General features: G+C 71.5%; 40 protein-coding genes. 6 read left to right on the top strand and 34 right to left on the bottom strand.

Annotated features, from left to right (window positions below):
- Nucleotides 1-1,566: 1,566 nt before the first annotated feature.
- Nucleotides 1,567-2,292 (top strand): hypothetical protein, encoded by a 726-nt coding sequence (locus ABZW18_RS26040; RefSeq protein ID WP_356191658.1) that lies wholly within the window; start codon nucleotides 1,567-1,569, stop codon nucleotides 2,290-2,292.
- Nucleotides 2,293-2,447: 155 nt separating this feature from the next.
- A complete protein-coding gene (locus ABZW18_RS26045) occupies nucleotides 2,448-3,083 on the top strand; it encodes an endonuclease domain-containing protein (RefSeq protein WP_356191660.1) in 636 nt (211 codons plus the stop codon).
- Between the two features lie 476 nt (nucleotides 3,084-3,559).
- Here the strand turns inward: ABZW18_RS26045 and ABZW18_RS26050 are convergent, their stop codons facing one another.
- Together ABZW18_RS26050 and ABZW18_RS26055 are read right to left on the bottom strand one after the other, a co-directional pair.
- Entirely contained in the window at nucleotides 3,560-3,898 is a 339-nt protein-coding gene (locus ABZW18_RS26050) for a winged helix-turn-helix domain-containing protein (protein ID WP_356191662.1), read from the bottom strand.
- Between the two features lie 284 nt (nucleotides 3,899-4,182).
- Nucleotides 4,183-4,494 (bottom strand): hypothetical protein, encoded by a 312-nt coding sequence (locus tag ABZW18_RS26055; protein WP_356191664.1) that lies wholly within the window; start codon nucleotides 4,492-4,494, stop codon nucleotides 4,183-4,185.
- A gap of 1,476 nt (nucleotides 4,495-5,970) precedes the next feature.
- Between ABZW18_RS26055 and ABZW18_RS26060 the strand changes: the two genes are divergently transcribed.
- Entirely contained in the window at nucleotides 5,971-6,183 is a 213-nt protein-coding gene (locus ABZW18_RS26060) for a DUF6207 family protein (protein ID WP_356191666.1), read from the top strand.
- Nucleotides 6,184-6,392: 209 nt separating this feature from the next.
- On the opposite strand, the gene ABZW18_RS26065 is transcribed toward ABZW18_RS26060, so the two are convergent.
- From ABZW18_RS26065 to ABZW18_RS26080, 4 genes are all read right to left on the bottom strand, one after another.
- A complete protein-coding gene (locus tag ABZW18_RS26065; protein WP_356191669.1) occupies nucleotides 6,393-6,977 on the bottom strand; it encodes a hypothetical protein in 585 nt (194 codons plus the stop codon).
- A gap of 394 nt (nucleotides 6,978-7,371) precedes the next feature.
- A complete protein-coding gene (locus ABZW18_RS26070) occupies nucleotides 7,372-8,070 on the bottom strand; it encodes a hypothetical protein (RefSeq protein ID WP_356191671.1) in 699 nt (232 codons plus the stop codon).
- Between the two features lie 555 nt (nucleotides 8,071-8,625).
- Nucleotides 8,626-8,916: a hypothetical protein gene (locus ABZW18_RS26075; protein ID WP_356191672.1), complete on the bottom strand. Its 291-nt coding sequence runs from the start codon at nucleotides 8,914-8,916 to the stop codon at nucleotides 8,626-8,628.
- A gap of 213 nt (nucleotides 8,917-9,129) precedes the next feature.
- Nucleotides 9,130-9,387: a hypothetical protein gene (locus tag ABZW18_RS26080; protein WP_356191674.1), complete on the bottom strand. Its 258-nt coding sequence runs from the start codon at nucleotides 9,385-9,387 to the stop codon at nucleotides 9,130-9,132.
- A 494-nt stretch (nucleotides 9,388-9,881) separates the two neighbouring features.
- On the opposite strand from ABZW18_RS26080, the gene ABZW18_RS26085 reads away from it, so the two are divergent.
- Nucleotides 9,882-11,051: a methyltransferase domain-containing protein gene (locus ABZW18_RS26085; protein ID WP_356191677.1), complete on the top strand. Its 1,170-nt coding sequence runs from the start codon at nucleotides 9,882-9,884 to the stop codon at nucleotides 11,049-11,051.
- A gap of 632 nt (nucleotides 11,052-11,683) precedes the next feature.
- On the top strand, nucleotides 11,684-12,511 hold the full coding sequence (locus ABZW18_RS26090; protein WP_356191680.1) for a sugar nucleotide-binding protein: 828 nt from the start codon (nucleotides 11,684-11,686) through the stop codon (nucleotides 12,509-12,511).
- A 247-nt stretch (nucleotides 12,512-12,758) separates the two neighbouring features.
- Here the strand turns inward: ABZW18_RS26090 and ABZW18_RS26095 are convergent, their stop codons facing one another.
- From ABZW18_RS26095 to mobF, 5 genes are all read right to left on the bottom strand, one after another.
- Nucleotides 12,759-12,962 carry a cold-shock protein gene (locus ABZW18_RS26095; protein WP_107014974.1) on the bottom strand — a complete coding sequence of 68 codons (204 nt, stop codon included), beginning with the start codon at nucleotides 12,960-12,962 and terminating at the stop codon, nucleotides 12,759-12,761.
- 576 nt (nucleotides 12,963-13,538) lie between these two features.
- On the bottom strand, nucleotides 13,539-14,591 hold the full coding sequence (locus ABZW18_RS26100) for a competence protein CoiA family protein (protein ID WP_356191683.1): 1,053 nt from the start codon (nucleotides 14,589-14,591) through the stop codon (nucleotides 13,539-13,541).
- Between the two features lie 75 nt (nucleotides 14,592-14,666).
- The gene (locus ABZW18_RS26105; protein WP_356191685.1) at nucleotides 14,667-15,224 is read right to left on the bottom strand and encodes a hypothetical protein; all 558 of its coding nucleotides are present in this window, start codon (nucleotides 15,222-15,224) and stop codon (nucleotides 14,667-14,669) included.
- A gap of 284 nt (nucleotides 15,225-15,508) precedes the next feature.
- Nucleotides 15,509-16,870, bottom strand: a complete 1,362-nt coding sequence (locus tag ABZW18_RS26110) for a UTRA domain-containing protein (protein WP_356191688.1) — start codon at nucleotides 16,868-16,870, stop codon at nucleotides 15,509-15,511.
- A 12-nt stretch (nucleotides 16,871-16,882) separates the two neighbouring features.
- On the bottom strand, nucleotides 16,883-21,562 hold the full coding sequence (mobF, locus tag ABZW18_RS26115; protein ID WP_356191690.1) for a MobF family relaxase: 4,680 nt from the start codon (nucleotides 21,560-21,562) through the stop codon (nucleotides 16,883-16,885).
- 490 nt (nucleotides 21,563-22,052) lie between these two features.
- Between mobF and ABZW18_RS26120 the strand changes: the two genes are divergently transcribed.
- Nucleotides 22,053-22,559, top strand: coding sequence for a hypothetical protein (locus tag ABZW18_RS26120; protein WP_356191692.1), 507 nt, complete (start codon nucleotides 22,053-22,055; stop codon nucleotides 22,557-22,559).
- Nucleotides 22,560-22,646: 87 nt separating this feature from the next.
- Here ABZW18_RS26120 and ABZW18_RS26125 read toward each other — a convergent pair whose 3' ends face one another.
- The 23 genes from ABZW18_RS26125 to ABZW18_RS26235 form a co-directional block, all read right to left on the bottom strand.
- Nucleotides 22,647-23,081, bottom strand: coding sequence for a hypothetical protein (locus ABZW18_RS26125; RefSeq protein WP_356191693.1), 435 nt, complete (start codon nucleotides 23,079-23,081; stop codon nucleotides 22,647-22,649).
- Nucleotides 23,082-23,301: 220 nt separating this feature from the next.
- Entirely contained in the window at nucleotides 23,302-23,946 is a 645-nt protein-coding gene (locus ABZW18_RS26130; protein WP_356191696.1) for a hypothetical protein, read from the bottom strand.
- A 113-nt stretch (nucleotides 23,947-24,059) separates the two neighbouring features.
- Complete coding sequence (locus ABZW18_RS26135) at nucleotides 24,060-24,197, bottom strand: hypothetical protein (RefSeq protein ID WP_356191698.1); 138 nt, start codon at nucleotides 24,195-24,197, stop codon at nucleotides 24,060-24,062.
- Nucleotides 24,194-24,661, bottom strand: coding sequence for a hypothetical protein (locus ABZW18_RS26140; RefSeq protein WP_356191700.1), 468 nt, complete (start codon nucleotides 24,659-24,661; stop codon nucleotides 24,194-24,196). The genes ABZW18_RS26135 and ABZW18_RS26140 overlap by 4 nt, the downstream gene beginning before the upstream one ends.
- 511 nt (nucleotides 24,662-25,172) lie before the next feature.
- The gene (locus ABZW18_RS26145; protein WP_356191702.1) at nucleotides 25,173-25,958 is read right to left on the bottom strand and encodes an SAM-dependent methyltransferase; all 786 of its coding nucleotides are present in this window, start codon (nucleotides 25,956-25,958) and stop codon (nucleotides 25,173-25,175) included.
- A gap of 127 nt (nucleotides 25,959-26,085) precedes the next feature.
- Nucleotides 26,086-26,658 carry a hypothetical protein gene (locus ABZW18_RS26150; protein WP_356191705.1) on the bottom strand — a complete coding sequence of 191 codons (573 nt, stop codon included), beginning with the start codon at nucleotides 26,656-26,658 and terminating at the stop codon, nucleotides 26,086-26,088.
- 90 nt (nucleotides 26,659-26,748) lie between these two features.
- A complete protein-coding gene (locus ABZW18_RS26155) occupies nucleotides 26,749-27,084 on the bottom strand; it encodes a hypothetical protein (protein WP_356191707.1) in 336 nt (111 codons plus the stop codon).
- 404 nt (nucleotides 27,085-27,488) lie between these two features.
- Entirely contained in the window at nucleotides 27,489-28,355 is an 867-nt protein-coding gene (locus tag ABZW18_RS26160) for a phosphoadenosine phosphosulfate reductase family protein (RefSeq protein ID WP_356191709.1), read from the bottom strand.
- Nucleotides 28,356-28,475: 120 nt separating this feature from the next.
- Nucleotides 28,476-28,868, bottom strand: a complete 393-nt coding sequence (locus ABZW18_RS26165; protein WP_356191712.1) for a hypothetical protein — start codon at nucleotides 28,866-28,868, stop codon at nucleotides 28,476-28,478.
- Nucleotides 28,869-29,005: 137 nt separating this feature from the next.
- A complete protein-coding gene (locus ABZW18_RS26170; RefSeq protein WP_356191715.1) occupies nucleotides 29,006-29,482 on the bottom strand; it encodes a hypothetical protein in 477 nt (158 codons plus the stop codon).
- Nucleotides 29,483-29,684: 202 nt separating this feature from the next.
- The gene (locus tag ABZW18_RS26175; RefSeq protein ID WP_356191716.1) at nucleotides 29,685-30,503 is read right to left on the bottom strand and encodes a hypothetical protein; all 819 of its coding nucleotides are present in this window, start codon (nucleotides 30,501-30,503) and stop codon (nucleotides 29,685-29,687) included.
- A gap of 298 nt (nucleotides 30,504-30,801) precedes the next feature.
- On the bottom strand, nucleotides 30,802-31,227 hold the full coding sequence (locus ABZW18_RS26180) for a hypothetical protein (protein WP_356191718.1): 426 nt from the start codon (nucleotides 31,225-31,227) through the stop codon (nucleotides 30,802-30,804).
- 148 nt (nucleotides 31,228-31,375) lie between these two features.
- Nucleotides 31,376-32,089, bottom strand: a complete 714-nt coding sequence (locus tag ABZW18_RS26185; protein ID WP_356191720.1) for a hypothetical protein — start codon at nucleotides 32,087-32,089, stop codon at nucleotides 31,376-31,378.
- A gap of 266 nt (nucleotides 32,090-32,355) precedes the next feature.
- Nucleotides 32,356-32,826: a hypothetical protein gene (locus ABZW18_RS26190; RefSeq protein WP_356191722.1), complete on the bottom strand. Its 471-nt coding sequence runs from the start codon at nucleotides 32,824-32,826 to the stop codon at nucleotides 32,356-32,358.
- A gap of 92 nt (nucleotides 32,827-32,918) precedes the next feature.
- Nucleotides 32,919-33,551, bottom strand: coding sequence for a hypothetical protein (locus ABZW18_RS26195; RefSeq protein ID WP_356191725.1), 633 nt, complete (start codon nucleotides 33,549-33,551; stop codon nucleotides 32,919-32,921).
- Between the two features lie 506 nt (nucleotides 33,552-34,057).
- Complete coding sequence (locus tag ABZW18_RS26200) at nucleotides 34,058-34,906, bottom strand: hypothetical protein (RefSeq protein ID WP_356191727.1); 849 nt, start codon at nucleotides 34,904-34,906, stop codon at nucleotides 34,058-34,060.
- A 258-nt stretch (nucleotides 34,907-35,164) separates the two neighbouring features.
- The gene (locus tag ABZW18_RS26205) at nucleotides 35,165-35,578 is read right to left on the bottom strand and encodes a hypothetical protein (protein WP_356191729.1); all 414 of its coding nucleotides are present in this window, start codon (nucleotides 35,576-35,578) and stop codon (nucleotides 35,165-35,167) included.
- 328 nt (nucleotides 35,579-35,906) lie between these two features.
- The gene (locus tag ABZW18_RS26210) at nucleotides 35,907-36,245 is read right to left on the bottom strand and encodes a hypothetical protein (protein ID WP_356191731.1); all 339 of its coding nucleotides are present in this window, start codon (nucleotides 36,243-36,245) and stop codon (nucleotides 35,907-35,909) included.
- A gap of 349 nt (nucleotides 36,246-36,594) precedes the next feature.
- A complete protein-coding gene (locus ABZW18_RS26215; RefSeq protein WP_356191734.1) occupies nucleotides 36,595-37,125 on the bottom strand; it encodes a hypothetical protein in 531 nt (176 codons plus the stop codon).
- A gap of 140 nt (nucleotides 37,126-37,265) precedes the next feature.
- The gene (locus ABZW18_RS26220; RefSeq protein WP_356191736.1) at nucleotides 37,266-37,706 is read right to left on the bottom strand and encodes a hypothetical protein; all 441 of its coding nucleotides are present in this window, start codon (nucleotides 37,704-37,706) and stop codon (nucleotides 37,266-37,268) included.
- Nucleotides 37,707-38,163: 457 nt separating this feature from the next.
- Nucleotides 38,164-38,808, bottom strand: coding sequence for a hypothetical protein (locus ABZW18_RS26225; RefSeq protein WP_356191739.1), 645 nt, complete (start codon nucleotides 38,806-38,808; stop codon nucleotides 38,164-38,166).
- A 710-nt stretch (nucleotides 38,809-39,518) separates the two neighbouring features.
- Nucleotides 39,519-39,824, bottom strand: a complete 306-nt coding sequence (locus ABZW18_RS26230) for a hypothetical protein (protein ID WP_356191741.1) — start codon at nucleotides 39,822-39,824, stop codon at nucleotides 39,519-39,521.
- Between the two features lie 636 nt (nucleotides 39,825-40,460).
- Nucleotides 40,461-40,922, bottom strand: coding sequence for a hypothetical protein (locus ABZW18_RS26235; protein ID WP_356191743.1), 462 nt, complete (start codon nucleotides 40,920-40,922; stop codon nucleotides 40,461-40,463).
- Nucleotides 40,923-41,327 lie beyond the last annotated feature (405 nt).

Genomic DNA, 41,327 nt, shown 5'->3' on the forward strand with positions numbered 1-41,327 from the left:
CGGCGGGGCGTTATGGGAATGCGGCCTCCGGCCTTTTCCCATAACGCGCCGTGCCTCCGGCACGGAAAAGCGGGCTTTGTTTTGGTAATTTGGTTAGTTGGGTTGTTGGTTGAGGGTTCGCCATATGTGTTGCGCGGGAGGGGAATTCGGGAATCTCCGATTCCCTTGGTGAATTGGGTTTTGATTGTTGTTCAAACTCCAGTTCTCGGGGCGGTTGGGTGCGAGGCCCCTCCGGGGGCCCAACCCTCTTGAGGGGAGGGAGTGATGGTGGCACGTTATGGGAATGCGGCCTCCGGCCTTTTCCCATAACGTGCCGTGCCTCCGGCACGGAAAAGCGGGCTTTGTTTTGGTAATTTGGTTAGTTGGGTTGTTGGTTGAGGGTTCGCCATACGTGTTGCGCGGGAGGGGAATTCGGGAATCTCCGATTCCCTTGGTGAATTGGGTTTTGATTGTTGTTCAAACTCCAGTTCTCGGGGAGGTTGGGTGCGAGGCCCCTCCGGGGGGCCCAACCCTCTTGAGGGGAGGGAGTGATGGTGGGGTCTTGCTGGGATTCTGCCTGCCTCCGGCAGGCGGAGTACAGGAGCGGCTCGGAAACGGCGTGAGTTCGACGTGACACCAGGGGGCGTTCCGGCACCGTTCAGCGAGGTGTTCGCAGCCGACATGGCCCGCCGCATGCGCATCGCCGTCGACCGGGTGGCCCCTCGGGGCGGCGCGCAGCGTCAGCCTTCGTCCGTCGCGGACACCGACCGCACATGCCCATGGCGGCTTTCAGGATCGCGTACGCCGAAGCCCGACCAGACAAGTGCTCGCGCCGACAGCACCGCTGCGGTGCCCGGCAAGCGGGGTGTCCCGGCTCAGGATGAAGAGGCACCTCGCTGGCCAGGCCCTCGCCCTGGTGCGGCTGCTGAGGCTGGCGGCGTAGGCCAGCCAGCCCCCGGCGGACAGGCGCTCCGACGGCCCTTGCCCGGGGGGCCGCGTCTGACCGGCTCACGGATCAGCCAGGGCCGCGACCGCGCTGAGAACTCACATCGGGGAGACCAGGGTGGCGCGGGTGTGGGTGAGTTTCCTCGTTCCTTTTCCGCACGGGACGCACCACCACGTCAGGAGGCCCAGTTCCAGCGGCCAGCAAATCCTTTGACACCCAGTAAGGGCTTACCCACTTGAGAATGGGTACGGAGCGTCCGCGCCCCGTCCAGAACGTTTTGTAATGTGCGCGGCGTTGGTGTGGGTTCTGCCGCCGTCCTGTTTCTTCGGAGGTTAGGGGATTCTGGCTCCGCCTGGCGGTGCTTTCGGCAAGGCGTCTTGTTGCTCTGCACGAAACTGACCTGGGAACTCGTCACACGCGTCGCCGCCGATCCGCAGTACGTGTCAGTGCGTCAGCAAGGCCCGGTGGGATGGCACAGCGCGACATACGAGGCCGGAATCTGGCCCTCCCCGGCCACGCGACCGCTCCGAACCCGTCGCCGCCCAGCGCGGGCCCGGGGACCAGGGGGCCCGCCATCACGCAGGGGTCGAGGTGGTTTGCAAGCCGGATTTTGGCATGTTGTGGGCATGGATACTGGCGGGATGGTCACGGTAACGGCGCGGCTCCCATACGGGACGCTAGCGCGGCTGGAGACGGCGCGGACCGTGTTCGCCGCGGAGCGGCGACGGGCGCAGCAGATGGCCGCAAGGCCGCGGTGGAGCACGCACGGGCTGACCGGCCGTCAGGCCGTAGAACGGCGGGCGGAATGGGTCGAGTTCCGGGGCGAGCTGCGGGCCACGGGAATGCTGTTGGACACCCGTGACGGGGCGGCTTCGGCCGGTGTACGAGCGGAGCTGGAGAGGCGGGGATGGAACCGGCAGTGGCCGCCGCTGCCGGCCGAAGCGCTGTTACCGGGCCGCTGGCCCGGACACCGGGACGCCTCCGCGCCGGAGAAATTCTCCGTACGGCTGCCCGCTGAGCTCATCGACACCGCACGGCGGGCGTGCTGGCACACTTCCGCCGACGCGATCGGCCGACTACGGGACTGGCGCGATACCTGGCCGGCGACCCTGCCCGGCAAGCCTGGGCGCACCGAGGCCGAAGAAACCGCGCTCACCACCTACAGGGAGCTCTCCGCCCAGGTCACCACGACCGGCGAGGTGTGGCGCGGCGGCATCCTGTACGCCCTGGACCTCATCGAGGGGCGGCGGCGAATGCTGAAGCGCAGGAACAGGTCCGGCCTCCTCCATCCGATCCGCATCCCCAAAGATCTCCTCGACGGACGGCGCGGCGCCGAGGATGGTAGGGAAACCGCACCGGAAAACTAAGCATGCAAGCCATAAAGATCCAGCTCAGGGCCCATTTCTGAACGCGTACGGTGGCCGTCATTCATCACTTACGTCAGCGCCGCCCGTCCGTCCGACACTCGGATGACGAACCACTACTGACACCCCCGTGCAGACCACCAGCGGGAACACCGTGCATGCCGCCCATGCGGCCCGCCTCAGTTGCCGTAGCCGTTCCCGGCGACGACGGCCGCTTCCACATCGCCCGCCAGGGCCGCATGCTATGTGCGTCGGCCGGGTCCAAGCGCGGGTGGGAGCACGAGCAGGACTGCTGGGCGGGGACCGGGAGCGTGCTGTTCGCGTGGCCGGTGCGTCCGGTGGGGCCGGGCATCAGCCCCGCTGCGGTGTCGCCGGGCCGGCGTTGCCCGGGCGGGAAGTACGGGATGTTCCACTACTGGCCTCCGCCGCCAGCGAAGACCCCCGCCGTCCGGCGCCTGCGGGCCGCCCTGGTGGCTGCCCTTGGCCCCGACTGCCACCTGTGCCGTGCCTGTCCGGGCGCGATGGTCGATCACGACTACGCGACCGGCATGGTCCGCGGTCTGCTGTGTGCCCGGTGCAATCGGGTCGTCGAGGAATGCCCGCACCTCGACCGCTGTCCGCGAGCCGAGTACATGAGCCGTCCGCCCGCGGCGGGTCTGGTTCTGCGGTATCCGCCGTACCTGGAGTGGCGGCCGAAGGAGTCGACACGGCGCCGGAAGATCGAACTATTGGGCTTCGACCCGCTCGAGGAATGGCGACCAGCCCGTCCTACGCCCGGACACGACATGTCGTAGCGCCTGTCAGTCCCTGCCGCAGACAGGGCTGCAGGACACGCCCACCGGTCTCGACCCCGCGGTGCGCGCCGCGCACGGCGGCCTGGTCGCCGAGACCTTGGACGCTTCCGGCACGTGGTGCGTTCCCCGAGCAGCTCACCCTGGAGTTCGACCGGCTCATCGATAATGACTTTGGCGCTGCCCGCCGGATGGGCTTCCGTGGCGGCGCCGCTGGATTCACCGACCGCCTCCGCGGGGCCGTAACTGACTGGGCACAGCAGAACGGCCTTCTGGCACAGCCCTCGTGACACATCCGGTCCACAGCAGCATTCGGAGGGCCAGCAGGCCGTGGACTGGCGCTCGGACTATGCGGATCCGCCGGACCGATGCCGACTGTGGCCAGGCGGACCCAGCTGATTCGACGATGCTTGCACGGCTCGACGAGCTGGATCAGCGAGTGCGTCACCTGACAGCGCGCGTCGACACCCTTGAGCAGCTCAGCGAGCCGTTCCCGAGCACAGCTTCTCCAACTTGTCCATGCGGTCACCGAGTTGCTCAAGGAGCCGGATGACTGCCGCCAGATCTGCCGCGGACGGCTCGGGCTCACCCGGCACATCGCGAACAAAGACGGCCTTGCCCTGTTGCCCCAGAGTGATGCCATCGCCCCGAAGTTCCTTCAAGGCGGCGCGGATGACCGTGATGGATACGCCGTAGAGCTCCATCAGCTTGGCGCCGGTCGGCAGCGGGCTACCGACCGGATAGACGCCCTCGCGGATCTTCGAACGCAGGTCATCGGCGACCTGCCGGTACATTGCTCGACCGGTGATCTCGACCACAGCGCTCCCCTTTCACGCCCTGAATGCCCCTAGTGCACCACACCACTGAGCAGCACAGAAGCCGAGAACCAGTCCAGGTGCCCCAGAGTGCACCTTGTGTGGAGTCGGTGGAGCCACAGGAGTCGCCGACATGAATAGAGCCCCAGTGAGCACTGGGTCCCGCGAAGTGTGCAACACCCGCAAGTCCCCTCACTGGGGCCCACATCACCCCCTGAGCGAGCAGGAGGATCTATGCCCCCGGCCGACCGGACAAGGGCTGGGGGCGAGCGGCTCCTGTAGGGGGCTCACCGGCGGTCGCGCCGCGGCTGCTGCCGGGTGCGGGTGCGTGCGGGCCTGCTACTCCCGCTGCTGCGCGGCGCCCTGGAACGGGCCCGGGAGATCCTGCGGCGCACCCTGACCCGACGCCTGGGACAGCTCCGCCGTCGGCGGCGCAGTTCCATGACCCGATCGGCGAGATCCACCGCGCGGTCCAGGATGCTCACGGCAACCCAGGTCATACCGAGCACAGTCATCAGCATCCCGATGCCGACAACCAGCCGCGGGCCGAGCACGGGCACTGTCTCCTCGACGATGTGCATCATGACGCTTGTGATCACGTTGTTGCCTCTGCTTCCCGGGCCTTGACCAGGGTTGGTCCCTCGCCCCTTGCCCTGGCCTCAGTCTCGGACGGGCGGCACGACAACGCGGGTCCCCCTTGAGCAGCCCTCCAGAGCCCGGCAGGTCCCCGGTGCGGCCTTCGGTCCCGGTCCGCGGAGAGGAGAACGCCGCCCCAGCACCCGTACCGGTGCCGGGGCCGGCCGGGCCTGTCGGTGAGGGCCGGGCGCAGCGGGGGGCGAGCTGGGCAACCTGCGCCGGAAGCGGTGCCCTGGGGCAGCCGCTGCGGCTGCGTCCGCAGTCCCTCACGGGGAGCGGGCGGTGCTGCTTCGGTCATGGTTGGTAACACAGCATCAGTGGGCATGGGAGGCCTCCGCATCGGCTGTGCGGGCCGGGGCACCGGCCCGGGCTGTCACGGCGCTGGGGGCCCGGCGGCCGGGAAGTGCCTCACTGTGCAGGTCACAGGCCCGCGACATGTGGGATGGCAAAGTTGCGGCAGGGCGAACGGCAAAGTTGGGAGCGCTGAAATGTGTCTCCGTGATTTGAGTCCGGACAGAACTTTCGCATGGAGGTGCTGCGGTACAATTCACGGGTGGCGAATCCCCTCGGGGAAAGTTTCTCTGGATCATTTTGAAATTTTCTTTCGGGTGGGCATTGCGGAAAGTGGGGGCCCGGCAAATACCTGAAGCCGCCAAGCATCGAGGGTCGTTGTCGGGCTCCCGCAGCGCGTTAAGGCACTGGTGGCAAGCTTACCGCTCGGCAGCCCTCTTCCTGTGCGTAAGCGTGAAACGGATGGCGGACTGCTATTCTCCGCGCGATTGTGGACGCCGCCCGCTATTGCAAATCCAGTGTCACGGCCCGCTGGTAGAAGGCCCCTCAAAACGGCCAACGCCAGCCTCGCCACATGGCCATCCGCCTCCCTTTCTCGAACGCTCGAATGAATTGTCAGACGCGGCACAGGACTTGGGCACCCCCCGGGTGGCCGTGGGGGGCTTGCACCACGCAGGCGAGTACCCAGACCTGGCTGCGGCGGCCGGCATCCCGCGCGGCGTGGACTCCCGGGGGAGGCAGGCCTCCCGTCTGCGGCGGCCGGTGGTGACAGAGCAGTGCCCCCTCCCGCACCTGAACTGCGGATATCCCGATAGAACTACCGATGGAACTACCGACAGGAAGCCCGATGGCTACACCGATGGGGCCGGCGCTGGCGCACCGGTGAACGGGCAGCCGACCGCAGAGCCCGGCCTCGGTTCCGCCTCGGCCCCGACAGGACCGTCCGAGGATGCAAAAACACGGCGCCGGACGGTCGTGCCGGGGCAGCGGGAGGGTCAGGAGCCAGCGGCCACGCGGGGTCTGAGGGCTTTCCCGGGCCAACCGCCTGCGTGAGGTCGAGCTGCTGCACCCGACAGGCCCCTTGCTCGTGCGGGTGGCGCGGGGGCCGTCGGAGAACCGAACTTCGCGCCGCACGCGTGGCAGCTGGCATGGAGCGAATCAGCGAAGCGCACATCGGCGAGCCCGGCCTGGTCGTCTTGGACATCACCGCTCACGACGAAGCCACCGCGAAGGCGGTGATGGCCAAGCTGGAGCAGCACTGGGCTACCTCCGGCATCACCGCCGTACGCCGTGAGCCAGGGGCGCCGGGCGTGAAGGCCCGTGTGTACGCCGACATCCGCCGCTCCGGCACTGAGGCGTAGCCTGGCTGCTCCGTGCGGGGCCGCCACCAGAGAGCAACGGCCAAGGTCTGGGCCCGCCACGGGTGCCGCACGGCGGTGGTGGGCGCACCTGTATGTGTCCAGGCAGGGACCGTCACGCCCCCCGCCCGGACGATTGCGCCCAGGCGCGGCAGAAGTCCCCTCGTCACGGCCGCTCCCCATGGCTGGTGAGGACGTCCTGTGCGGCCTGCCTACCAGTCGTCTCTGACCTGGAACGAGCCGTCGGTGCACGCCGAGGCAGCGCTGATCCGGTCGGCCCATTGAGCGGGCCACTGCGTGGCATCGTCCCAGCGGATGCCGCCGAGGTAGACGTGGGACAGATCGGCCGCCCGCAGGTCTGCTCCGAGGACGTCGTTGCACACGCGGTCGAACGTCCCGCAGGCCTCCGCGAGGTCGCCGGCCAGCCGCATGAGAGTTCTGCGTGCGGAACGGGGAGCGGCGGATGCGAGGTGTGCTGCCTCGCGCCGGGCCTGGCGTACCGCGGCCGCGAGCTGCTCGGCACCGTCCGGGCCGCCGACGTCCTGCACGCGGGGAGGTACGGCGACGTCGAGCGCGTCCAGCAGACCGGTAAGGGGCTCGTCCGGGTCATCGACGGCAGCCTGAGCCACGCGCCGCGCCTCCGACAGCTGCTGTGCGAGCCACAGCAGCGGCCCGCGTGCTTCCAGCCGGGTCCTGGCATCCCAGGAGGCCAGCATCCGGGCGGCTGCCGCAACCGGCCGCTGGGGACGTCGCCATCCTCGCAGCCCGGTCAACAACTGCCGCCAGGCGACGTTCACCGGGACTCCCCCGCCTTCGGATGACAGCACTCCGCTCTGCGCACCATATGCCCGTCCAGCGTCCACGACGCGCTGCAGTGCCTTGCCCTGCCACCCGGGCCCCGTCGGCAGTCAGACCCCGGCCAGCGAGGGCGAAGACACAGGCAGTGGCCTCCGGAACGGAAGGGCTGGCTTCCGCGGGCGTGTGTCGAGCGCGCCGGTTGCGGGTGAACGCTTCCCAAAAGGCCTGTCACTCGGCCTCTTCCGCCTCCCGCTGCCGGTAGTGGGCCCAGCTCCTTCCGCGCCGTGCCTTCGATGCTATGGGCAGGCGCCGACATTCCCGCGACTGGTGGGCGTCCGGTGACTGGCGTAGTGGGGCAAGCGGGGCCTGCAGGGCGAGTCCGGTGGCGGGCTCTCAAGCCAGGGATGTGCGAGCGGCGAGCAGGCCGCGGTAGTGGGTGAGTGCGGTGCGCAGGCGGCGGGTCTGGTCCGTATCGGCGAGGATTTCTCCATCTGCGTCCAAGGGCGGCACCTGACGGCGGCCGTGCTCGGGGTAGCCGCCGGAGAGGGCGCATTGCAGCATGCGGAAGACGTCGCGGCCCTCCTGGGAGAGGCCCTCGGCGCCAGTAGAGACGAACGGATATGCGGCCTTGAGGAGTTCGGCCTCGGCCGCCTCGAGTGTCCCCGCGTCCACCGGGTGCGGCAGGGCCGCGTTGTAGTGCCATATGAGGTGCTGGGCCGCCTCGTCAGGGTCCTCGGAGGCTGCATGACCGGCATACACGACGGGTGTGCCGACGACCGACTCGAGCGAGATGCTGATCCGGCCGGCGGGGTGGACCAAGGCCATTTCTTGCACCACTACGGCCCGGGGGTTTGGCAGGAGGACGTTTGCGAAGGACACGTGGACGGGGTAGGGGCTGAAGACCTCGGTCTTCTTCCACCCGCGTAGCGAGAGTTCGTAGCGGACCGTCCCGTGGGCCGCCAGGTCGCGGCGGCTGCGCACCGTGATCGGCAGGTCGGGCCGGTGCCGGGCCATGGCTGTGATCAGGGCTGCTGCCGCGGGCGGGATCTCCAGTTTGTCTTCGAAGCGTCGTCGCCAGGTGCTGATGCGCATTGGTGTGCTCCCCGACTCCCCGACCCCCGTTCCCAAGCGGGCTTCGCGCTGAGTCTGCCACAGGGGTCCCGCGGCCGTCTCGGCCAAGGTGGACCGGTTACCGCGAGCGAGGCCCGAAGGTGGTGGAGCGCAGCGGGCCGCTGGTGTTGTCCATGTTTCGGGTCTCTTGGTTCGCGTGAGATGCGTTCCTCCCCGCACCAACGGGTGCGGTCCGGTAACGCCTCTCGACCACCGGTGCTTGCCGACATCTTGGGCATGCACATCAACACCGCTGTCGACTGGGAGCGGCAAGCCAAGGGGGGAGTGGGGTGGCTACCTCGCCTCCCGGGCCGAGGACCTCAACCGCAGGAGGAATATTGCAGACCAAATAAATGATCTGCGCCAGTATTCAGCATCGTGCGCCGCTGAGCCGCGACGTCCTCGCCCGCCAGCACCTCACGGCGACACACCGGTCTTCCTCACGCAGCGGCACGCCTCGTCATATCGGCGTCGCGCTTGTCCATCCGGCTCGACCTGATGTTGCCTGGTCCAACAATCGTGGCCAGGTTCCATCGACTACAGCTTGCGGGCCTGGGGGTTGTGATCGTGAGCGGTCAGGAGCGCGATCGCCTCGGCATCGGTGAGCGGCTCGTCGGTCAAGACATGGGTGGTGATCGGGCCGCTGGGCATCATGTCGGTGGAAACGGCCATGACCGCGTCCTCGATCTCGGAAGGATCGACGCCCAGCTGCTCGGCGACCCTCCGGTGCCACTCGGCGATCATCGTGTCGTCGGCGTTCTGTGGGACATCAGGCTGCTCGGCCACCTTCACGAGGTGAACGGCTCTCGGTGGCTGCTGTTCCGGCATGACGGCGCACTCCCTCTGACGGCATGGCGAGTCCCTGCTTCATCCTGCCACCAGGCGACGATTTCTCGGCCATACCGGGCGCCCGCAGCATCAACCGGACGGGCAAATGCCGCCGGGCACCGTGTGAGACTCACACGGTGCCCGGGCCCGTGCCGGGCCAACGCTGTGACCTTGGCCAGGTGCTTGTCTCACCATGCCGGAGCAGCAGGGCTGTCACCGCAGGTTGATCCTCAGCTCGTACCGCTGGCCGGTGCTGATCGCCGTCGCCTGCTCGAGGAGATCCGTGAGCGCGAACTCCAGCCGGGCATTGTCGGCCGCCCGGCGCAGCAGCGGCACGATCTCGCCCGGGGGCTTGCCACGATGGCTGGCGGCGAGGCTGTTGAAGGCTCGCTGATAGGGGACGGCGTGGGTCTCCCCGGCGTGGGCCAGGAGCCGCTGCAGGGTGTGCGTATCGACGGTGATCCGGCCCATGATCGGCTCCTCCGGTAGGGGACGGCCTGGTCTGGCCCAGGCCTCTGCTCTCGACGCTACGAGGGGGGTCGGACAGTCCCCTGCCGCGAGCACCCCGGCCTGAGGACATGCGCGACCGCCTTGGGCCGCGGTATGGATCAGCGCTGAAGCGGCAGCCTTGGGTGAGCTGACCGAGCGTCTGAGCGGCCATGCTGGTTCGGGTAGAAGGCAGCACTCTGAGGTCTGAGGGCTGATGGCGCTCCCTTACCTTCGGTGATGCCGAGCATGGATCGCCGCAGTTCCGCTCCGGCAGCACTGTCACTCAAGAACCGGCCCTCTGCCCTGACGGTCACCGTGCCGCTACGGTTGGCAACCGACGCCGATCAGAAGGGAGGACGGCAATGGCTGAGGCCAAGCACCGTAGCCCGATCGGGGACGACGGGCATCAGCCGGAACGCCCTGTCCCACCGCCGGAACCGGAGCCACCACCTGCTCCACCGCAGGAGTAGGAACTGATGGCGACGAACAGGGCCCCTGCCGAAGCGGGGGCCGATCAGCTCCTGAGCAGCATCGCCACGCGACGTGGCCACTCGGTTCCCGAGGAGTTCGCGCAGGCGCTGGCCACCGTACCGCGGCATCTGTTCCTGCCCGACCAGCTCTGGCTGCGGGATGGGAACGGCGGACACCAGCTGTGCGACCACGCGTTGGACCCCGAGAGGTGGTGGGAGGCTGCCTACAGCGATGCCTCGCTCGTCACCCGGTTCGCCACCGCCTCCGACGGCACCCGGGAACCGTCCTCGTCGGCGTCCGCGCCGAGCACGGTGATCCGACTGCTCCAGGACGCCCAACTCACCTACGGTCAGCGGACCCTGGAGATCGGCACAGGGACCGGCTTCAACACCGCCCTGCTGTCCGCCCTCCTCGGCTCCGCCGCCGTCACCAGCATCGAGGTCGACCCCCAGCTCGCCGCCCAGGCCCGCGAGAACCTGCAGGCTGCCTCGTTCGAGCCGACAGTGGTGTGTGCCGACGGCACCGACGGCTGGGCGCCGGGCGCGCCGTACGACCGGATCCTGGCCACCTGCTCGGTCCGCACAGTCCCGCCGGCCTGGCTGGCCCAGACCCGGCCAGGGGGCCTGATCGTCACCCCGTGGGACAGCGCCTGGTCCTGCTACGGCACCCTGATCCTCACCAAGCACGCCGACGGCCAGGCCACGGGCCGCTTCGCCGCGCACGGCTCTTACATGCTGATCAGCTCCCAGCGCACCGACGTGGAACTGTTCCGCGACATCCTCAGAGCCGGGCAAGAGCCGGAGAGGCGCACCACGACGCTCTCCCCGTGGGCCGTCGCGGGCAAGAGTTTGGACCTGGAATTCCACCTGGGCCTGACCGTACCGGGGGCCTGGTACTCCTGGGACACAGAGCCCAAAGACGGTGTGCGCACCAAGTTGTGGTTGGCCGACGACAAGGCCACCTCGTGGGCGTCCGTCGGCTACGACGGTCAGCAGACGGCCACCTTCCAGGTCGCCCAGTACGGACCACGCCGCCTGTGGGACGAGACCGAAACCGCCCACCATCTGTGGCTCAGCGCCGGCAAGCCGACCGTCGACCGCTACAGCATGACGATCGCACCCGACGGCCGCGCCACCCCATGGCTGGACACCCCCCGCGCGCCACTTCACGGCTAAGCGGGGCTCCAGGCCGATAGTTCACGGGGTCAGCAGGCACTGAAGTCGCCGTACAGGATGAGCTCGGCCGCAGCCTTCGGCAGTCCGTGCAGCCCCAGGAGAGCGGACTGATGGCTGTGACTGCCTCTGAACGTGTCCCCCGCGAGGGGGCCTGACTGGGATTCGCTGCGGGGTGCGGTGGGGAGTCGCGCTGTGGCACTCTGAGGCCGTCCCGTTAGGACATGGACGATCACCCCGTGGGTTCGGCAAAGACCGGGGGTGGCCGTCCGGAACCGACTTCCAATCGGTGCCAGCGAAGCCTCCAGGATGTGCGTCCTGGGGGCTTTCGTATGTCTGGCTCCGGTCGGAGGCTGGCGTCCCTATCGCAGCGGTCGGCGGGTCGATGGGTTGAATCAGAGGGTTTCCTCTGCCTGCCTCAGACCATCTCTGCAACCCTTGCGGGCCCGTGAACGAAGAGCGCGATGAGTGGAGCGCAGCGAAGCGGCGAGCAGCGCTGCGGGAAGCGTAGCGAAGATCCCCGATACGGCCAGCCGGCTATGCCGCCTCGCGGCGAATATTCACGAGTCGTGGCTCTGGCTCAACTTCTGTGGTGCTGTATTGCAGCCAGTCGGGCGGGGCTACGGTGTCACATCGTGACGACTTTGATCATCGGTGCTAGTGGCTTCCTGGGCGCTGAGCTGATCCGGCAGGCAGCAGCGGCCGGGCAACCGACGGTCGCGACATACGCGACCAGCCCCGGCAACACCGCCCGAGTCGCGTGGCACCACCTCGACTTACGGGACCCTGAGCGGGTGGACGCGGTCATGGCCGAGGTCAGACCCCATCTCATCGTCAACGCATCCAGCGGCGAAGCCGACTGGGCGGTCACGGCCCAAGGCCCCGTGCGCCTGGCTATCGCGGCGGCGAAGTGCGGCAGCCGTCTTGTCCACGTCTCCAGCGATGCAGTCTTCTCCGGTTCGCGTGACCACTACGACGAGTCCTGCCTCCCCGACCCCGTCACCCCGTACGGAGCGGCGAAAGCCGCAGCGGAGACCGGGGTCCTGCTCGTGCATCCGCAGGCCGTCGTCGCTCGTACCTCGCTGATCATCGGCGGCGGGCGGTCCGTTCACGAGCGGACCGTGCACGAGCTCGCCGCCGGCACGCGCGAAGGCGTCCTGTTCACCGACGACATCCGCTGCCCGGTGCACGTCACCGACCTGGCCGCAGCCATCTTGGAACTGGCGTCACACGACACCCATGGCATCCACCATCTCGCAGGAGCAGACGCCCTCAGCCGCCACGAACTCGGCACCCTCATCGCCAGACGCGACGGCCTCGACGCCTCCCGACTGCCCACGGGCCTGCGCGCCGACAGCACGCTTCCCGGCGCCATCGACGTCCGCCTCGACAGCCGCGTGACCCAGCGGAAACTGCGCACCACGCTACGCGGCGCCCGGCGGTTCCTCACTGCAGCAGCGTGACCCTCGGCCCTGACGATTCGGAGACAGGCTGCGCGCGACGCCGCGCCGCTGCCAGCCACAGAAGTTGTGCCAGAACCTATTCTCGCGAAGCCATCCGGGCGATCGCGCTGGAGCGCCATGCGGTCGGCCGGAAAAGAATTCCGTCCGCTTGCTCAGATCGCTTGTACCAGCCGTTGATGTCCCGTGGTTCGGCACAGCAGTCGGCGCCCGCACCCCGGTCTGGTTGGGTGCGGGCGCCAGGTGAGGCTTACGCGGGGACGATGTTCTCCGCCTGGGGGCCCTTCTGGCCCTGGGTGACGTCGAAGGTGACCTTCTGGCCTTCCTGGAGCTCGCGGAAGCCCTGGGTGGCGATGTTGGAGTAGTGGGCGAAGACGTCGGGGCCGCCGCCGTCCTGCTCGATGAAGCCGAAGCCTTTTTCCGAGTTGAACCACTTCACGGTGCCGCTGGCCATGCCTGTGTCTCCTTCTACGGGTCTCGGCTCCCGCACCGTGCGGGGGCCGGAGGTGATCGCCCTGGTCCTCAGAGACTCTGAACAGCAAAAACGCCCGTGAAGTGCGCTCACGGGCGACCGGTACTTCGGAACCACGACAGCTGAGTGGGACGCTACACGGCCCCGGTGACGACAGCCACAGCAACGATCAAGCTGGGCGAAGCGGGATGTCTTCGTGCCCGCGGGGTCCGTGGGGCGGGGACTGGGGGCTGGAGATGTGTCGCTCCAGAGGGGACGCAGCTCCGGCCGGATGTTAGCTCCGCCGACCTCAGGGTCGGCCTGGCTAACCTCTGGAGCGCCGTGTGCGGAGTGCCGAGGCGAGGTGACGGTGGGGCTGCTGCGGGTCCGGCTTTACAGCTCGATCGCTGTGGAACGGACGCGTGCACCGGAGGTCCGTGGCATGGGCGGGCGTCCTCGTCCCGGGAACGTCGCGTCTGCTGTCCCGGCGCGTTGAAGGAGGTGTCGGAGCGGGAGCGCGTCAACCTCCGAACTGTCAGCGCTGCAGGACCGGCTCAGTGCACTGCGCTTCCCGGTGGGTCAGCACCCTATGTGGCGGCCGAAGCGGGCCAGGTTGGGGTCGAGGGGCAGGAGGCAGGTGCTGCAGATGTGTCCGGTGCGGGAGGTATTGGGTGTCCGGGACCGGGCTGGCGGGCGGCCAGGGGCCGGGCGCGGCCGGGGCTCCTGGTCGGATGGCGCCTGTCCTGTCTGGGGGGCCTTGGCGGCGGCGGCCTGCCGGTGGGCGTGTAGTTCGCGGGCCCAGCGGTCCTCGCCGCGGCGTCTGGTTTCTGCGCTCTCGCGGGTTTCCCGCTGTGAGGTGTGCAGTTGGTTGTGCAGGAGGTCGGGAAGAGTGAGGCCGTCTCGGTCGAGGCTCATCTGGTCCAGGGGTATGCGGAGCCGGTCGAGCCGGTCGCGCGGGCAGGGCGGGTGGTGCAGGGCGTAGATGCTGAGGTCGGGTGCTTCCCACCACCGGCCGGTGCGGGGATGAGGCTGACCGAACGCGCCGCCGATCAGGCGATTTTCGGGGCGGAAGAACCACACCGGGAGGCCGTGGTCGAAGACGACGTGCGGCACATCGAGACCGGGCAGCCACAGCCACACGTCGCGGATCCCGGCAGCAGCGTAGTCACGGTGCCGGGCCGTCCAGGCGTGGTCGGGCAGCAGCGCTCGTTGAGCCTCCAGAGCGAGCTGGCTGCCGTCGCTCAGGCGGACCCAGACGTCGGCGCGGCGAGTGTGCTCCGGGGTCCATTGCTCCAGGCGCACGTCGGTGACGCTGGGCTGGGTGCGGGCCCACCGGGCGAGGAGGTGCTTGGTGGTCAGGTGCCACACGGTCTCGGGGTGGTGTCCGCCGTGCGGGGCGCGGCCGGGTGGGTGGGCGAAGTGGAAGCGGACCCGGCCGCCGGTGCGGCCCCTGACGAGCAGGGCAACGCGGGTTCCTGGCGGAGCGTCGATGCCGCGGAAGCAGTAGAAGCACACCAGTGTCCGGGTCCCGTGGAAGCCCAGGCGGTGCCACTGGTGTGCGGGGCGTTCGCCGACGTGCACTTCCTCTCCGGATTCGAGGTCGAAGCCGACCACGAGTAAGTCATCCCGCACCGGTGGGTTCCTTTCTTCCTTCGGGAGCAGCGTGGTGGAGCCGGGTGGCCTCGGCAGGCCGGCCCTGGGGTGCTTTCAGTTCCGGTTTTGGTGTGGCCCGGCTTTGGTGACCGTGCTCGCCGCCGGGGTGGTGGCAGGGGCGGGGGCGGAGAATCCGCCGGGGATCGAGCTGGCGGGGCGGCGGTTTGGCGGTGTGCTCGCGGCCGCCGGTGCGGGCTTTGTGGCGGCGTGGGGGCGGGCGGCGGTGGAGACGACGCTGCCGTGAGGGATGTGGTGTGCGCACTGCGCACATACCTCAGCAGCTCGCCACACCCGGCCCTGCCGGGGGCCCAGGGGGTCTGGGATGAGCATCAGGACGGTCTGGCCGGAGCAGTTGAGGCGGGTGGATGCGTGCCAGGAGCATCCCTGGATGCGGCAGTGGCAGGCGGCGTTCGGGCGGGGTGTGGCAGCGCGCGCGTGTGCGGCGGCGTGGGCGGCGGCGAAGGCGCGGATCGCGGTGACATCCCGGGAGCGGGAGGGCAGGCGGCACGGTGAGGTGCAGGTGACCGTTGCGGTGCGGTCGGCGAAGCCGGTGACGCGTACGGTCCAGGCCCGTCCTGGTGTCCGCTGGTTCGAGTCGTGGTGCGAGGTCATGCAACCGTCCGTTCGAAAGGCGCGTTGGGGTGTGCGGTCAACTGTGTGTTACCCCGGATCGGGGCGAGGGGGTGCGCCGCGTGCTGTCCCGTGCGGTGAGCCGGCCCGGTGCGGGAGTGTCCCGGCCGGGGGGTATCACTTTCGCGCATCTGCACAGGAGTTGGTGCGGTGAGGCCATCGGGTGCCGACGTTGCGCGCCGCAGGTCCTCCGCGGCACCGTCCTCGCTCGGGAAGGTGGATGTGTGACCGCCGGGGCATGTCGCGGTGAGAGAAGGCGGGGTTCATCACCTGGCCAGGGGGGTGGTAAAAACCATCTCGGTACGGTCAGCGGGTAGCGTCACCTCGGACACCTCCACCGTTCTGCCGTTGATGTCGATCGACGTCTTACGGAGAACCATCACGGCGTCCCCTGCGGTGAGGCCGAGTTCTGCCGCTTCCTCCGCCGTCGGTGCGCGGGCGGTGATGCGCTCCACTATGCGGTCCAGCTCAATGCCGATGGTGTGGAGCTGGTTCTGTGTGCCGCCCGGCCACGGCTCCTTGGATGCGTCGAGAAGGTCGGGGTTCACCGTGACCATGTCGTACACGAGGTAGGAGCGGACGAGGTTGAAAGGCTCGCCATCCTGACGGTAGCGGGTCCGGTAGCGCCTCTCGACCATTGGTGTTCCCGCCGGGATGTCGAACGCCTCAGCCAGGGCTTCGTCTGCTGTGGTCTCCCGGTATTGCGCAGTGAAGACCAGGTCGTTGACGGTCAGGCCCGTATCCCACTCGGTCGCTCCCGTCCTCCGATGTTCGGTCAGCGGCTTGAGGACGCGGTCCTTTTCCCACTGGTGGCAGCCACTGGTGCGCTCCACCACTCTCCGGGACGAGCCGTGTGGGCCGGCTGCCAGGGCTGTCGTGCGCGCTCTGTCCGCCCCGTCCTGGTGTGGGTCGGGTTGCCGACCGTAGCGGCGGCGGGGGTGGCGGATGAGGACGCGGGGGTCGAGGGGGCCGGATTCGAACCCCATGCGCCGGTAGGCACGGCAGAGCGCCGGGGTGGCGGGGACGGCGACCAGGCCCACCCGGGCTGTGTCAGCGTGGCTGAGGCAGGCACGGACCAGGCGTCCGGCGGAGACCGCGTCACTTTCGGGCGAGAGGAGGGTTCCTGCTTCCCACCACAGGCCTCCCTGGCGCCTCAAGTGGCGGGCCGTGGTGCGGGCGGAGGTGAGGCATCGGGCGTGCAGCACCATGTTGACGGTCTCGATGAACAACGGGGCCACGGCGATTCCGACGATGAGATAAGCGAAGGGGACAGCGCCGCCGAGGACGGGTGCGGTAAGGGCTGGAAGCACCAGGACCAGGGACAGCCACCCGCCCATCAGGGTGACGCCGAGGAGGAAGACAGCCGCCTGGCCGACACGGCGAGCCCAGGAGGTGCGGGGCCCGGTGACGGTAGCCATGGCGCTTCCGTAAGCAAGGAGGCCTCCTCCTGCCTGCTGGAACGACAGGGCGAACAGCCACAGGACCCAGGCGGTGGGCCAGGTGCAGAGGTTCAGTGGCGGGGGGCCGAGACGGCGCAGGGCCAGGCTCGCCAGGCGCGGCAGGTCCTGCCAGCGGGCACGCAGCGCGGGAGGAACCTGAGGCACGGCGGGGGCAGGCGGACGTGTCATGGATGCGCCTCTTTATCGGGCCTGGGGGCGGTTGCTGGTGTGGTGCGGGCCGTGTTCGGGACGCTCGTCCGCGGGGCTGGGCGTGGGGAGGGCTGCGGTGCGGGCGGCGGCGGTGCGGGCGCGCAGGTCCTCGAGGCGGCGGGTGATGCGGGCGCGCTGGTAGAGGGCGATGGCGTCGGTGATGTGGTCCCATGCGTCGCCGTCCATGCCGGGCGGGCGGGGTCCGAGCGGGTCGGATCCGGCGCGGTGGTGGCGCCTGCGGTAGTCGCACATGGTCGTGAGGAGCCGCTGATAGGTGTGCTGTTCGGCGTCGTCGTCCTCATCGGGTGCGGTCAGGCTGTCCATCCAGGCCTCCGGCAGCGGCTCGCCGGCCAGCGTGGCGGCGAGCGCGGTCGCGGCCAGGCGGGCGTCCTTCGCGGCGTGGGTGAGGGGGGCGACGCCATACGGATCCCGCACGGCGGGGTGGACCGGGAGCAGCGTGGTGGGGGGGGTGTCCAGGAGTGCGAGGGCTGTGTGCAGGACTGTTTTCGATGAGGCGTCGGGGTGGGGTGTGGGGGTGGGGCGGCGGTGTCCGGCGAGGGTGCGGATGCGCAGCGCCATGTCTTCCCAGGCGCCGTGGTGGTGGGTGTCGTCGGGTCGGGGGCCGAGGCCGGGGACGCCGGTGATGGCGTGCCGGGTGCGCCAGAGTTCGACCAGGGCGGCGGTGTTCTCCCACGCGGCGCGGCGGTTGGGGGCGCTGCTGGGCGGTACGGGGCCCAGCGGGCGGGCCCAGGCGGGTGGGGCCTGGGCGAGGGTGCGGCCGCGGTCGGCGATGGCGCGGGTGAGGATGCGGTGGCGGTCGGCGAGGTGGTGGCGCCAGTGTTCGGGGGTGTGGGGGTGGCGTAGCGCGGTGCGGTCGGCGACCCAGTCCGGTACCTCGCCGGTGTGGTCAAGGTGGCGGGGCAGGTGGTCGGGCAGCTGTTCGCGCAGTCGGCGTTCGGCGGCGATCTTCTCGGTGACGGCGTGCGCGCGGGCGAGGGCGGCCCGGGCGTGGCGCTGGCGTTCCGGGGCGGCAGCCATCTGGCGGCGGGTGGTGGGGAACGGCTGGGTGGCGGTGCGGGAGTGCCCGGGGGCTGGTTCGCGTTGCCAGTCCTCGCGGGCGGCCGTGCGCCAGGGCAGGGCGCGGCGCAGGGTGGACTCGGTGGTGAGGGCGGCGAGTTGGTGGTGGGCGGCGGCCTGCAGGAGGCGGTCGCCGCGTCGGCGCGCGCGGTGCAGGAGGCGGCGGGCGGTGGCGGTGCGGGCGGCCAGCTCGCTGCGGGTGAGTGCTCCGTGGGGGCGGTCGGGCCAGGCCGGGTGGGTGGTGGCGGTGCGGGTGGTGACCGGGGCGGGCAGGGTGGTGGCTGCGGCGTCGGCGGCTTGGAGTTCGGTGTGCGCGGCCTGCCGGTGGGCGGCCGCGAGGTCGGCGAGGGTGCCCAGCGCGGCGAGCGGGAGGAGTGCCAGCGGCCGGGGGCGGGTGGAGTCGGCGGCCTCTTGGGCATCGGCCAGGCGTTCGCGCAGCCGCCAGGTCAGGACTGCGGAGGCGTCGTCGGCGTCGCCGAAGCCGCGCCGGGAGGCGGTGGGGATGAGCAGGCGGGGCAGGTCGAAGCCTTCTCGTTCGGCGTCGGTCAGGACCCGGATCAGGGAGGGGAAGGCGTCGGCGGCCGTGAAGCGGGCGGTCAGCTCGGTGCCCAGGGTGTGCTCCAGCACTCCGGTCAGGCGGGCGGTGGTGGCGCGCTCGCCGGCGTCGGTGAATTCGGCCGCCAGCTGTCCCGGGGCGCCGACCTGGTTTTGCAGCGCGGCGATCGTCTCGGTCGCCGAGAGCTGCGCGCGGCGGCGTGAGGCGATCTGGGCCAGGACGTCGGGGAGGTGTTCGCCGTCCTCCAGGGCGACGTAGAGGCGGTTGGTGCGGGCGCCCCGGGTCAACTGGACGTAGGCGCCTTCGCGGTTGGAGCGGGGTGAGGCGAGCGCGTGGGAGGTGTCCACCGTCATGCCCTGGGCGCGGTGGATGGTGGAGGCGTAGCCCAGTTCGCACTGGGCGGTGACGTAGTCGGCGGGCAGCCGGATCCGGCCGCGGTGGGTGGTGTGGCGCACGATCAGGTCGCCGCTTGGGGTGATGCGCTGGACGGTCCAGGTGTCGCCGTTCTTCACGAAGTCGCGCCGGACGATCATCTGGCGGCGGTTCTGGCGGGTGCAGATGACGTCGCCGACGTGCGCGTGCTGGCCTGCGCGCAGGAGCTGGGAGCGGGAGGTGTCCAGGGCGCCGGAGGTCATGCGCCAGGCCTGGGCGCGGGCGTTGAGGGCGCCCACCGAGGCGGTGTCGGCGGCCGTCATCACACTGGTGCGGCCGCGTTCGGTGTCCCGCGCCCAGGCGGTGAACACCTCATCGCACATCGCTTCGTAGGTTCCGGCGACGATGCGGCCCTTGGCCAGGTACCAGGCGAAGGCGGCCCGCGGGTCGTCGCCGTCGCGCAGGACCAGGGACGCTTCGGCCTCGCCGTCGGTGCGGAAGCGGTGCAGCCGGTCGAGCTCAACGGCTCCGCTGGCGCGGGCGAGAAGGCGCAGCGCGCCGCCGGACTCGACGGCGGCGAGCTGGTGCGGATCACCGAGGAGGCGGACGTGCGCGCCGTGGGCGGCCGCGTCCCGCAGGACGCGCTGGAGCATCAGGGTGCCGGCCATTCCCGCCTCGTCGACCAGGACGACATCGCCTGGGCGCAGCCGGAATCCCTTGGGTGTGTGCTTGCCCTGGGCGGCGCGGTCGCGCTGGTGCAGCCAGGCGTGCAGGGTGTGGGCGTCCCGTTTCAGGTCGGTGCCCAGGACCTTCGCGGCGCGGGAGGAGGGGGCCAGCGGGATCAGACGCCGGGTGGTGGCGTCCATGGTCTTGGCGACCAGGCGCATGGCGGTGGTCTTGCCCGCACCGGCTGGTCCAAGGCCGGTGGTCAGGAGGTGCTCGGAGAGGCAGAAGGAGCGGGCCAGAGCGCGTTGTCCGGTATCCAGCGGGCCGCGGTAGAGGGCGGCGACCCGGTTGAAGGTGGACCGGGGGACGGGCGGGATGACCAGGGTGCGGGAGGCGGCCAGCAGCGCGTCTTCCGCGGCCAGCAGGGTGCGGGTGGTGTAGGTGCGGGAGCCGATCGGCCGGTAGATGCTCGAGCCGTCCGGGCGTTGCAGGTCCGGGTGTGGGGGGTTGATCTCGGGTGGGGTGATGTCGAGGCAGTCGGGACCGGCGAGGGCCGTGTCGGTGATGGCGTCGGCCAGCGCCGGCGGGGCGGTGGCGCCGGCCAGGGTGCGCATAAGGTAGCGGCGGGCTTCGGCCAGGACGTGGCGGCGGTGGAAGGTGGCGCGCCGCCCTGCGACCTCCGCGAGCACCAAGGCGGCGGCCGCATCGACGTGCAGATCCGCACCCGCGGCGGGCAGCGCACCGGCGGCGGCCCGGGCGGAGTCCAGCAGAGCGTCGACGGTGGCCGGGCTGGTCGCGGCGATCGCCCGGGCCCGCCAGCGCTCCAGTAGCTCATCCAGGGAACGGGCCTTGCGCTTGGCCGGGCGGGTGCTGGACCGGGCCCGCTCGAGCAGGGCGTGGCGGGCCGATGTGCCGGGCTGGCGGCCGTGGCGGCGCCGGTAGTCCTCGAACAGCTCCTCCGCCCTGATGCGTACGGCGGATCCGCGCTGGGAGAACAGCACGCGCAGTCGGGGGTCGATCCCGGCGATCCGCATCACCGGGCGCTGCCCGGGGGTGACTTCGACGGCTTCGCTGCGCAGGCCCAGACGTGCGCAGATCAGCTCCAGAGAGCGCTGGTTGTACAGCTCGCTGGCGCCCACCACTTCGCGGAACAGCAGCCGGGTATCGAGGTTGCGCCACCGGCCGTCGGGCCCTTTCACGCGCGCGCTGATGACCGCGTGGTCGTGCAGCATCGGGTCCCCGGCCCGCGATTCGTAGTGGCGGTAACGGGCGCAGATCAGCCCGCCCACTGCCCTGTGCTGGGCGATGCCGCCTGGACCGCTGCGCACGGCGAGGGCGTTGCTCTCCAGCCAGCTCAAGGCCTCCTCGATGGCCTGCTCGTGCACCTCGATGACGACGCGGCGCACCGTGGCGTCGCCCAGCGCGAACAGCTGAGAGAGCTCCTCGGAGGAGAAGGTGAGGTCGTAGGCGGTGCGGGGCTGGCGCTGCGGGCCGGTGCGCGCGGCCAGGAACCGGCCGAGCTCGGCACCATCAGCGGGAGCACGGTGGTACTCCTCCTCGAACACGGCCGCAGCCGTACGCATCCGCAAGCTCTGGGTCTCGGCCTTGGACAGCGGGCGGCACAACTGCTGGGACGCCCCCTCCAGGACGCGCTCGATCTCCTTGTCCAGGGGGCTGAGTTCGGCCAGCTGCGGGACCGCGGGACCGAGCTTGGCCGCCTTCAACGCCTGCGTCCTCGAGGCGCCGGCGGCCTGCTGGTCGGCGATGATCCGCGTCGCCTCCGGGTGCATACCCAGTCCGAACAGCGACCGCATCTGCGGCTCGGTGACTGTCCCGGACAGCCCCAGGTCGCGCGCCGCCTGCCCCCGCCACACCCCCGCCGGGACGCCCGGCACGCTCGAGGACGGGGCGGCGGTACTCCCCCGCGCTCCGTCTGCGGCAGCAATGCTGCGCAGGTAGTAGCGGTAGCCCTCCCCCGCCGACAGAGGCTTCACAGTCATCACAACAGCCAGTCGAGCACCAGCCGCCAGCGCCCGTCCGCGCTCACCCGGCCGGCGGCCGGATCCTCCCGGGAGCAGGGAAGGAACCTCCACCGCCGTCCCGCCACGAGGGAAACACTCCTCCGTACGCCGCCGCGGCTAAAAAGTGCTAGAGGTGCGTCACGCAACCAGGGCCACGCACCGGAGACCACCCCGCTCCACAACGACACCTCACCGGCACCACCCACACAGCACCACCCACACAGCACCAACAGGCCGCCCGGTCACGCCCCTCCGTCCCCAGGGGGCCGCCCGGTTGCCGGGGTGGCGCTCCCCTGCCCTGCCGGGGCGGTGGGCGTCCCGTGGGCGGGACCGGCTGTATCGACCGGTGTCCTAGACGGCGGGACGCGCACGGCCGTGCGGGTGTGCGGCCTGCGTGGGCGTCTGAGACTGGCGCGCAGGGCGCCCGCGGCTGCGGGTGCGGGTGTGGTGGCACAGGGAGGTGGCCGGTATGGCGGCGAGGGGCAAGAGCCGGAACGCGCGGGAGATGGCGCGGCGCAGAGAGGCGCTGGCGCTGGCTGGTGAGCGGATGGCCGAGGAGCGGCGGGCGGCGGAGGAGGCTGAGGCGGCGCGGCGGCGGCGGGAGGAGGAGCTGGATGAGTTGGTGGCGGATTTCGAGCTGGCGCGGCAGGACGAGCAGCAGGTGGCCGGTGAGGTGGAGGAGGAGGTGCGGCGGGTGCGGGAGCGGGGGGCGGAGCGTGTTCGCCAGGCGCGGGTGGTGGCGGCGCGGGTGGTGGCGCGGATGGCGGAGGCTGGGGAGACGATCGCGGGTTCCGCGCGGCGTTTGGGGGTGGGGGTGGATGTGGTGAAGGAGCTGCGTCGGCTGGTGCGGGAGTCGGAGGGGGGCGGGGTGGAGCCTGCGCGGCCGGGCTCGTCGGCGGGGGGCGGGGCGCGGCCGGTGGAGGGGGCTGAGGCGGGGGCGCCGGGTGGTGCGGTGGTGTGGCCGGGCAGTGGTTGATCGAAGGCGGGGTATGGGTGCGGCCCCGGTCTGTTCGCCGATGTGGCGGGCAGGCCGGGGCCGTTGGCTGTGCGGGGCGGGCGGTGGTCAGGGGTGGGGTGGTGGGGTGTTCCAGGGTGCGGCGGGCCGGTGGGGTGCGGCCGGCGGGGGGCCGGGGGTGTGAGCCGGTGGGGCCTGGGCGGGCGGGGCTGCGGGGGCGTGCCACCCGGGCTGTTGCTGCGGATGCTGCGGTGGGGGGAGGTGGCCGGTGAAGCGGCCGGGGTCGACATCGCGGTAGATGACGGTGACGGGGGCCTGGTCGGCGACGTGGATGCGTTGATGGACTCCGGCGGGCTGGATGATCCAGACGACGGCCTCGTCGCGGCGGGTGGTGCGGGTGATGACGCTGTCTCGTATGGGGAGCCACACCTTGTTGGTGGTGCCGGTGTTGGGTTCGGTCTCATCGACTTCGATGTGTGCGATCGCCTCGGTGAACAGGCCTTGCATGGTGACGAGTTCGTTGATGGTGGTCTGCTGCTGCACGGCGCGCGGTCCCCCCTCCTGGGTGTGGCCGGTGGTGGCGGGGCTGACGCTATGCGCGGGGTGCGGTGTGGGACGGGGTTGGGGGTGTGGGGTGCCGGGGGGCGGGACGCGGCTTGTGATGGGTGGTGCTGGGGGCGGGATAGGGGTGCGGCCCCGCGCCGTCCGCCGGGGCGGGGTGCGGGGCCGCAGGGGCCGTTGGGCCGTCGGGGTGTGGTGGGGGTCAGGAGGTGGGTGGGACCGGCGCGGGTGTGGTTTGGGGGGTGTGGAGGCGGATGGTGAGCGGAACGCGGTCGGTGGGCGGGGCGAGGGCGTTGAACTCGGTGAGTGCGTCGGCCACGAGCGTCGATGCGAACTGGTCGGTGGTCTGGGTGTGGGCGGTGTGGTTGAGGGTCGCGTGGTCGGGCTCGTAGGCGGGGCCGTCGTCGTGGTCGTAGGTGACGTGGAAGGTGACGGTCTCCGGTACGGGCTGGTGCCGGTCTTCGAACCAGGAGCGCAGGGCGCGGCGGAGAGCGGCGTGGGCGTGGGTGGGAGCGGTGTCGCGGCGGCTCATGGGCTTGCGCAGGTGGGCGGGGCGCTGGCCCGGGGGGAGGCAGGTGCGTTTGTCGGTGCGGGCGGGGTGGCGCTTGGCGGGCTTGTTGCGGCCGATGTGGGAGTAGAAGCGCTCACCTTCCCACACGCACAGCAGGCAGCGCATGAGCCACGGTTCATCGCTGCCGGGGTAGGGGGCGAGGGGGTGCCAGTCGAAGAGGGCGAGGCGGTCCAGCGCTTCGCGGGCGGCGGTGTGGTTGTCGGGGGTGTTGCGGAGGTTGGGGGCGATCTGTACGGGGTGGTGTGGCTGGGGGTCGGTGTGGTGGTCGGTGGTCAACGTCGTTTCGCTTTCTGGGGGTTGGGGCCGGGCCGACCCCGCCCGCCGATCGATGGGCGGGCGGGGTGTTGGACTGCGGGGCGCGGCGCTGGCTGGCTGGTGTGTGCCGGGGGTTATGGGTGCGGCTGGGTGGGGTGGCCCGGGTCGGCGGGGGTGGGGGTGCGGTCCTGTTCCTGGTGCGGGGCGGGGGCGGTCTCGGGGCGGGGGAGGGTGACGGTGATGGTGGCGGGGTGCTGGACGCGGGTGGTCATGGGGTTGGTGTGTCCTCGCTCGCTCGGGTGGGGCGGGGGGTGGACATGCAGCGGGCATCCACGGCGGCGGCCAGTTGGACAGCGAAGGGGGTATCGGGGTTGGTTGTGCGGTGTTCGGCGGCAGCGGCGGCGGCGTGTTCGGCCTGCTGGATGAGGTCGGCGGGCAGGCTGGTGTAGGTGTCGGTGTCGTCGTCGGCGGGGCCGGTGAGGACGATCGGGCCGTGGAGCGGGTCGGGCAGCGGTCGGCCGAGCCAGAAGGACGCCAGGGCCCATGCGGCTGGGTTGGGGGGCAGGCCCGTGCCGTTGTCGTGGACGTGGAGCACAGCCCGGCGGTGGTAGATGGCGGGCCTGGGGAAGCCGGTGACGGTGTCTTCGAGGAGTTCGTACTGTTCTTCGGGGTGGTCGGGGAGTTGCAGGTGGGTCAGTTCGGCGTCGGGGGTGAGGAGAAGGGCTGTCGTCGTCATGAGGGGTTTCCTTGTGCGTGAGTGGCTTGGGTCGTACGGGTGTGGGGCCGGGCCGGGGGCTCGTCCCGGCGGGCGCCCGGCCGGGTGCGGCCCGGCGTGAACCACGGTGCAGGCGGGCGGGGTTAGCGGGGCAACCCCCAGCACCGGCCGCGTGCGGGGGGTCGCGGCAACGGCCCGCCTCCCGAGAGAGCGCGGGCCGTTGCGTGGCCGGGGGTGTGGTGCTATGGGTGGCCGCGGGACCGTGGGGCCGGTCACTCGGGCCGGTCGGACCTGGCGTAGTTGTGGAAGTCGTCGCTGACGGGGAACTCCTCCGGCTCGTAGGCACGCGCACCCACCCAGGTGTTCAGCGGGCCGGGCGTCTCCTGCTGGCCGCTGAGCCACCGGTGGATGTCGGGCTGGACCTCGAACAGGGATTCCCGTCCCGTCCGCCCGGGTCTCCGGCCAACCGGCCGGAAGTGGCGGCCGGGCCCGGATGAGACGGGCCCGGCGGTCTGGTGCCGGGGCTACTTGCTCACTCCTGCGCGTCGTCCGCGTAGAGGAACAGCAACTGCGCGCGGAGGCGGAGACCAGTCGGCGACAGGAGGTAGCCGTCATCGAAGTCGGCCTCGTCCAGGACCTGCTTGTAGTAGCCAACGCGCTCCAGCAGGTCCCGGAACTCTCGCCCGCGCGGCCCCGCCGCGTTCTCGATGCCGAGCGATACCAGAGCCGCCAGGACTCCGCCCGGGCGCAGGAAGCGGTGGGCGTGCAGGACGTGCTCGACGGCCAGGTTCCGCCGGTAAGGCGGGTACATGACCACCGCGTCGTACACCGGCCGGGCGGGGACGGGCAGGAAGTCCGCGGTGCCCACGTGCCGCGCGATCCCGGCGAGCGTGATGTCCGCCGCCCTGTGGTTCTCGATCTCGTAGCAGTCCATGACGCACCCGCGGGCCGCGCCTTCCGCAGCGAGGACTCCGTGCCCTGCGGAAGGCTCCAGCACCTGCCAGCCCTCCTCCGGCTGGATGGTGTCCCAGAGCAGTTCCGCGATCGATTGCGGGCAGGACACCACTCCGCGGTCGGGACGGTTCACCGCGCACCGGCGGGTGACGATCTGGTCGATCAGCGGTGCGGCCTGACCGAAGGGGTGCAGGTCGGCGAACATGTAGCCCCGGTGGCGGATGCTCCAGCAGGCGCCGGAGCGTGTGAGGACCTTGTGGGCCCCCTCCGCGGCAGCCGGTTCGGCCTCCTCGTGCAGGCGGACGAGGGGCCCGTCACAGACGGCGCGTTCCAGCTCCCGGCACACGGCCTTGGAGATCTGCATGGTGGTTCTCCTGGTGGGTTGAGGTTGTCGGTGTCACGGCGGCCGGGGGGCGGGATTCCCGCCCGCTCCCCGGGTGGGCGCCGGGCGGACGCTGGTCTGGGCCCGGCGGTCGTACTGGGGCGGCGGGCTACTGCTGGTAGGCGGGGATCAGCGCGCGGACCTTCTCCTCGCCGATGCATCCGCCGTCGTGGCGGTAGATGGAGGGTGGGTTGCCGTTGCGGCCGCGGTGCTTGCTCCAGGAGCGGACGCCGGACCATTTACACAGCTCGCAGAGGAGGTACCAAGGGTTGTCGCTGCCGGGGAAGCCGCCGACCACCGCCCTCCAGCGGTGCTCCCTCAACCCGGCGAACGCCGTGTGCGCGCCCTCGATGTTGCGCGGGGTCGTGGGCATCCGCGGGTGCAGCAGGGGCACCGGGCCATAGAGCTTCTGGGGGGCCTCGGCGAGCACCTGGTCCAGCGGGACCGCCTTGATGCGACCGGCGGCGTACTCCTTGGCGAGGTAGGCGGCGGCCATGTCGATGCCCTTGGTGCCCGTGGGCGGGCGGCGGAGGTTGTGCTCCCCCTCGCTGGTGTCGACCAGCCAGTCACGGTGCCAGCGGAAGGCGTTCCCGATGACCTGGTCGGCGCCGATGATCACGGGGTAGCGGCACTCGATGTCCGGCTCTCCGATGCGGTACGGCAGGGTGGTCGTGGTGCTCATGGACGTGCTCCTTGTTGAGGGTGGTTCGGTGGCCGGGCCCGCGGGCGGGCGGGGATTCCCGCCCCCGCCCGTCCGCGGGGTGATGTCCGGTCAGACCTGCTCTGCGGCGGCGACCTGCATCTGGAAGATCGCCCAGTCCGGGCCGCCCTTGGCGTGGACGAGACCGGCGTAGAGCAGTACCGCCTCGGCGCGGGTGAGGGCGCGGACGCCGCTCTCGGCGAGGAAGGCGTCGATCGCCTCCAGCGGCTCGTCGGCGTACCGGAAGTTGTCGGTCAGGCCGTGGTTGCCGGAGGGCTCGCTGTCCTTCCAGAGCTGGACGGAGAAGGTGCGGAGTACCGGGTCGAAGATCGGCCGCAGCTCGGCGTGCACAGCCTCGATCGCTTCGAGATCGACGATCGGGAGGCGGGTGATGTTGGTGAAGTCCACGGTGGGCGCCTTTTCGTTGAGGTTGATCGGTGTGGGCCCGGGGGCCCGGTGTGGGGCCCGTGCCGCTCGGGCTGGCGAAGGTCGGGGGAGGGCCGGGGCAGCGGGGTGCCGGGCCGGAGGTGGCGGGAGGGGGAGGCCGCTGGTCCGGCCCGGCATGCGCCACGGTGCAGGCGGGCGGGGCTAGCGGAGCAACCCCCAGCACCGGCCGGGCGCAGGGTTGTGGTGACGGCCCGCCTCCCGAGGGAGCGCGGGCCGTTGCGGTGGGGGTGGGGTGGGGGTCAGAAGGGGGGTCGGCCACGGCCGGGCGGTGCGGGTCTGCTCCGCTGGTGCATCCGCGACGGCGGCAGTGCGGCGACCAGTCACGCGCGGCCCGCCGGGCCGCTTGATGTCCTCAGCCGGGCCGGTCAGCTCCGGGCGCGTTCGATGATCTCCTTCAGGGTGACGCTCTTCTTGAACGGCTTGCCCATGTCGGCCTCCGCCTCGGCGTACTCGTCGAAGATTCCGGGGTTGATCTGCGCGGACTGGACCAGGTCGGCGGTCTTCGCGAGGGGGCAGGCCCGGCAGCTCAGGCGCCGCATGTTCCGGTCGTAGGCCCAGTGGTGCGGGATGCCGTGGTCACGGTGGATCTGCCACACCTGCGCGGTGGTGAGCTGGTGGATCGGCAGCCAGGTCGTCACTACGCGCAGCGTGCCCTTGCCGCTCATGCGGTGCTGCTCGATCATCGGCTGCTTCGCGCGGGCGGCGGATTCCTCGGCGCGCATGCCCATCGCGTACCCGGCCCGGGGTGGGCGGCCGAGCAGCATCTCGGCGCCGACCTCGTCGACGTAGTCGCGCCCGACGGCGGTCTTCGTATCCGAGGTGCAGAACCTGGCGAAGTGGCCCGGCCAGTTGCCGTGGGCCTGGATCCGGTCCCACAGGGAGGCCCACCGCTTGCTGCGGCGGACGGCGAATGGGACGTCGTACTGGGCAGCGTGGGCGCGGGCGACGTCGAGTGCGCCCGGCCACTCGATCAAATGCCCCTTCGGCGTACGGCCCAAGTCACAGTGGAGCACGCGGACCTTGTGCAGCGCGCCCGCCTTGTCGGCCTGTTCGCACACGGTGTGCAGGAGAGCGCCGGAGTCCTTCCCGCCACTGTCGCCTACGACTACGAAGTCGTAGGCCTCCCAGTCGAACTCGACGGCCGCGGCGGGCGCGGCCGGCGCGGCCGGCGGGGTGAACAGTTCGAGCTGGGCGCCGCACCCGGTGCCGCACGGCGGCAGGGGGGTCTTCATCAGGTTCTTCTCCTGGGGTTGAGGTGGGTCGGTGTCGGAGCCAGTCGGGCGGGGTTCCCGTCCCGCCCGCCCGGGGCCGCTGGTCCGGCCCGGCATGAGCCACGGTGCAGGTGGGCGGGGTTAGCGAAGCAACCCCCAGCACCGGCTGGGTGCAGGGGGTTTGCGTCGCGTCGGGCGGCCTGCCTGTTTGCGCCCCTCCGTCCGGCGTCCGATGCGTACAGCGGGCAGGTGCCGCCGCTGGCGACCGGCGGCGTACTCCCCGGCGAGGTAGGCGGCGGCCATCTCGTGGTCGTCCCGGCAGACGCCCTCAAGCTTGTTCCGCTGGGCTTGCCGCTCCTCCGGGTGGTCGGTGACCCGCTCGACGTGCAGGACCTCCCGCCCGTACTGCCGGTCCTCGCTCTTGTGGTCGGCCCAGCTGGTGAACGCTTCCCGGTCGTCGGCGAGGACGTAGTAGGTCGCGAGACGCTTGATGAGATCCACGCGGTACGGCGCGTTGTCCATGGTGAAGTCCACGATGTGGCCTCTCGGTTGAGGTTCTTCGGTGCGGGCCTGGGGCCCGGTATCGACCGGGGATTTCCGCGTTCGTCGGTGCGACCGGACCCGCGGGGCGGACGGGGATTCCCGTCCCGCCCGCCCCGCGGTGGCGGCCGTCAGTTCGTGGAGTCGGCCCCGGCGCGCTTGATCACGCGGAAGTCATGACCGTCCTCCGAGGTGAGGACGTGCCCCTCGGCCAGATCATCGACGTGCCCGGCCAGGTCGCAGATCCGGAAGCCGACCACCTGCATGGCGTGCCAGAGTTCCTCCGCCACGGCGCGCGGGTCGTCCCCGCCTGCGACATTGATCCATCCCCTGCCCGCCGGGCGCGTCTGCGCCAAGTAAGCGCCGGTGCACTCGGGCTGTCCGGTGGGCCACGTCGGCACCTCGGCCACATAGCTGGCCACGCCACGGCGTCCGGCGTACGAGGCCCCGCCGGGGTGCTCGTCCACGTCGGCGAGGTGCAACAGATCCGAGATCAGGTCCTGCACCCCTCCGCCATGCTCGCTGCGGTACAGCTCCCACGCCTTGCGTGCCCGTTCGGCACGGTCCGGCGTGGTCAGGTCGCTCTCGTCGAACGCGATGAAGTCCACGATGTGGCCTTTCAGTTGAGGTGGGTCGGTGTGGGCCCGGGGGGCCGGTGTGGGGGCCCGTGCCGCTCGGGCTGGCGAAGGTCCGATGCGAGGGCCGGGGCGGGGTGCCGGGCCGGAGGTGGCGGGAGGGGGAGGCCGACGGGGGGCGGCCCGGCATGCGCCACGGTGCGTTCGGTGACGGCCGCCCCTCGTCGCGTCTCGTCTACTTCTCGTCGAAGGTGGGAAGCGCGTCTGTTTCCGGCGCGTCAGCGTCGAACAGGATGTACTCGCAGCCGTTGGCTCGTGCCAGCTTGACGAGCGGAAGCAGCTCCGAGGGCCAGTCGTCCCCTTCGGCGAGGTCGGCGTCCTCGGAGGCGTACACCAGCCATCCGTACGTCGTCTTGTAGGCCACCACGCCCTCGTAGCTGTTGAGGTCGGCGCGGCTCTCCTTGCGGAGGTGGGCGGTGGAAAGATCAAGGAAGCTGCGGATAGTCAGGTCCGGCGTGGTCTCGTCGCGGCACGCGGGGAGGATGGTCGCCCTCTTCGGGTGGGGAAGCGGAAAGACGCGGCCGGTCCCGGCGGTGGTGAGGTGGTCGAGTCGTGCGGTGGTCACGGGGTGGCCCCGTTCGAGGTCTGCGGGGCCGGTCTTGGTCCACTCGTATGCGACGCGGGCGCCCCGGCAGGGCTTGATGAGGCCCTCTCCTCCGTCCGCGCCCTGGTAGTCCAGTTCGCCGTCCAGCTCGTAACCGGCGCAGGCCTTCGCGAAGTGGTCCAGGCGGGTGTCGATGGTCAGTGCCTTGGTGTCGACGCTCACCAGGAGGGTGTCGATGACGGTGGGATTTTCCTGGGCATCGACCGTGGCATCGGCAGCAGGAACGAGCAGCCATCCCTCGCGGTCAACTAGTTCCGCGAGCTGCGACTCGTCGGCATCCAGCGGAGCGACATGGAACGGCAGGTTCGCATCGAGCCGCTCGCGCAGCACAGCGAGAGGAATCGCCGGACTGATCGTCCACTTGCCGTCAACGTCGTAGGTGAAGCCCATCGTTTTCTCCATCCATGAGGTGGCGCGCAGAAGGCGCGAGTGCTGGACCTGCTGCGGCACAAGGGGTTTCCAGGAGCGGGCGCGCGGGGCCCGGGGGCCGGTGCCGCCCTCTCAGGTGGCACCGGCCAGGGTGGGGGGGAGGGGGAGGCCGCTGGTCCGGCCCGGCATGAGCCACGGTGCAGGTGGGCGGGGTTAGCGGGGCAACCCCCAGCACCGGCCGGGCGCAGGGTTGTGGCAACGGCCCGCCTCCTAAGGGAGCGCGGGCCGTGCGGTGGGGCTGGGTGTGGCGGCGGGTGGTTTACAACGCCTTGGCCTGGCAGTCCTCGCATGCCTCCTGGCAGAGCGTGGCGTCGTCCTGTGTTTGGCCTTTGCGGCAGGCGTGGCAGTTTGCCCACTGCCGCACGGTGAATGAGACCTGCTCACTGCCGCAGTGGGTGCACCGCACGCCGTGTACCGGCTGGCTGGTCTCGGCGTCGCAGTAGCCGAGTCGTTGCACCGTGGGGCTGGTCATGTCGAGGTCGGGGATGTCGGGGTGCTCCCGGTTGAGGTGGAGCCAGACCTGATGGGCGATGACGTCCGGGGACATGGCCGGGTGGGCGTCGACGGTCTTCGACCATGACCTGCCGCCCGGCTTGGGTCCGTTGCCGTCTTCGGCGGCCTCGTAGAAGGAGACGGCGTACACGGCGCGTAGTCCGTCCAGGCGGTCCTTCGGGGTGGTGCTCATGGCTGTTGTCTCTTCTCTTCGTTGCGGCCTGGTGGCGCCCGCGATTTCCGCAGCGGACTGCGGCGGGTGGGGGGCGGTGGGGCGTGGCAGGGAGAGGGGCCCCGGCCTGGGGCGGTATGCCCGAGGCCGGGGCTGCCCTGGGGGCGGTTCAGACGGCTGGGGTGCCGGTGGGGGTGGTGGTGGTGTGAGCGGTGTAGGCGGTGTAGGCGGTGTAGGCGGTGTAGGCGGTGTAGGCGGTGTAGGCGGTGTAGGCGGTGTAGGCGGTGTAGGCGCGGAGCAGCGTGCGGAGTTGGTCGTGATCGTGGGCGAGGTCTTCGGCGTGGTCGGGGTGGTACCGGGCATAGGGGCAGAGGTTGAGTCGCAGGCGGGTGGCGTTCTCGCGGTAGGCGGAGAGGTAGGTGCCCTGGGCGGTGGCGGCTTCTGCGTCGAGGCTGTTGTTCTCAAAGCGGTCGGGCTCGGCGTGCCAGGGGCCGGGAGCCAGGCGCAGGAGCTCCGTCCAGGGTGTTCCCGTGGGCGGGTTGGGCGCCGGGTGGAGGCTTGCGGGGTGCAGCGGGGGGAGGGTGTGGATGATGTGGGCGGCGTGGGCTGGGGTCAGGTCGTGGAGGGTGAGGCTGGCCGCGGTGGGGTGGGGGCGGTTGTCGGGGCTCTTGGTCACGAAGGCGGTCAGGTGCGCCCGGGTGCCGGTGGGCGGGTGGGTGACGGTGACGGAGAGGTAGGCCGCGCCGGGTGCGGCGTGGTGGGCTTGGTGGAGGTGGATGTCGGTTTCGGCGTCGTGGGGGGCGAGGCGGCGGACGGCGAGGGCGAGGTGTCGGGCGCGCCGGGCGGTGGGGGTGGTTTCGTCGCGGGAGGGTGAAAAGGGCATGGGAGTACCTCCGGTTGGGCCGGGTGTCCCGGCACGGGAAAGCGGGGGGCGCGGTGGGCGGCACAGGGATGTGGCCTGAGGGGGCCGGGGCCGGTGTGTGCGGCGGCGCTTTCGACAGGAGGGGACGCTAGTTGGGTGGTCGGGTTGAGCCGCAACCCTGACTTTGCGGGCGGGGCCGGGGACGGGCCGGGGGCCGCTGTTCGGGGTTTGTCCTGCGCCCTTGAATACCGGCCGGCGCGGACGCTGACGCTCGGGCCGGGCGGCGGTCAGCGGTCAGGGGGGAGGTGGGCCAGTTCGGTCAGGAGTGCGAAGGCGTCCTTCTCGTACGGGCGGATCGCGTTGTCCAGGTCGGAGGGGTTCTCGGGGCGCTGGTGGGGGGCCAAGTCCCTGGCGGCCAGGAGCTGTGTCCGTTCCTGTTCCCAGGCGCCTACCAGGGCGGCGGCTTCGCGGGCCTTGCTGGTCAGGGTGGCGGCCGTTGCGCGGGGGCCGGGCTGGGTGTCCTCGCGTGGGGGCGGCTGGCTCGGCTCGGCGGGCGGGCCGTGAGCAGGCGGGGCGTGGGTGAGGGCGTCGCGGAAGGCGCGCAGGGCGGCAACGGCGGCGTGCTCGGCGGTGGCGGGCCACTGTTCCTCTTCGTCGCGGGCCTGGCCGAAGTCCGGGTCTTCATCGAGGAGCGCGAGCGCGTCACGGATGAGGGCGGCGGCGCGGGCGTAGCGGGCGGGCAGGTGGGTGTCGGGCATGCGGGGTCCTGTCTTGAGCCGGATGAGGGGCGGGCCCGCGCCCCCCTGGGGGGAGGGGACGCGGGCCCGGTCGTCGGTGGGTGGTTGAAGGGTCAGCGTGGGAGGTGGGTGCCGAACTCGGTTGCCAGGGCGGCCGGGTTCAGGCGTCGCCAGCCCCAGTTGCCGGAGGGGCCGGACGGGCTGGGCAGGCCGGTCAGGGCTTCGTCGTAGTGAGCGGGTTCCAGGCGGGTCGCGGGGTAGTGCTCGATCTGGCGGATGGTGCTGTCCGGCCACAGGGCTTGCAGTGCGTTGCGGAGCTCTTGGGGGGCGTTGGTCACGGAGGTGCCGGGTCCCTGCTCGGTGACGATGGCGGTGACGTGGCGTGGTCCGGTGCGGAAGGCGCGCAGCGGGCGGGAGGTGGGGCGGCCGGTGGTGGTGGGGGTGTAGGTGATGGTGGTCGGCTCCAGTTGCCGGAGGTGGGGGTTGGAGGTGTAGACGGGCTGGCCGTTGAGACGGACTTCGGTGGGGACGCAGCGGTCGGGGTGGGTGAGCAGCCGGGTGTCGGCCTCGTCGTAGTGGACTCCCAGCAGGAGGGTGCCCTCGTCGGTGACGTGGGCGCCGATGCGGATTCCGGCGAGGTTGGTGACCGGGATGGTGTCGGGGTCGGCGGGGTCGGGGGGCAGGTAGGTCGCGTTGTGGTTGAGGCTGCGGGCGGTCTCGGCGGAGAACGGCGGGTGGGTGGTCATGTGGGTGTGGCCCTTTCTGTTCGTGGCTTGCGTTGGGCAGGGCGGGGCGTGGCCGGCGCGCGCCCGGGGGGCGGCGCGGGGGTGTGGGGAGCAGCGCGGCGGGCGGGAGAGGCGGCCCGGAGCGGGTGCCGCGTCGGTGCGGTCGGCCCCTGGGGTGCCGGGCCGGATGGGCGGGAGGGGGTGTCCGCGGGCTCCGGCCCGGCGGTAAGAAACGTAGGGAGTGCGGTGGTTAGCGCCGCAACCCCTGATTGCCCCGGCCCCGTATACGGCTCGGCGGGTGGTCGCCCGGGTACGGGTGCGGACGCCGTGGTGGGAACGGTGTGGGCCTCGAGGGGCCGTCAGCGGCGGGCTGCGCCTTGCTGCGCCGTTCCCTGGGGTGCGTCCCGGGGGTGGCGGGCAGTGTGGTGGTGGGTTTCAGGCGCGGGGTGGGCAGACGCGGAGCGGCCCGCACCGAGGGGACGGTGCGGGCCGCAGAGGTGGGCGGGCGGGCGGGGCCCGGCCCGGGGTTATGTGCGGGGTGGGGTGAGGGCGTCGAGGGCGGAGAGGTAGGCGTGGGGTCCGGGTTCGGCGAAGTTCAGGGCCTGGGCGAACGGCAGGGCGGTGGCGGCGGGCAGGACGGCGGTGGAGCGGGGCAGGGAGGTGGCGGCGATGGTGCCGTGGTCGCTGGTGAGGTGGGAGGGCGGGACGAGCAGGACGCCGTGCAGGACGGTTTCGACGCGGCGGGGCAGGTATCCCTGGATGAGCCAGAGGCAGCCGTGGACGGGGTCGCGGCCGGGCAGGGCGGTGGTCGTCAGCAGCACGGTGGTGCACGGGCCGTCGCCGCCCTGCTCAACCTGCGGGGTTGCCTGGAGGAGCTCGGATGTCAGCGGGGCGGGCTCGCCGGGGATCAGGGCGCGCACCTTCTCAACGCGTGTGGTCAGGAGCTGACGGGGTGCCTCGCCCCAACCCGGTACGGCATCGAGTGTGTCGGCGTCGGTCAGCTCGGTGCCGTGGGTTTTGCTGCCCTTGGGGAGCAGGATGCGGCGGGTTTCATCGATGCGCAGGCGGCCCTCCCACAGCAGCAGCTGGGGTGCGCGGAAGGAGTTGCCGGTGCTGCGGAGCAGGACAGTGACCTTTTCACCGTTCATCGCGGTGAGTTCGGCGGGGCCGGTCGGCGGCCACTGCGCGCGGGCGGCGTGCAGCGGGTAAAGGACAGTGATGGCGTTGACCGTCGCGGCGAGCGCGGGGCAGACGGAGAGCCGGAACCGGGCGGACACATACGCGTTCGGTTCGCGGGTGGTCTTGAACGCAGACGCGTTCGGTTCGGGGGTGGTCTTGAACGAATCCAGCAGGATGTAGGGCTCGTTGGCGGGCATAGCTGTCTCCCAGTCGGGATGCGAAGAGGTGAAAAAGGGGAAGGGCCTTGCCGCGAGGTGGCGGCGGCCGAACGGCACGTGAGGGCGCGGGGCCCGGCGGTGGCCGGTTGGTGAGGACGGTAGGGCTGGGGCGGGTTAGGCCCGCAAGCCCCATCTGCCACAGGGGCGGGGCGCGCCTGGAGGCTTGGAGGTGTGGGTGTGCGAAGCGGCCCGCACCGGTGGGTGCGGGCCGCAGGCAAGGGGCGTGGGTGCGGCGGGTCAGAGGGCGTGAGCGGCGTCGGGGTGGCGGGTGCATGAGGGGCAGACGGACTGCCCTGACTCCGGGAGATGGCCGGCGTCGCATGCCTCGCAGACGAACCAGCCACAGGCCACGCAGTCGCCGTATGCGCTCTCGCCCTGGCTCAGGTCGGCGTCGCAGTGCACGCAGGTGTGCGGCGGTATGGCGGGGAGCTGCACCCCGCGGGCGAGCTGGCGGGCCTGGTCGAAGGTGAGCGGCGGCGTGTGCGCCATGGTGCGGATGGCCGTCATCTGCGGCCAGGTGAGCAGGTGCACAGTGCGGCCGCGGGATTCGAGGAGCCAGGCGCGGTCACGGTCGTAGCCTTCGATGCTGCGGGCGATGGGCGTCGGGCCGGTCTCGTTGGTGATCACGAGGAAGCGGGGCGGGGTCGGCAAGGGGATTCTCCGATCAGCAGGGCTGGCTGGGGGGCGGGTGTCTACCGGCCGGGAAGCAGCGGGCCGGAAAGAAAGGGGCGGGAGGGGCGGCGCGCGCGGCCTCCGGCCCGGCGACAAGAAACGTGAGGAGCGGTGGTTAGCGCGGCGGCCCCCGTTGCGGCGGCGGGCGGGCCGGTGCCGGGGGTGGTCAGCCGGGGCAGGCGTACGTCCCGGGACGGTGACGGCGCGGGACGGGACGGTGACGGCTGGGCGGCGGCGGGAGGGGGCGGCGCGGGGCCGGGCCGGGGCCCGCTCCCCGCCCGCTGGCGGGCGGGGAGCGGGGTCATGCTCAGTCCTGTGCCGGTGCGGGGTCTCCGCCGGGGTTGTAGAGGACACAGGCGGGGAACTGGCGACGCAGGTCGATGCCTCGGCGCTTATTGCGGCTGGTGGCCGCGCGGGAGCACTTGAGGTATTCGGTGACGGTGGTGGTGCCATCGTCACCGGTGCGGGTGAGGGACTTGGTCCGGGTGAGGAGGCAACTGCCGCACGTCGGCGGGTTGTCGCCTTCGGCGGGCAGCAGGTCCAGCCCGGTGGCGGGGTGTACGCCCCGGTCGAATGCGGCGCGGGCGTGGGCGCTGCCGGTGGTGGCCGGAGTCCGGCCGCTGGGGTTGGGGTTGGTTATGGACATGGTGGTGCCCCTTTCTGGGGTGGGTGTGGGCTGCGCCGGTCAGCGCCCGGCCGTGCGGGCAGGGCGGTAGGGGCGGCAGCCGGGGAGAGCCGCAGGTGAGAGCGGCGGAGATACCGGAACTGTTCGGTCCCGGCGGGAAAGAACGTAGGGAGCGCGGTGGTTAGCGCCGCAACCCCCGGGATACCGAAAGTGTGGGCGGGGCAGTGCTGTTGGCTGCGGTCAGCCGGGGACGCGTACGGCCCGCGCCGAGAGGCGCGGGCCGTTGCGATGGGGGCGCGCCGCAGGGGCAGGCAGGCAGGTCGGTCATGGAGCAGGGCCGGGCCAGGGCTTCGACCGGCTTCTTTTCCGCTCAGGCCACAGCCCGGCCGTCGGCGGCAGGGGTCACCGGAGCAGGAGCGCGGGGCGGGGCGGGCGTGGCCGTCACCGGCGGGGCCGCCAGGGGTTCGGCCGGGGGTGCCGGGCGGAGCAGCAGCGAGAGGTCCAGGGCGAGCGGGACCCGTAGCGGCAGGCCCCGGCGACGGTGGGACTTCATGAGTGCCTCGTTGACCCCGGGCATGCGGTGGCCGGACACCCACCGGTGGTCAGCCCGCTGGGTGAGGAGTGCGGTGCGGGTGTCACCGGTGTCGAACAGCTGCGCTACGCGGGCGACCCGGACGGCGGGGAAGTGGACCATGCGCCACAGGTCGCTGGATTCCCAGTCCTGGTGAAGGCAGTTCGCCAGGATCAGCATGTCGCCGCCTTGGAGCTGCTCGAGCTGGGAGCGTCGGTATTCGTCGTGCCGGGGCACGCTCCACGACCAGGACGTCAGGGGTGCCGGGTCGAGGAGAGTGGTGAGGTGCTCGGTGGCGGTGAGTGCGACGTGGACGGCGAACATCTGCACAGGGTTCTCCTGAAAAAAGGGGGGGTGCGCGTGCGGGCGCGTGGGGTGGGCGGTCCCGCCGGGTGCAGCTCGGGCCGGGGCGGGTGCCCCGGCCGCCGGCGGGTGGCCGGGGGCCGGGGCTGAGGCCCGGGGGTGTTGGGTCAGCTGCGTGGTGCTGCTCCCCGGGAGGTGGCCGGGGAGCCCTGCAGAGGGACGGTGTTGCGGGGCGGGTCGACCTTGTCGAAGCCGACGCCCAGCACGGCCAGGTGGATCGCCCTTCCGTGGTCGTCCTCGACGCGCAGGACGTCGCCGACCGAGACCGAGCGCACATCGTGCGGCCAGGTCTGACCGAGGTCATCCCTGCTCTGCCGGTTGCCGACACTGAAGGCGGCTTCAGCGGCGGCCTGCTCGTCCACGGCCGTGAACCTCATGCGCAGGACCTGACCGGCTGTGGTGGAGACCTCCGCGACCGGTCGGCCCTCCTGGTAGCCGTCGAAGTTCGCGAAGCGGCCGTTGTCCATGGCGACGTTGACCAGCACCGTGACGGTGAAGGGCTGAATCGGCGCGGCGGCAGCGGGTGCAGGGGCAAGGGTGACAGGCATGGCGCAGCCCTCTCGGGGAGTAGGAGAACAAAAAAGGGAGGAGGGGCCCGTGGTCGACGGCCAGGGGCCCCGGTCACCGAGGCCGGTGAAGGCGGGGCCTCCCGGCAGCTCGGGCAAGAAAGACCGTAGGGAGAGGCGCGCAAACCTCCGCAACCCCCAATACAGCTGCGCGGGAGGCGAGTTGGGCACCAGGGCGAGAGCGGCGCGAGCCCCGTACGGGGTACGCCGACGCTCCCGCCGGGCCGCCGGGCCGGGTTGGGCGCAGGGCCGGGGCCGGCCGGGCGCTGCGCCGGGACGGGCCGGGTTGGGCGCGGCGGGCGGCAGGGGCAGGCATGCCCGGGGCGGGCGCGCTGTAGGGGGCGCGGCCGGGCGCCGGGGCGGTGGGGGGGACGCACAGCGGCCCGCGCCGAGAAGGGCGCGGGCCGGTGGAGAGCGGGTGTCCGGTCAGTGGCCGGGGTCAGGCCAGGGAGGTGATGAAGGCGCTGGCGATGTCCTCGGGGCTGGCGGTAGCGGGGGCGATGAGCCCGTAGTCGACAAACTGGCCGGGCTCGATGTCATCGCGGGCCATGTGGACGTAGTGGTCGCGGAAGAGGGTGATGAAGTGCTCGGTGGTGTCGTGGTCGAGGACCACGCCCAGCGCGCAGGCCATGACGGGCTGGGTCCGGGCGTCTTCACGGCTGTGGTGGAGGATCAGGGCAGCCTCGATCTGGCGCAGCGCGGTGAACTCGGCGTTGGTGCTGGCGAACAGGTGGCGGGCGGTGGCCTGCCCGCTGGCCCAGCTCTCCGGGTTGTCATCGGCGTACTCGCCGCTGTGTGTCAGGTCCCAGACGCGGGTGGCGTCGACGGGTTTGATGTCTTCGTCGGGCAGCTGGGCGCAGGGGAGGGCCCACACGCTGCTACGTGTGTTCAGGTGGTCAGGGGCGGGCGCGGTGGCGGACAGTTCCACGCTGCGGGTCCGGCCGGTGGGGGTGGTGTCGATACGCAGGAAAACCAGCGGTTCCCCGGCGGCCTGGGCGGCGTGCAGGAGTTCAGCCGGGGTCACGGCGGCCGGAGAGTTGGTGATCGGGGCCGGGGGGTTGGTCGGGGCCGGGGGGTTGGTCATAAGGATCGGGCTCCTTCACAGGGGCGCGGCTGCAACGCCGCACCAACAGGCAGGCGGCAGACGCGAGCGGGGAAAGCGGGAGAGCCGGAGAGCGGGAGAGCGGAAGCGACCGGGGCGGTGCACCAGCTGGCCGTCCGGCTCCCTTGGGATCCGGCACACAGACCGTAGGAAGCGCACCGGTTAGCGGCGCAACCCCCGAACCTCCCGGGCAGCTGAACCCGCAGAACAGCAGGAGGCCGTGGCCGGGCAGGCTGTGGCAGGCGGGGTCGCGGGCCAGACTGCCGGACAACGTCCGTACGACGGACGGCGGACGGCGGACGGCGGACGGCGGACGGCGGGCGACGGGCGACGGGCGACGGGCGACGGGCGACGGGCGACGGCGCCGGTTGTGGGCCCGGGGGCCGGGCCGGGGCGGCGGGGCGACGGGTGGCCAGCGGCCAGGGGCCGGGGGCCAGGGGCCGGGGGCCAGGGGCCGGGGGCCGGGGGCCGGGGGCCGGACGGCGGCAGCCGGCCGAGATGCGGGGAAGGCGGGCCAGGCGGCGGGGCGGCGGGCGGGGCGGTGTTCACGCTTGGGGATACGCGTACGGCCCGCGCCGTTGGCAGGCGCGGGCCGGGGGGTCAGCGTGAGGGGCAGCGGCCGGTGCTGGGGCGGGTCCTCCTCGAGCGTCGAGTGCGGCGCTCCCCCGACGCGACCGCAGGCCGGATGGAGGTCAAGCGGTGTGAACGGGGTTGTTCTGGTCCAGCCCGCAGAACAGACACCCCGTATTCATCGCATGCGTCAGCCACATGTCGAAGCGGTGCGGGATCTGCTGCCAGAGCTCCAGCGGTTGCGAGGGGCGCCTCATTTCGGGCATGCCGAGGAACTCGGCCGGGCACCTGGACAGTTCGGACAGCGGGACCTCGGCCTGGCCGATGTCCTCGAACCAGCCCAGGACACCTCTCAGGTCGCAGTGCCACACCAGCCCGCGGCGGCCATCATCCCGCACCACGAGATCGAGGTACGCGTACTCGAACAAGCTGTGATCGGGCTTGTGCTGGCACCTTTGCTGAGGATTTTGCTGGGGCGCGGTCGTCATGGGTAACGGTCTCCCTTGATGAACATCCAGAGTGGATCGGACGGCGGGGCCGGGCGGCCGGGCCAGGCCGGTGAACGGGTGGAGCACGGCGAACGGACTGAACCGACAAGCGACGCCCCGCCGCCGGGGCACCGGCGCGCTGCCCGGGTGGTGACACCGGTGGTGACACACGTGGTGACACCGGTGGTGACAAGCGGTTCCGGGCCCGCCACCGGCAGGGGGCTCCCGTGGCGAGCCCGGCAGGAACAACCGTAGGAAGCACGACTGCAAGCACCGCAACCCCGGATATCGGCCCCAGGTCGGACGACAGGGGCCAGGACGACGGAGCGAGCGCCGGGCGCAGCGGGCGCCCGCGGGGACCGGGGACGGCCGCTACGCGCTACGGCGGCCCGCCCCTGTGGTGCGGGGCGCCGCGCACAGGCCGGGCCCGCGCAGCCCCGTCGGGCGCGGGGCTGCGCCGGGGCCGGGCCCGGCGGGCTGGGCGTACGGGCGGAGCCACCGGCTCGAGGGGGGACGGGTCGGCGGCCCGCACCGGGTCTACCGGTGCGGGCCGCGCAGGCGAGCGGTGAGGGCCGGTCACCGGTCCAGGGGCAGGAATCGGTCCTCGTGCATCACCGGCCCGCCCGCCCCGGCCGGGAGGGCATCGGTCCCGGCCGGGGGGCCGGCGGGGGACGGCCCCGGCTCGCCGCCGTCCCCCTCCCCCTCCTCGTCCTCTTCGTCGTCGTCCGGGCCGTACTGGGATTGCAACTCCCCGGTCGCCTCCACATCGATCTCGCCGTTGCCGTGGTAACAGATGCCGTCCTCCTCATAAGGATCGAGGTTGTGGTCGTCTTCCTCATCCCCGGTGCCCAGCGTCCTGCGGCCGCACACGAGGCAGCGGAAAACCTCCCCGTTCCCGGTCCCCAACGGCTCCGTTCCGGCCCCGCATTCGGGGCACGACGGCAGGGACCGGGACGTGGGGAGCAGCGCCGGTACAGCGTCTGGCTGCCCGGGCCCCGGCGCGGTCTTGCGCGGGGTGTTCTCGGGGAGGGTGGGCATGTCGTGTCTCTTCCTTTGGTGGTGTGGCCGGTTGAGGGCGCCGCTCACTGCGGGGAGCGCAGCGAGCGGCACGCCAGCGACCAGGCGGGGCGGGCCCGGGGCGAACCCCCGGGGCCCGCTGAGGGGCTCGGACCGGAACAGGCGGGAAGACCGGTCAGGCCCCCCGGCGCACGAGACCGGCAGGAACAACCGTAGGAAACACGCCGGTTAGCCCCACAACCCCCAACTAGAGCCAGACACGCCGGGGAAGCTCGGCGGCGGTGCCGGGTCGTGAGCCGCGCGGCAGATCCCCTCCAGCACCGCGAGGCGAGGAGCGCGGCGGGCCCGGCCTGGTCACTGGACCAAGCCGACGGTCTGGCGGAAGCCGGGGTCAGGCTCAGAGCCGCCTACCGGACGGCGGAGAAC

This window comes from Streptomyces sp. NPDC004647 (genome assembly GCF_040609575.1).
GTDB lineage: Bacteria > Actinomycetota > Actinomycetes > Streptomycetales > Streptomycetaceae > Streptomyces.

Coding starts and splice junctions, on each gene's coding strand:
- ABZW18_RS26040 (WP_356191658.1), top strand. CDS start 1,567: ATGGTCACGGTAACGGCGCGGCTCCCATACGGGACGCTAGCGCGGCTG.
- ABZW18_RS26045 (WP_356191660.1), top strand. CDS start 2,448: ATGCCGCCCATGCGGCCCGCCTCAGTTGCCGTAGCCGTTCCCGGCGAC.
- ABZW18_RS26060 (WP_356191666.1), top strand. CDS start 5,971: ATGGAGCGAATCAGCGAAGCGCACATCGGCGAGCCCGGCCTGGTCGTC.
- ABZW18_RS26070 (WP_356191671.1), bottom strand. CDS start 8,070: ATGCGCATCAGCACCTGGCGACGACGCTTCGAAGACAAACTGGAGATC.
- ABZW18_RS26075 (WP_356191672.1), bottom strand. CDS start 8,916: ATGCCGGAACAGCAGCCACCGAGAGCCGTTCACCTCGTGAAGGTGGCC.
- ABZW18_RS26080 (WP_356191674.1), bottom strand. CDS start 9,387: ATGGGCCGGATCACCGTCGATACGCACACCCTGCAGCGGCTCCTGGCC.
- ABZW18_RS26085 (WP_356191677.1), top strand. CDS start 9,882: ATGGCGACGAACAGGGCCCCTGCCGAAGCGGGGGCCGATCAGCTCCTG.
- ABZW18_RS26095 (WP_107014974.1), bottom strand. CDS start 12,962: ATGGCCAGCGGCACCGTGAAGTGGTTCAACTCGGAAAAAGGCTTCGGC.
- ABZW18_RS26105 (WP_356191685.1), bottom strand. CDS start 15,224: ATGACCTCGCACCACGACTCGAACCAGCGGACACCAGGACGGGCCTGG.
- ABZW18_RS26110 (WP_356191688.1), bottom strand. CDS start 16,870: ATGACACGTCCGCCTGCCCCCGCCGTGCCTCAGGTTCCTCCCGCGCTG.
- mobF (WP_356191690.1), bottom strand. CDS start 21,562: ATGACTGTGAAGCCTCTGTCGGCGGGGGAGGGCTACCGCTACTACCTG.
- ABZW18_RS26120 (WP_356191692.1), top strand. CDS start 22,053: ATGGCGGCGAGGGGCAAGAGCCGGAACGCGCGGGAGATGGCGCGGCGC.
- ABZW18_RS26135 (WP_356191698.1), bottom strand. CDS start 24,197: ATGACCACCCGCGTCCAGCACCCCGCCACCATCACCGTCACCCTCCCC.
- ABZW18_RS26140 (WP_356191700.1), bottom strand. CDS start 24,661: ATGACGACGACAGCCCTTCTCCTCACCCCCGACGCCGAACTGACCCAC.
- ABZW18_RS26145 (WP_356191702.1), bottom strand. CDS start 25,958: ATGCAGATCTCCAAGGCCGTGTGCCGGGAGCTGGAACGCGCCGTCTGT.
- ABZW18_RS26150 (WP_356191705.1), bottom strand. CDS start 26,658: ATGAGCACCACGACCACCCTGCCGTACCGCATCGGAGAGCCGGACATC.
- ABZW18_RS26160 (WP_356191709.1), bottom strand. CDS start 28,355: ATGAAGACCCCCCTGCCGCCGTGCGGCACCGGGTGCGGCGCCCAGCTC.
- ABZW18_RS26175 (WP_356191716.1), bottom strand. CDS start 30,503: ATGGGCTTCACCTACGACGTTGACGGCAAGTGGACGATCAGTCCGGCG.
- ABZW18_RS26180 (WP_356191718.1), bottom strand. CDS start 31,227: ATGAGCACCACCCCGAAGGACCGCCTGGACGGACTACGCGCCGTGTAC.
- ABZW18_RS26185 (WP_356191720.1), bottom strand. CDS start 32,089: ATGCCCTTTTCACCCTCCCGCGACGAAACCACCCCCACCGCCCGGCGC.
- ABZW18_RS26190 (WP_356191722.1), bottom strand. CDS start 32,826: ATGCCCGACACCCACCTGCCCGCCCGCTACGCCCGCGCCGCCGCCCTC.
- ABZW18_RS26195 (WP_356191725.1), bottom strand. CDS start 33,551: ATGACCACCCACCCGCCGTTCTCCGCCGAGACCGCCCGCAGCCTCAAC.
- ABZW18_RS26200 (WP_356191727.1), bottom strand. CDS start 34,906: ATGCCCGCCAACGAGCCCTACATCCTGCTGGATTCGTTCAAGACCACC.
- ABZW18_RS26210 (WP_356191731.1), bottom strand. CDS start 36,245: ATGTCCATAACCAACCCCAACCCCAGCGGCCGGACTCCGGCCACCACC.
- ABZW18_RS26220 (WP_356191736.1), bottom strand. CDS start 37,706: ATGCCTGTCACCCTTGCCCCTGCACCCGCTGCCGCCGCGCCGATTCAG.
- ABZW18_RS26225 (WP_356191739.1), bottom strand. CDS start 38,808: ATGACCAACCCCCCGGCCCCGACCAACCCCCCGGCCCCGATCACCAAC.
- ABZW18_RS26235 (WP_356191743.1), bottom strand. CDS start 40,922: ATGCCCACCCTCCCCGAGAACACCCCGCGCAAGACCGCGCCGGGGCCC.